Source organism: Runella sp. CRIBMP (genome assembly GCF_009905605.1).
In the GTDB taxonomy this organism is placed as follows: Bacteria; Bacteroidota; Bacteroidia; order Cytophagales; family Spirosomataceae; genus Runella.
Genome location: NZ_JAAAKZ010000006.1, coordinates 115,343 through 172,535, shown reverse-complemented (window position 1 = coordinate 172,535; position 57,193 = coordinate 115,343). Strand labels below are relative to the sequence as shown.

Below are 57,193 nucleotides of genomic sequence, written 5' to 3'. Positions count from 1 at the left end.
GCATTGATGACGATTAAGCTATACGTTCCCATCAAAAACCATTGTCTGAAAGGGGCGTTGGTATGTTTTAAATGCCCTGCCTCACTAAATACACACAGTCCGTACCCAATCACGACCAAACTTGTCGGGGCCAACAGCAGCCACTTTGTTCGCGAGTTCATGCGTTTTACCAATTTTTGGCCAGGGGGTTTTGACGTTTTCGGAATCATCTTTGTGGTAGGTGTCTTTAAGTTTTGCTTTTAACCCGAAAAGTAAAAACTTTGCAGGACTTGTTGAATAAAAATCTCATAAAATTCTCGAATGAAAGACATCATCAGTTGGGTGTTACGGCACGTACCGCGCAAATATTTACAATTAGTCAGTCATTTTGGCGTCAAAGTACTGTCGGTTTTTTACCGTGGTAAGGGAGTCGAATGCAGCGTATGCGGCAGCGAATTCAGAAAATTTCTACCTTATGGCCGTTCAGGGAGAGACAACGCCCTCTGCCCCAGCTGTTTATCACTAGAACGCCATCGCTTGATGTATTTGTACTTACAGCGCAAAACGCCATTTTTTAAAGCCAATCTCAAATTGCTTCATGTAGCACCCGAGTATTGTTTCATCGATCGCTTTGAGAAGATGAAAAACCTGGATTATATCACCGCCGATATTGAGTCTCCTTTGGCAAAGGTAAAAATGGACATTCACCAGATTCCGTTTGAAGCCAATACGTTTGATGTCACTTTTTGCAACCACGTCATGGAACACGTTGACGACGACATCAAAGCCATGTCTGAACTTCACCGTGTGCTCAAACCCGGCGGCTGGGCCATCATTCAATCACCACAAGATTGGTCAAGAGCTGAAACCTTTGAAGATCCGACCATCACCGACCCCAAAGAGCGCGAAAAACACTATTGGCAGGACGACCACCTTCGTCTTTTTGGGCGTGATTATGGCAAACGCCTTGAAAAAGCAGGTTTTAGAGTAACCGAAGACCGCTTCGTCATGAACGAACTCTCCCCTGAAGAAGTAAAACGCTTCGCATTGCCAGCCAACGAAGTGATTTATTTCTGCCAGAAATAATGGCATTCTTGATTTGGATTGACATAAATGAGAAAGTTCCACCGAGAACTTTCCCAGTGGAACTAAGTACTACAATTCTTAATCTAAACGAAATGGTGCTTTTCAGTGCTCCTTACACACTCGGTCTGCAAGGGTTTTTCATATGGCTTACCCTTATGAAGCATGTTTTATTTACTTAAACTATCTACCTGCCCATTTGTTTTCTGCATTTTACGAGCTACCCTTTCATCCACTTGAGCAGGTTTAGCCTGGCTTTTGTAGTGATTAGGTAATACCAACGGATTTTGGGGTTCGAGTCCAATCGTCGGTACACTCATGACTACCGTTGCCTCCTGCGCAAAATTGATCTTTCCCTGGCGCTTATAATTATGTGCCGATTGGACATTATTTTTTAATTCCAGTGGCATGACACGCTCATTGGGCGAAACGACCAAAGATGATGTACTTTGCGGTGCTTTCTGCGAAACAGGTCGCTTGTAATTGTGCGGCGAGTTGATGGATGCATTTTGCGCCAACACAGACGACGAACCTAACAAAATTAAGGCGATAAATGATTGAATGAACGATTTCATGATAATTATTATGTTTTGGAATACTTAGCTAATGTTGTTGTCTTTTGACACTACAAAAGTACGGCGCTGGTCTTAGAGGGATATTAGGCCAAGATTAGAATTGCCTTAGAAATCCGAGTCCTCATTACTTTTGAAGCCCAAATTCTACTTTCTGCACTTAGTAAAATGCGATTCAGTCAAAATTTAATTTTGAGCCCTGGGCCAGATACTTGGTTTACGGGTACATTAATGGGTATATTATTTTGATTTAGCTCCAGATACTTCAATTTTTTAAGCCCTTTAATTTCTATGGGAATATCCCGCAACTGATTATTTGCCAAATACAACTGTTCTAGTTGGCTTAACTTTCTAATGTTTCGGGGTAATTTTTGAATACCGTCGTTCTCTAAGTGAAGAATTTTTAGCCTTGGAAGCTTACGCAATACATTGATATTTTTTGGCAAATCAAGGTTCTTATCGTTGTCGAGGTATAGCTCTTCCAAATTTTGCAGTTGAGAAAATTCCGATGGCAATTCCCTGAACGTATTCCCTCCAAGATCCAATACCCTCAAATTTTGCAGCTTAAAAATTTCGATTGGGACCCCGTTCAATTTGTCATTACGTAAACTCAGGTAACGCAAATTAATGAACTTAGGTAACTCGCGTTGGAAGTCAGTGATATCCTGATTGCTCAAATTAAGGCGATAGACTTTTTCCGGGGCTTTCAAGGCTTCTTCCCATTGGTTGTACTCTTTATCGATCAGTAAAGCTTCTGACGACTGGCCCATAGCCCTGCTTTGTACACCGACCGTTAAAAGAACGGTTAAACTGTACAGTAAAAATTGAATTTTCATTTTTGGTTGGTTAAGTGCATTGGTTGGCCCCTCCTGGGCAAAAACGAAGGTAAGTGCCACAAAATCACCTATCAATTCAGTAGCATTATGGCCAGATAAACTATTTAGAAACACTTCACCTTCCTAGCAATAGTTTTTTTCAAACTTTGCGAATATCACGCCTGAAACGGCGAATAAATTCTGTTTCTTTTCCCGACACTCTCTCGTCAGCTTGTGCTATATCGGTCATTATCTTAATAAAATATTCGCGAGTGGAGTCATCAAGGTCTTTGCTGTGCGATGCAAAGCAGCGCATGGCAAAATTGTAGGCTTCCTCTACGGGCGTTTGATAATGTTCCCGCAGCTGAAAAGATTGCATAGCCAACTCCCCATGCGGCTCTTCGATCAATACATTGCGGGCTTTTAGAGATTCGAGTTCATGTAATTGTCCATCAACTTTTATGAGCGCATACACGGCACTGCCTAAACCGATATATAAATTAGGGATGAAGGGTTTCATTTTAAAAAACTGGTTAAAATATTGACAAACAAGAGTTTTTATTTTTTGTAAAAAAAAGACAGGACAAACCAATTATTTATCCTGTCTAACGTTCACTACAGCCATTACTACTCTACCTTATCTGGTGAGATCAAAAGAGGGGCACCGCCACCCGTAATGATCACTTTACTGTTTGAGGAAGCCGCCAGTTTATTGAATGCCTCAATCGACTTAAATTGAATGAGCATCGGCGTCAATCCTTCATTTATTATTTTCTGGGCATCGCGAACCCCTGTGGCTTCAATGATTCGGCGCTGGGCCTCCTGACGTTCTTTATCGAGCACAAACTGCATACGTTGTGAGTCCTGCTCTGCTTCCAGTTTTTCTTCGATTGCTTTAGTCAATCCTGATGGTAAAACGATACTTTTCAGCAATACGGATTCAACAATAAATCCACGGTCTTTGAGCTGTGACATCATTTGCTCTCGAATCGAGTTCTCAATGGCAGTGCGTTGGCCTGTATGCATATCTTTGGCAAAATAGCGAGCCGATACATCGGCCACTGCCGAACGAAAAACGGGAAGTATCACCACTTGATCATAGTTCTTGCCCAAATTTTCGACTATCTGCGGGGCCTGATCGCCCACCACTCGGTATAAAATAGACACATCTGACTGCACCGTAAGACCTTCTTTAGAGGGCAAAGGCAACCGTACTTCGATATTTGTGGTTCGGGTAGGCATTTTTATAATGCGAGTCACGAACGGATTAAACACTTTTACGCCTTCTCGGAGTGGCTCAGGTCTGATTTTTCCGAGGGTTCGTTTTACGCCTACTTCACCCTGGCGTACAACTGTACAACTACTAAAAAAAAGGATTATGGCTAAAAAGGCAAGGGCATTCATTACGCGTTTCATGGTTGTCATAGGTTTAACTGTTAATGAAAAGGGGAATCAAAACCAAGTCTTTGCCTAGTGTTTTCACGCCGTCAATTGTCTTGTTTTGACAGCACAAAATTGTTATCTTAGTATTAGACGAATATTATAACCGTATTAGAAGTTCCTTAGAAAACTATGGTTTCTCCTGCGATTTGTATTGAAGGAGTTGAATTTGTTTTCGAAGCTCGTTCAATTGCCGATCTGTTTGCAGTTTAGCCGCATAGAGCGAATCATAACGCAACCGAAGCGCGTCGTGCTGCTGCCTGAGGCTTTGGTGTTGTCCACGGTATCGAAAGGCCGTGCCCAAACCACCAAAAAATAACATAGTAAAGGCCAAAACGACAATCCCCCCCACAAACGTAGACGCCCATCGACGACTGCGCTTGCGCACCGTGGCTTGAGGATTGGGGGTCGAAAAATAATCTAGTTTGTAGCGCGTCATAATTTTGTCCCATTTTAAGTAGGCAAAACTAATACCGCTACCTTGGAAGAAACTTAGAAGAATATTAGAAAAGCATTAGGATTTTTGGGGAAGCGTAATCACAAAAGTAGTACCAATCTCAGGACCCGATTCTACCGATAGGCTACCGTGGTGTAATTTAATGATTCGGGCGGTCAATGAAAGCCCAATACCATGCCCAGCGATGTTGCGTGCGTTTGAACCACGTCGGAAAGGTTTAAAGATAAGCGGTAATTCCTCCTTAGGTATGGCTGGCCCATCGTTATGAAAATGGATTTCAAAAGCGCTCGGTAACTTGTTGAACCTAACCTCAACCGTGTTGTCTGGGGAGAATTTAGCCCCGTTTTCCAACAAGTTGGTGAGCGCAATTTGAAGAAGGGCCTCATTGCCCAACACATTGAAATGAGTAGTGTCTTTAGAGAAATTCGCCAAATTTACTTTAATTATATACCCTGGATAGGCCCTAAGCAACTCACTACGAACCTGCCAAAAGATTTCGTCAAGGTAAACCTCCGACAATTTAACGGCCGACTCTTCCATGCTGACCTTCGCTAGCGACAACAATCCGTTTGAGAGTCGGTTCAGCTGACGAGCGTCGTCAAGTACGGAGCGGAGCGTATCGTGCCATTCCTGCGGGTTATCGTCCATCAACGCTACCTCAATCTGGCCTGTAATGGCCGTAAGCGGGGTTCGGAGCTCGTGCGAAGCATTGGAGACAAACGCCCGCTGCAATTGAAACGCTTCTTCCAATCGGTCGAGCATCTGGTTGAAGCGTTCGGCCAATTGACCGATTTCATCGGGCGTATTTCCAACATCTACCCGCAAATCCAGACGTGAGGCCGTAATCGCATCTACCCGACCAATTAGTTTTTTGAGCGGCAATAAAGCGCGGTATGCATAAAACCACCCCACCAAAAAGACAATAAAGCCAGAAATAAACCACCCTACTCCCATCACCAAAAGCAAGTTGCTAACTTCGCTGTGGCCATATTTATCAACTGCCGAGGCAAAGACCACAAAACGGTTATATTCATCCGCAAACAAGACACCTACCACCTCTCTTTTCCCTTCATCCCAACGGAATTCCTTCTCAAGGCGTACTTGATTCAGGATTGTCTTATCGACTTTCAAGTAATCGGTACCGCTTTCATACACGAGTGAATCGCGGTAATTGTAGATAATAATTTCTTCTTCGTTGAGAACCGTTAAATGATTCTTATCGAGCCACTTATAAAGCTCTGGACTGAACGTTTCTTTTCCAAAAAGCAACTCTACGTTGGTATTGGCCTCGGCTTTCAGTTGTTCGTAGAATTGCGCTTTACGGTGCCGCTCTGCGAGCAAATAAATAACGATGCAAAACAACAGTAATAAAATCGAAACGACCGCCGTAAAAAGCAGCGTTAATCGGGTGCGAATCGTCATTTTTCCTTGAGTGTATAGCCCATCCCAACTACCGTATGGATGAGCTTGTTAGCGGTATCTTTGTCGATTTTTTTTCGCAAATAATTAATATAGACCTCAATAAAATTGGTGCCCGTGTCAAAATCAATGTCCCATACTTTTTCGGCAATATCCACTTTTGAAACCACCCTTCCACGATTGCGCATCAGGTATTCTAACAATGCAAACTCCTTGGCCGTCAAGTCAATGGTTTGTCCGCCCCGCCGAGCCAGTTTTTGGTCCAGATCTAATTCTAAGTCTGCCACGCGCAGCACATTGGTCTGCTCAATTGTTTTTACGGCTCGTTTAAGCAGAGCCTTCAAACGAGCCACCAACTCCATAAAATCAAATGGTTTTACCAGATAATCATCAACTCCCGCATCAAAACCAGCCAGTTTGTCGGCGGTGGTATCTAGCGCAGTAAGCATCAAAAGCGGGATTTGGGCATTTTTGGTACGGATATAAGCGGCCAATTCTACCCCATCCATAAAAGGTAAATTCACGTCCAAAATGATGAGGTCAAACGTGCGCTCGTCAAAAAGGCGCTGCCCCTCTCTCCCATCTTCGGCAATTTCGACCGTAAACCCCTGTCTTTCCAAGCCTTTTTTTATAAATGCGGCCACTTTTGTTTCGTCTTCAACTAAAAGTAAATGAGGCACAAATTCCATAAACGGTGCGATAAACAAATAAACGTTAGATAACTATTAAATCAAAGGCTCAGTCAGGCATGTTGTTTTTGAGTTCCTCAACCTGATTGAGATGTCGATCAATGTGAAACCGCAAAAATTCAAAACGTTGACGAATATCAATCGGACCAGAGATAGGATGCGGGTGAATCAGTGATTCCAACTCATCGTCATGCAGTTCATGGCCCAAAGCGTTTAGTTCCACTTGCAGGCTTTCCAACGAAGCCGCCCAAAAACCAATCGGGCCACCCAACCGTGGAGCGGCTATCGCAGGGGCAATTTCTTTTGGCTTCCAGGTTTTTTCCACAATTTCTTCAATCGACAGTCCTTTGTGAATCATCTCCCCCTCCCAGATTTTTTTGCCTTCGCGGGCGGCCTGAAGTACTTTCCACATCCCGAGTATGCCGCCATGCTCGGCCCAATACAAATGCTCCGTGTTGTCCACCACATTCCAAACATCAGGAGAAGGTTTCCATTGAGCTTGCGCTTCAGAAAGTTGCCTAACAGTGTCAAGGTAACGATTGCGCGCCGCCAATACTTCGCTGATTAATTTTTTTACCTGATTCATGTTGAGGTTCTTTTATGTGCATTAAAGGTAAAAAAAAGGGTTGAGAAATTGCATTTCCACGTATTTTTATGCCTATTTATGGAAAATTGGTTGTTAAGGCAGTGACACAAACAGCCAAATTTTCTGCTCTGTATCTTCAAAAAACTAACAATTTTCCAGCTTTACGATTGTTTGGGGCATAGGCGCACCATTTTTAAGAAAGGCTTCGTTACTAACGCTGCCCGTCACAGGTGCGATGGAGTCCCAGAAAAAAATTCAGGTCTAAAAAAGAAAAGGCAAACCCAATGATGTATTCATTTTCGACGGTTTTTGTAGCTTTGTCAAATCACTTGCAAATTTGCCAAACTATGAGAAAATTTACGTCTTACACCTTTTTCTTTCTCCTTTTATTACTTTCCACCCTTAACATCCACGCCCAGGTAAAACCATTAACCTCCAGCGAAATTCTCCTTAATCTTAAAAAATTAAACGTATTGGGTAGCGCCATGCACATCGCCGCTCACCCCGACGACGAAAACACCTTACTCCTAACGTATTTATCCAAAGAACGACTCGTTAAGACCCAGTACCTCGCCCTCACGCGCGGCGACGGCGGTCAAAATCTCATCGGGCCTGAGCAGGGCGAATACATCGGCATCATCCGTACGCAGGAGTTGCTGGCCGCCCGGCGCATCGACGGAGCTGAGCAGCTTTTTTCGAGAGCTTATGACTTCGGCTTCTCCAAAACCCGCGAAGAAACGCTCAAATTTTGGGGCGAAAACAACATTTTGTCCGACGTAGTGTATCACATCCGTAAAAACCAACCAGATGTACTCATTACGCGCTTTCCGCCAGATGCACGGGCAGGACACGGCCACCACAATTCGTCGGCATTTTTAGCAGAATTAGCCTTCAATATGGCAGGCGACCCCACCAAATTTCCAGAACAGCTCAAAGAAGTACAAACGTGGCAACCCAAGCGGGTGGTTTGGAATACTTTTTCACCGGGTTTTTCTAACCAAAAACCCACCGATAAAGGAAGTTTTATCACCATCGACATTGGCGGCTACAGCCCCTACCTCGGAAAATCACACGCCGAAATCGCCGCCGAAAGCCGTAGTTCACACAAAAGTCAAGGGTTTGGCTCGGGGGCTAACCGCAACGCGCGCATTGATTTTATGATGCATAAAGACGGCGTACCCGCCGAAAAAGACCTGTTTGATGGCGTCGATATGTCATGGAACCGCGTCAAAGGAAGCGAGCAGGTAGCACAGCTGGTAGACCAAGCCATTCGCAATTACAACGTCAATTATCCCGCCTCGTCGGTACCAGTTTTGGTCAAAATTTATCAGGAATTAGGAAAACTAGACGCCCAAAATAAATACGTTCAGCAAAAGAAAGCCGAAATTGAAGTATTGCTTCAAAACTGCCTAGGGCTTTGGTTTGAAACCAACCCTGTCGACTACGCCGTAGCCCAAGGCGACCGCGCGGCGGTGCGGGTAAGCGTGGTAAAACGCGCCGATTACCCGCTCAAACTTACCCGCGTGCAATTTTGGGGTGCTCAAAAAGATTCTACATTGTCATTGGAATTGAAAAACAATGAACTTTCAACCTTTACTTTCAGCGCGGAGGTTCCTAAAACAATAAAAATCAGTCAGCCGTATTGGTTAGAAAAACCGATTAAAAATGGTGCTTTCCAGATTGACGACCAATCCAAATTAAGCACACCCGAAAACGTACCTTCGTTACAAACATCGTTTACATTCCTCATTGATGGTCAATCATTTATCTTTACCAAACCTTGGGTGTATAAATCAACCGACCCCGTGGATGGTGAAGTCTACCGCCCGTTTGAGATTCGGCCCGAAGTGACGGCCAACGTGAGCGAAAAAGTGTACGTTTTTGCCGACAATCAACCCAAAATGGTGGACATTGTGGTAAAAGCCCACCGGACCAACGTAAAAGGTATGTTGACGTTTGACGTACCCGCTGGCTGGCGCGTGGAGCCGGCCCAAATTCCGTTTGATTTGCCCGAAAAATACCAGGAACAAACCGTCAGCGTCAAGATTTTCCCCTCCGCCCAGCAGAGTGAAGTCAAACTGAAAGTAATTGCAAAAACCGAAAACGGAGAAAGTCCTTATAGCCTCAAATCGGTTGAATACAAACACATTCCGACGCAGACGATTTTCCCGATGGCCACCACCGCCTTGGTAAAGCTCGACATCAAAAACAAAGCAAAGACCATAGGGTACATTGCGGGTGCGGGCGACGAAGTACCCGCAGCCTTGCGTCAAATGGGCTGCAACGTAACCTTGCTTGATGAAGCTGCCCTCAGCAAAAATCTTGCGGTCTATGACGCCATCGTGGTGGGCGTCAGGGCCTATAACACCGAAGAGCGCATCAAGTATTTTCAGGAAAAATTAATGGAGTATGTCAAAAACGGCGGTACGATGGTGGTACAATACGTAACGGCGGGCGGCTTCGGCAATACACTCAAAGTCAAAGAAATAGGCCCATATCCTTTCAAAGTAGGCCGTGACCGGGTCACAGAAGAAGACGCCGAAATGCGGATTTTACAACCCACACATCCTATCTTGAATACCCCCAACAAAATTACGTCGAAAGACTTTGAAGGATGGATTCAGGAGCGCGGTATTTATTTTGCCGTAGAATGGGACAAAAACTACACGCCCCTTTTCTCGGCCAACGATACCAACGAGGCCGCCAAAGAGGGTAGCCTTATTTATGCGCCCTACGGAAAAGGCCATTTTGTGTATACCGGCTTGGTGTTTTTCCGCGAGCTTCCGGGCGGGGTATCGGGTGCGTATCGGTTGTTTGCCAACCTTATTTCGTTGGGAAAGAAGTAGCTACGAAGCATACAAATCATATTAAAAAAAATGGGCTGGCTATTTGCGGCCCATTTTTTTTAGTTGTTTCAAGCCTCTTCTTTCCAAAACACACTTCCCAATTGACTGCTGGAGACTGCGCCAAAGCGTAGCAAAATACGACTTGGTGGGCTCACGTTTGTACACAATTTGCCCAGTTCTTGGGAGTTCGTTGGGCAACGGGTTGTCATTCTGAATAAAAAGTCGGTTGGCCATTCCCGATATAAATTTTCTCTTTTGGGAGTGGCCATCACTGTCTTGTTTAAGAAAAACAACTTTCAAATCGTGATAAATTAAAGTTCCTTTTCCTGCTACATTGTATTCATTGCCTTTCACCTCAAAAGTAAAACGCTGGACTTGGCCCGATTCAATCTTTGTCATCGCCAGTGCCTCTATCACAGGATTAAGGTTCCGCAAATCCATGGCACCTACTACCCCTTTACAGGTAAATTCACCACTTTTGGAGGCAATATTGAACGTAAAATCGGCGGTAAACAAGGCCTTCCCCATAAAAAGACCGTTTATGCGCGCCTCGCAAACAGGATTTCTGAGCAACGAAAGCGTATCATTGGTCACGTTGACTAAATCGCCTTTGACCAACCTAAAATTTACGCCACCATTGCTATTCGTTTCGGGGCTATACTCGGCATAAGAGACCACAAAATTTTCGACGTGCACCGTGTCTATGTTCATTTTAAAGGGCAACTCTCGGAACATCTGTTGGGGATATTTTCCTATTTTAGAAGACGTAGAAGGGTTGCCATCGCTAAAAATAGCAATGTTTCCGCGTTGAATAAACGCCCGTTCCGCCATCAGTTTTTTATCAAAAATCAAGGCCTTCAAGTCCACCTGCTGTACCAATATATCTTCAAAAACAAACGCAATACGGTCATTGCCATTGGCCCGGGTGGTGTACTGACGCCCCTCGAATTTGGGCATATAATGAATTCCTTTGACTTGAATTTCTTTTTTTTCGGACGAAAAAGAAATCGTATCTAGCCTAAAATCGTGCAATGAACCGATGGAAGGAAAGTAGAGGTTTGATAATTTGAAGGACGTATTTTTGGAATAATAAAAACGGGTGGTATCAAGATAAGAAAGCGAATCAATCAAAAAGTCTGTGATGTCTATGTCCAGTTTGTCCAATACAATCCGTTCGGGTTTTTGTTTGGTTTTATCCGCAAAAGCAAACTTCATCTGATTGAACTCCACTTTTTTGACCCGGAAAGATTTTACAAATTTTGAAATAACTTTATATGGCGACGATTCTGTATTTGAAGGTGTTTTGCTCTGCTTCCGCTGTGTAATTTCGACCGTAGGTCGGTTGATTCTGATGAGGTCAATTTCCAGTTTTCGTTCCAAAACCAGTTTAAACAAGCCAATATTGGTGAGCAGGATTTCTTCAATGTCGGTAGCGTAGATAAAATTGGATGTGTTGCTATTCTCAATCCGCTTTCGATACAAAAGCGTATCAGGAATCAGTTTTATGCGCGTTAGTTCAGCTTTGCCCGAAAATGGTTTGTAGAGCAGTTTCTCAAACTCAATTCGGTACATTCCATCCGAGGTTTCAGAAACTGACTTTTTGAGTGTTTTGACCAATAAAGGCCGTAGGTAATAGCGTTCGGCCACTAAAACCATCGCCACCGTGAGCAAGGCTACACCGCCAATAATGAGTATCCATATCGTCCATTTTCGCGTCATAATCAGATTTTAGTTATTACTGGTGCGGGTTCAATAACAGACTAAAAAGTTATGCCGGCCTCAATTTTATTTACACAAAAATAGGCGCTTACATCACATAAGCGCCTGATTGATACTATTTTATACAGAGCAACAAAAACACCAAATTACTAAGAAAGTACAGTTTGCTCGCTCCATTCAAAGTGAGGGAGCTTAATTGGAGCCAACAATTGTTCTTCGAGCATATTGGCCCATTCGCTGATGTAGAGCACCACATCATCCCGAAAATTATGGCGCAAGTAGCGTTTCTCGGCGGGCAGGCGTTGCAAAATGCGTACATCCGACAGCCGTTCTAATTGCTTCAAATCGTCGGGGTCGAGGCCTGCCTCCATCATTTCGCCGATGAGCAAATCCATGGGCAAACCACTCGTTGGGCAATAGTCATTGAGCTGCTCATTCCAATCTCCGCGCCCGTTGGCAAGGGCATGGGCATGAATTTCGGCTTTGGTCAGGCGGGTAAGTTCCTGCGCTAAGTTTCCGCAATTGCAGCTTCCCATGTGGCCCCATTGATAAGGTGAACCTTTTTCGATTTTTCGGGCCGTACGACGAAGCGCCGCAATAAGGTCAAGATTCGGGCGTGCCATAATCGTAAATGTATTGATTAAGTTAATTGAATCGTTTCGATAGTGAATTAACCAAAAAACACCTTGTGGCTGGTTTTTGTTTTAAGGCAATTTATGTATTTTTTTGTAAAAATTAAGGTTTTACGCTGTCAAGAATCATTTTTCTGGCAACGCAAAACGAAATGCACCACCCGATGAAATTTTCTATTTTCGCAAGTTGTATCTGTCTTTGCCTTTTTACCGCCTGTAGCTCCACGTTTAACCCCAAACAAACGTATTCGGTGCAACAAATTCAGGAGGATTTCAACCTCATGCAACGAGCGTTGCTGGAGTCTCATCCAGGAATTTATCGATATTCTTCGCCCGATACCATTCAGTGGATTTTTAACAAAACCGCTCAGCAACTGACCCACCCCATGACCGAGCGCGAATTTAGGCGTACGGTCAATCCCATTTTTTCTTACATCCGCTGCGGTCATACCGACATTTATCCATCAAAACAATATACAAAATATATCAAAAAAAACAAACCCAAAGAATTTCCACTTTCGGTTTTTTGGGCTGATAATCAACTCCGTATCACACAAAACCGTACCAAAGATTCTACCCTTGCCGTGGGCGGCGAAATCACCCGCATGGATGGCCGACCCATCGAAAAAATAATGAAAGAAATGTGGGATTTAATTCCATCGGATGGCTATAACCAATCCTTTAAAATTTCTGTAGCCAACACCAATTTTGGATCATTTTATCGCTATTTGTACGGCAACAACAGCACATTTACCGTGACGGTAAAAGACAGTTTGGGAAAATCACGTAACCTAAAAATTTCGTTTACGGCTCCTCCCAAACCCACCAAAAAGAACGTTCCTAAGCCCGTTGGTGCGCCTAAACCCAACACCGTTCCGAGCACGACGCCCATTCCTCGCCCCAAAGTACCCAAAGTCGATAAGCGCCGCACCTTGAACATATCGACGCGCGACAGCAGCGTTGCGATTCTGGACATCAACACTTTCCGCGACGGCGGTCATCGCAAGTTCTACCGAAAATCTTTTCGCACACTTAAGCAAAAAAACATTCAACATTTGGTCATTGACCTACGCGCCAACGGCGGCGGCCGCTCCGATGCAAGTGTCAACCTAATGTCATATCTGTTGGACTCGACCTTCGTGGTTTATGATACCATCGACGCCGTGCGGGGCCGCCCCTCTTTCAACCGCTATTACGGCAGCAAACTGCTGCGCTTTGCAGCGCGTAATTTCTGGTCTAAAAAAATCTCTTCCGACCGAATTCGCAACCGGTCCACCGCAAAAAAAATACGCGTTAACAAAAAATACGGTTTTAAAGGCAAAGTTTACTTACTGACCAACGGCGGGTCGTTTTCGGCGGCGGCGATTTTCCCTTCTATCATTCAGGAATATAACCCAAGGGCAGTCGTTATTGGCCGCGAAACTGGCGGTGGGCAGTACGGTTGCAACGCCTTCATTTCCCCTTACCTTACCCTGCCAAACACAAAAGCAAAAGTCCGAATTCCGATGTACAAAATTGTGTTAAACCTTCCGGGCTACGACAAAGGGCGCGGTGTAATGCCCAATATTCCAGTAGCGTACACGTTTCAGGACGTAGTCAAAATGAAGGATTTAGACATCGAAAAGGTCTATGAATTGACAAAAAGTCCTGACAAGTAATAAGAAAATCCGAACATTAGTAACTTAAACTACCTACGGCCACGGCCGCTTTATTGCCGATTATGTATGGTTATAAATTGGAACATAAACCGTTATTTCTATTTATTTCTCCTTCTATTGCCATTTACTTCCGCAAGTCAGGAGCAGAACACGTGGAAGTTGGAAAAAGACAAAAACGGAATCCGGGTGTACTCACGCCACCTCATTGGAAGTAAGCTAAAAGAAGTAAAAGTAATCTGTGAACTCAACGCTACATTATCACAACTCGTGGCTTTTGTATCCGACATCGACCACTACAAAGACGCCGTGTATCGGGTGGCGGAGGCTTATGTGGTAAAACGTGTCAGCGACCGAGAGTTTTATTATTACAGCGAGACCGAAATGACATGGCCTGTGTCAAATCGCGGTCTGGTTATACGTATGGAGTTTGATATGGACCACCCTACCCGAACACTCCGTATCCGTGGCAATAATGCCCCCGAGTTGGCTCCCCAAAAAAAGGGAGTGGTTAGAATCCCGCATTGGCATTCGCTTTGGACAGTTCAGGAAATTGACAGCAAACGGTTACGGATAGACTACACTTTTGCCGTTGACCCAGGCGGAGAACTCCCAATTTGGCTCGTTAATGCCTTGATAGCGGTAGGACCTTATCAGTCTTTTTCAAGCATAGAAAAACTGCTAACTCGCCCCTACTACCAAAATCGTACGTTTAGTTTTTTGCACCCCTAAACTGAAGTAAATAACTCCGTACAACGCCCCCAAATCATGAGAACAAAAGATGAAACTAAAGTGAAGCTCATTCTCAAAACTGCCCTCAAAATGGTGGCTCGGGTGGGATTGGCGGGACTCAAAATGTCGGATTTAGCCAAAGAGGCAGGCGTAGCCACAGGAACCGTTTATATTTATTTTGAAGATAAAAATCAACTTATTTTTGAGCTATACCATTACTTGATGCACGTCAGTATCAATGATTTAGCCCCTCAAATTTTAGAGACCGACCCGCTCAAAATTAAAATTAAAAAAATAGCCCGTAACTACCTAGAAGACAACATAAACAACCCCGAATACGGCGCGTTTTTGGAACAATATTTTCGTTCACCGTACTTTCATAAAGAGGACTCAACCCGCGTACAAAAAGAAATCACCAAACAACCGCTCTACCAATTGATGGTGGAAGGTCAACGCCAAAGTCTTATCAAAGAAGCCGACCCTGAGCTGCTTGTTACGTTGGTGTACGGAATGCTGAATGAACTGGCGAAAGTGTCTGTTTATACCCAAAAGCCCCTTAAATCTGCCGAATGGGAATTGACATTTAGTGTGCTTTGGGATGGAATACGGAGTTAATTTAGAACAAAAGGGGGGCATTGATTAATCTTTATCGGGCCGACAAATCAATTCCCCGATAAAGATCTGAGAGCTTCAGCGTTACATTAATTGATTGTAAATGAATTGTTTCTGAAAGACTGGACACATCTTCGGTACGCCAATCTTTTTCATTCAATCGGAAGTAAGCAGAAACCAAGGCGTGTTTTTGATGAACTACCACGTATTCTTTAAATGAGGGTAGCGAACGGTATAAATAGAATTTTTCGCCCCTGTCATACTCTTCCGTAGAGGGCGAAAGAACCTCCACAATCAGCAATGGGTTCAGGATGGTATCTACTCGATTTTGATAAAACAACGGTTTTTCACAAATCACCACGGCATCTGGATACACAAAGCTCTCAATGGTTGGAATATGGATTTTGGTATCACTGTTGCTAACTTCAAAATGGGAGTCTTGAAGTGCATTACCTAATGCAATCAATACATTGGTAGCTATGCGGTTATGAACGTAAGAAGCGCCAGGCATTTTAGTGATTTTTCCGTCAAAATATTCCAATTTTTCCAATGATTGCGCCTCCAGTTCGAAGTATTCTTCGATGCTGTACGTGGTTTCGGGCGAAAGTAATGCAACCATAAAATAATCAGTTTTTACAAAGTTAAACGAAATTTCCTAATTTGAGCCAAATCTGACCCTGAGGATTATCATGCTCTTTTACTCCTTGCTAAAGTTTATTTTTACGGTTACGCTTCGCCTCTTTTTTCGGCGGTTTCAGGTTCACGGACTCGAAAAACTGCGGAAAGCCAAAGGCCCTTTGATTCTGGCGGTCAACCACCCCAATACTTTTATGGACCCGCTCATTGTGGCTACTTTGATACCCCGACGGGTCGCTTTTATTGCCAACGGCAGTATTTTCAACCGATTGACCCGACCCATTTTCAAGTATTTTCACGTCATTCCCGTGTACCGAAAAAAAGACACCTCTGACGTGCTACTCTCCCCCGCCGAACTCAATAAAATGACATTTCAGAGGTGTTATGATTACTTAAAAGCCAAGGGAACGGTTCTTATCTTTCCCGAAGGAACGAGCGAAATTGAGCGTCGTTTGCGCGAGCTCAAAACGGGCACCGCCCGCATTTCCTTGGGTGCTGAATACGATAATAACTTCCAACTGGGTCTTCAAATTTTACCGATTGGCCTTAACTACTCCGACCCAACGCGCTTTAGAAGCGACGTATTTATCAACGTTGGCCACCCGATAGCCCTCGCTGATTTTAAAGAAAAATACAATCCAGAATCCTTTGAAACCGTTGAAGAACTAACGGACTTAATTCAACAGCGCATGGCCGAAACGGTCATCATTACCGAGGATGAAGAAGAAGATACGCTGGTCAAACAAGTCGAAATTTTATACAAGAATCAACTCTTTGAAGAATTGGTTTTGGACAGTAAAGCCCAAAAGGACGAGTTTGACCTCATTAAGCAAATTGTGACGGCCGTAAGGTATTTTGAGCACCACCGCCCGACCCTCTTTATGTCTATGCAAGTCAAAATGTCCAACTATTTGGATACGCTACACAAGCTCCGTCTTTCAGATGAAATTTTCACCCAAACCAAGCACCTCAGCCGTCATCTTAGGAGCACGGTAATTTTATTGATTTTAGGCCTTCCAGTGTACCTATTCGGTCTATTTTTTAACTATCTACCGTACATTTTACCTTCCAAAATTGCCCGTTTGATTTCTTCAGACATCTCCTACCGCGCCCCACTTATGATGACCCTTGGAATCTTCACATTTCCCCTCTTTTACGGACTCCAACTGTGGGCATTTCAGGCAATTTTCCACCAACCCCAGCTGACGATAGGCTTGGCGGTTTGTCTGCCCCTCAGTGGTTTCTTTGTTTTGTGGTACTGGGGCCAGGTCACTCACCTGAGCCATGTATGGCAAGCTATACGGCTCTTTCGGCGTAAACCTACGCTGATGCAGACGCTTTCAAGCGAGCGCACCGCAATCTTCCAATCGCTCAACGAAGCCAAAGAGCTTTACTTGAAGTTGGGGGAATAAAAGGGGCACTAGCAAGTTCTTAGTTCTTCACCATTGCAAGCTCCACAATCAATTGCTCCAATACCTTAGCCACACCATTTTCATCGTTTGATTCGGCCCTAAAACGCGCCGCTTGTTTGATGTCGGGATGTGCATTGTCCATAGCGTACGAAAAATAGGCCTGCTGCATCATTTCCAAGTCATTGAGGTAATCGCCAAAGACCATGGTTTCGGCCGCCGAGATACCGTGCAATTGCTGAAGTACGTTCATCGCTTTGCCTTTATTGGCCAAGTTATGCGACAAATCAAGCCAGATTCCTGCCGAGACCTTCACTTTAATTTCATCTTTCCACGCCTTAAAGTGCGGATAACTATTGGCCGCTGAGCCGTCCAAATCGCAGATACTCACTTTCAGGCATTCATCATCCGCAACTTCCAGCAAATTCTCCACCACTTCGTAGCGTTCAAAATACTTGGTCAATTGCGCCCAAAAGGCAGGCTCGGTGTTTTCGACGTAGGCTTTTTTCTTACCGCAAAAGATAGGGTATGCGTTTGGGATGGGTCGTGAGGTCAGAATTAGCGAATCAACAATTTCTCTTTGCAGCGGTTGGACATACAGTTCTTGATTTTGGTAAACGACATAACTGCCGTTTTCGGCCACAAAAATCACGTCATCTTTAACGGGTTCAAACTGTTTTTGAAGGTTAAAATACTGGCGTCCGCTGGCCGCTACAAAACGAATGCCGTGGGCTTTAAGGGTCGCTAAAATGGGGTAGATGGCGGGGTTTAACTCTCCTTTAGAGTTCAGCAACGTACCGTCCATGTCGGTAGCCACTAGTTTTATATTTTTCATATACGACAAATGATGTATCCCAAAATTGCACAATTTCTTGCGTAGGAACGTGTTTTTATGGAATATATACCATTTAATCGCAAGATATTTTTATTATATCAATCCGTCACATCCAACCTCGCCGCCTAAAATAAATCAACAATCCTCCTGCCAACACCGCCATGCCACCAAGGGTATAAAAATATCCATTTGGCTGACGCAATTCAGGCATATTGTCGAAGTTCATGCCGTAGATTCCAACGATAAACGTGAGGGGCATAAAAACCGCCGAATAAATAGTGAGGGTTTTCATGACGGTATTCATGCGTGAGCTAAGCGTAGAATAATGAATATCAATTAACCCTGTCAATAATTCACGGTTGGAGTCAATGGTTTCGATGGCAGTAATGACGTGGTCGTGCACATCACGGAAATAAGGGAAAGTACTTTTGCCAATGAGTTTGGAATTTTCGCGCAGGCCCTGACTCAGCATATCGCGCAGCGGCAATACGTACTTGCGCATGAGGGTAAGCTGGCGCTTCATGCTATACAGTTCGCTGATGGGGTCCTTGTGTTTTCCAGCCAAAATCAGCCCTTCCAGTTCTTCCAGCTCCTCGCTCATACGTTCAAGGATTTCGAGGTAATTGTCCACAATCAAATCAATCAACGAAAACAGCAGATAATCAGCCCCGTTGCGGCGTGTTTTTCCAACCGACGCTTTAATTCTATCCAAAACGGGGCCAAAAATATCGCCTGTGCGTTTTTCCTGAAACGAAATCAGGTAATTGCTCCCCAACAAAAAACTCACGTGCTCCGCTTCGATTTCTCCCGCCTCATCTCGCCAATAAAGCATTTTGAGGGACACAAACACGTAGGTTTCGTTGAAGAATTCAATCTTGGGCTTTTGCCGGGTATTCATGATGTCTTCCAACAAAAGCGGATGAATATTGTGCAACAGCCCCACGGCCTCAATGACGCCCGACTCGTGAATCCCGTCCACATCTAGCCAGCTGATGTAGGGTTTATCGCCCGAAATCTGGCAATCTTTGATTTGTTTGATGGTGTGTTGCTCGTGGTATTGCTCGTTGTATTTAACGATTTTAAGGGTGGTATCTTTTGCCACTTCTGGCCCCACATACACCAATGTACCGGGAGAAAGGCCAAACGTAGAGGTATTGGGTGGGGGTGTCATGGGTTATTGATTTGTGGTTTTCGGTCGCCGGTTTTAGTAGGTAGATGTTACTATTGAGCCATCAATCGCAGCACTTTTTCTATGTCTTCGGGCGTGTCGATGCAATGACTTTCGTAGGACGTGAGCCCCATTTTGATTTTAAAACCGTTTTGAATCCAACGCAGCTGCTCCAACGATTCGGCTTTTTCTAAACTAGAAACGGGCAGTTTTGTAATTTTCTCTAAAATATCGGACCGGTACGCATACATTCCCACCTGCCGATAATAAGTATGGTGCTTATGCCATTCTTTAGGGTCAACTCCTTTCAGAAAAGGCAATACCTGACGGCTGAAATATATGGCTTCAAAATTCTGATTCACAATCACTTTAGCCTCCCCCACATCAAAAAGCACCTCATGGTCGCTCACGGGAATCATCTGCGAAGCCAACTCTACACTCCCGTCCAAAACCGCCCCCAACTCATCAATCTGCTCAGGTGCCACGAAGGGTTCATCGCCTTGAATGTTGATGATGTAATGGGTTTCGGGTTTGGAGTTTACGGTTGTTTCTGAATTTTTAAACTGTAAACCGTGAACTGTAAACTGATACGCCTCCCAACACCGGTCGGTGCCACTGGGGTGGTCGGGGTGGGTCATGACGGCCTTACCACCAAACGCCTGTACGTGTTGGAGGATGCGCTCATCGTCGGTAGCGACAATCACTTCCGACAGGCATTTGGCCTGCGACGCCTGCTCGTACACGCGCTGAATCATGCTTTTGCCCTGAATATCAATGAGGGGTTTGCCCGGAAAACGCGTCGAAGCGTAGCGAGCGGGAATAATACCGATAATCATTTGTATTTATACGTGTAAACTGTAAACTTGCCCCTTCACTGCGTCAGGGATGAGCATAAAAATCTGCGGAAGAAGCGGTTGGATAAATTCATATTTAAGATTAGATACATTTAAAACAATAAATGCCAAATCTATCTGTGATATATTGTGCTGAAAGGGAATGTTTTTATCCGTTGTAACAAATATATCAAATCTGTTTTCAACTGCTAATGCCAATAACTTACCATTTTTGACGCTGAGCCAATCCATATCCTTTACCGTAAACACATCAGATTTCACCTCTAAAAGCCTAAATTTAAGCCTTTTTGGGATATTTTCATCAAGCAATATTTTCGGCATTAATAATATGATATGCTTGGATTAATAAATAGCCAGATTGCTCAATCACAACCAATGCCTGCTCCTTAGTAACTGCGGGAAAATCTTCCAGATACGTTTCTAACGTCTCTCCGGTACCTAAATAATCGAAAAGACTTTTGACTGGAACGCGAGTACCATAAAAAACTGGCTCCCCACTCTGAATATCAGGGTCTATCTGAATAACAGTACTTTTCATACTATTGACCATTAAAATTGAATACAAAGGTACGAAAATGTCGATAATCCCTACCTGCCAAATTTCAATCTGGCGGCCTGATTCTATTCAGATGATATCACCAAGCCGTAGAAGTAAGTTACAATTATGCTATGGAATAGACAATATTTTAGAAGATGTTTACAGGAAAACATCGCTATCAGGCAAAAACACTCAATTCCAATTCAAAACCAGGCAGTATCTCTTCGCCTGACACCTTCCCTGCTGAAAATGGCACCCGCTCTACCGTTCCGTTTTGGCGATATATCCACACTTCTTGGTCCGCCAAATCAATCAGCCAACCCAGTCGTACGCCGTTTTGAATGTAGGCATTCATTTTGAGTTGGAGCTTCGGGAGACTGTCGGTTTTGGAGCGAAGTTCAGCCACAAAATCGGGTGCGATGTGGGCAAACTGATTTTTTTCACTTTCGGGCAACGCGTCAAAACTGGCTTTCAGAATAAAAGATGCATCAGGGGCTCGCATGGAACCGTCGGCAAACGTAAACCCCGCCGACGAACTGAACGTATAGCCCAGCTTGGAAGAGTGGTTCCACAATTCGAGAATGAACAAGAGCTTATTCTGGTAAAAACCTGAAAGTGTATTGGTTGGTGAAATAATGATAATGTTCCGGTCGGCATCGCGCTCAATATTCAGTTCATCGTTCATGCGGCAAAACGCCAAAAACGCGGCATCATCCCACCGAATTTCGTCGGGAAGCCTGAGTACGTATTCATCCAATGCGACCATAATCTCGGACCGTTTTTTATTCAAAAATAACAATTTCAGCCCCAAAACCCAAAAGTCATTGAAAAGCCGTAATTTTGCGCCCTAATTAACACAATTGTCTATTGTTGTCAGTGATTTTGAGGGAATTAGTTAAGTATTTAAGCCATTCTCACTACTCACTGCTCACTACTGAATACTAACTATGGAATACAATCACCGCGAAATTGAAAAAAAATGGCAGCAGTTTTGGGAAAATAACCAAACCTACAAGACTGATATTGACCACAATAAACCCAAGTACTACGTCCTCGATATGTTTCCTTATCCTTCGGGAGCAGGACTGCATGTAGGGCACCCGCTGGGCTACATTGCTTCTGACATTATTTCGCGTTATAAAAGACTCAAAGGCTTTAACGTTCTGCATCCGATGGGCTTCGATAGCTTTGGGCTTCCCGCTGAGCAGTACGCCATTCAAACGGGCCAACACCCTGCCATCACGACCGAGCAAAACATCAGTACGTTTATCAGTCAAATGAAAAACATCGGTTTCAGCTACGACTGGAGCCGCGAAGTTCGCACGTCTGACCCTAATTATTACAAATGGACGCAGTGGATTTTCATGCAACTGTTCAACCATTATTACGACAAAGACGCCGACAAAGCCCTGCCCATCAATCACTTGGTTGCTCAGTTTGAAAAAGGAGGCTCCGCGGCCGTCAATGCCATTTGCGACGAAGAAACACCTGAATTTACCGCCGGAGACTGGAACGCCATGAGCGAAAAAGAGCAGCAAATCCTGCTCTTGAAATACCGCTTTACTTTCCCCGAAGAATCGTACGTCAACTGGTGCCCGGGCTTAGGAACGGTGTTGTCCAACGACGAAGTAAAAGACGGTGTTTCGGAGCGCGGGGGCTTTCCGGTGGAGCGTAAATTGATGAAACAGTGGGCCATGCGCATCACCGCCTACGCCGACCGCCTGTTGACAGGCTTAGACACCATCGACTGGCCCGAACCCTTGAAAGAGCAGCAACGCAACTGGATTGGCAAAAGCGTAGGGGCAAGTGTGAAGTTTAAAGTAGCCAGCGAAAACAGCGATGCCCTTAACATCGAGGTATTCACCACCCGCGTTGACACCATCTACGGCGTTAGCTTCATGGTGCTGGCTCCCGAGCACGAATGGGCGTTGGAATTGACCACTCCTGAGCAAAAAGAAGCCGTCGAAACCTACATCAAATGGGCCGCCAGCCGCAGCGAAGTAGACCGCATGGCCGAAAAGAAAGTGACGGGCGTGTTTACGGGCAGCTATTGCATCAATCCGCTGAGTGAAGAAAAAGTACCCATTTTCTTGGCCGATTACGTGTTGGCAGGCTACGGAACGGGGGCCGTCATGGGCGTGCCTTCGGGCGACCAGCGCGACTGGAACTTCGCCACGAATTTTGGGTTGCCGATTGTCCCGATTTTGGACAGCCAGAAAGACATTGATAAACAGGCCGATAACACCAAAGAAGGGACTTACATCAACTCGGGCATCATCAACGGCATGACCTACAAAGAGGCCCCCGATGCGTTGATTGGCTGGTTGGAAGAACGCAAATTGGGCAAAGGAAAAGTGCAGTACCGCCTGCGCAATGCAGTCTTTAGCCGTCAGCGCTACTGGGGCGAGCCCGTGCCCGTGTATTTTAAAGATGATGTTCCTTATCTGATTGATGAAAGTGAATTACCATTAGAATTGCCCAAAATCGACAAATATCTCCCCACCGAAACGGGCGAGCCGCCACTGGGCCGCGCTGAAGGCTGGAAATATAAAAATGAATACGAATACGAATTAAGCACTATGCCCGGCTGGGCCGGCTCCTCGTGGTACTGGTACCGCTACATGGACCCGCAAAACAATGGCGCTTTTGCCTCCAAAGAAGCTATCGACTATTGGCAGCGCGTTGACTTTTATTTGGGCGGCTCCGAGCACGCCACGGGACACTTGCTATACAGCCGTTTCTGGAATAAATTCCTGAAAGATCTGGGCCTCGTACCGCACGAAGAGTTTGCCGCTAAGCTATTGAATCAGGGCATGATTCAGGGACGAAGCAACTTTGTGTATCGTTTGAAATCAAGTGAAAGCGGACACCCCGTTTTTGTTTCTCACGGTTTAAAAGACCAATACGAAACCACCAAATTACACGTCGATGTAAACATTGTTGACAATGATATCCTTGACGTAGCTGCTTTCAAAAACTGGCGTGAAGATTTCATCAATGCCGAATTTATTCTGGAAGATGGAAAATACGTCTGTGGCTGGGAAGTTGAAAAAATGTCCAAATCAAAGTTTAACGTCGTCAATCCTGACAACATAGTTGAGAAATACGGCGCCGATACACTGCGTATGTACGAAATGTTTTTGGGGCCATTGACCGATGCAAAACCTTGGAACATGAACGGCATCAGCGGTACGTTCAACTTCTTACGTAAGTTTTGGCGGTTGTTTTTTGAAGACCAGAGCGGCAAACAAAAATGGACCGATGCCGAGCCAACCGCCGAGGAGTTGAAGGTATTGCACCGCACCATCAAACGCGTGGAAGAAGACATCGAGCGGCTTTCGTTCAATACCGTCGTGTCTACGTTTATGATTGCAGTCAATGATTTGAGCGACCTGAAATGCCACAAAAAGGCCATTTTGCAGGACATGCTTATTTTGTTAGCGCCGTATGCGCCGCACATTACCGAAGAATTGTGGGTGGCATTGGGCAACGAAGCGGGCACTATTTCGGCAGCGTCATTCCCCGTTTTCAATCCTAAATACTTGGAAGAAAGCGCATTTGAATATCCGATTCAAATCAATGGCAAAGTGCGCGCCAACATTCCGTTCCCCGTAGATATGTCCAAAGAAGATATTGAGCAGGGCGTATTGGCCAACGAAACGGTACAGAAATGGCTCGAAGGCAAAGCCCCTAAAAAGGTAGTGGTAGTGCCGAAACGCATTGTCAACGTCGTGTTGTAAACATCAACGTCGGCAAGGTTTTGAACCTTGCCGACGTTATGGTAAATCATGATTTTAGGTTCCTTGTTGTATATCTCATCTACTTTTTTTGGTTATCTCGGCGAAATTTCTCCATATTATTAGTTAACCAATATTTTTTATTCGCTAAACGTTCAGCACGATACTTTTCATAGTAACCCGTTGTCATCAAATTGAGTTGAAATTTGTATTTGAAACCAATGGTTGCTTGGGCATTCTTGTACAATTTACTGACCAAAGCCAGAGAGAAATCGGAAGCTGTGTACTTATTCAACACTGAGTTAGGTACTTTTTTGTCATCAATCCATACCCCGTATATCTTCGGATTTTTATAGGCGTCAAATTCTTTTTCGGTAAGAACAGTAGGTGGAAAAGGCTTCAAAGGAGGGATCATTGCCCAATTCTGTTTTAGCTGTTGCTCTTCACTCATAGCTCTAAAAATTACCTCTAAGCGAGCTCGGTCCGGTTCTGAAACCCTATCTAAGCGATACCAGTCCTTCCCATTTTTTTCGCCTTTTACTAAATATTTTTCAATAATTTGTTGGTATTCATCCAGCATGGCCTGCGAAACTCCCTCTTTTGTAAAATCAGCCTCAGTCGTTGATTGTGGTACAACATTAGGGGCATTTTGTGCAAAGCTGATGTCGCTAAAAATAAAGACCAACCCTGAAAAAACGCATAAAGCTGTCGTTTGAAGCAAGTACGCACGCTTCATTGAAGTGAATTTGTTCATCATTTTAAACCGTTTTTTGGTGATGAGATAATTGAAAGAACTCGCCAGCGTCACACCGTTGTGTTGACATATTTTATGAAGTAATAAATACTGGTACGCAGGTGGATTTCGGTGCGTTTTGATCACCCAATCATCCGCCAAAAATTCGTGATTAAGCCTAATCGCCCGGCGGTACAGCCATACGGCAGGATTCCACCAGCAAAATGCGAGAACAAGTTCAATAAACAGCACATCCAACGTATGATGCTGACGGATATGCGCCTGTTCATGCTGTAGGATTTCGGCTTCTATGTCGTCGTTTTCAAATGCCCAGCGATTGACAAAAACATACTTACCAAAACTGTAAGGGGTATTATTCTGCGGTATCAATACCAAGTTCATTTCACCCTTTTTCACGACCAGATGGGTGCGGATCAGTTGCCAAAAAGAATACAGATTTTTAGTAAAACGAAGCAGAAAGGCAAGGGTAATTACCCCGTAGAGTCCCCACAGATACGTCGTCAAAGGCAGCGTATCTGTAACCGCTGAAATTGAAACGGGGTCATTGGGAGTAAGTGGCCCGGATTGAATGACGGTCGATAGTGTTTGCGTTTTTTCAACAACGGACGGGAGCGTTTCAACGGGCAATTCGTACGAAACAAGGGGAATCAACCCCGAAAACAACAGGCTGAATAACAGGTAGAAGCGATTAAAAACAGGCATTTTTTCTTTTTCCAATACCAAATGATACAGAATCAGTAACAATGCCGAGCAGACGGCAAATTTGAACAGATAAATGCTCATGGCTTTTTATGTTTAAGTTGTTCGTCAATCACTCGTTTTAAGTCCTCCAATTCCTCTTTGGAGAGGTCGGCGGTATTTGTAAAAAAGGAGGCAAATTGCGCTACCGAATTCCCGAAGAAATTTTTAATGATGCCGCGAACGTGTTTAGAAAAATAATCCTCTTTGGAAACCAAGGCATAATACTGCCGCGAATTTCCGAAAAGAGTATACCCAACAAAACCTTTTTCCTGCATCCGTTTGAGCAACGTAGCCACGGTAGTAGAGGCAGGTTTAGGGTCGGGCGAGGCATCAATTAGGTCTTTCATAAAGACCGTTCCCTGCTGCCAGATTACCTCCATTAATTGTTCTTCAGATTTAGAAAGTTGCATATACTCTACAATTTGATACTTTATTCTACAAATGTAGAATACAAAAAATTCAAAGCAAATTTCCGGGTAGATATTTTGAGATTATTTTATATTTTTGATTGAATAAAACAGCGTAGCCATGAACAATTTTGCAAACAGCAAAGTCATAAAATTGTCTTTTTTCGTCCTATTGGCCACTTTGATTGTGGCAGGCTGCAAAAAGAAGGATATTTGGCCCAAAGAAACTTATGAAATGTTGAATAAACGCTCCATCAAATTAGTTACTTATAGCAATTCCCGCTTGAGTCAGTTCAGCTTCCAAGAAAGCGCCAATAAACACGTAGCAGTTTATACTAATCAGGTCATGGATTTGAGCCAATGCAATGATTGCGGACACCCTTTCATTGCTTTCGAAGTGGATCCTTTACTTTCTGAATTCATCTATTCTTCTGCGCAGGATTTGGAAAATATTCACGCTATAAGCGGAGTAACGAGCAGTTTCTTTGGCCCATATGCTTATCCTATTCGTTCGGGCAGTATTTTAGGAAGAAAAACCACTGACTATTCATGGATTATCACCATTGATTTACCAGCCGATAGTACCAAGCCAAATGAATCCCGTAAAATAAAAGGCGTATTTACGCTGAAGTAATTATTGTTGAAGCCATAGGAACGCGCTTCACTTGTTATAAAAGAGCTTTTCGCTCCACTTCAATGAATCTGGAAAAGGTAGATTATATTTTGAAAAATCGGACCAAAAAATCAATACACGGTGTTTTGACGGGTCTTTTGAAGAAAGGATAACAGGAAATTTTTTATGCTTTATTAGTTCCCTTTTGTGCCCTGTAAATTCAACAAAATAACGCTTGTATTTGTAATCAATATCTTCTCTGAATAGCCTATTTTTGTGTTGATAGTGGTAATGAAACCTCAAATACAGCGTCCCCGTTTTGGTGTGATATTTTTCTTCAACACCATCTATCGTTGCAATTTCAAAAGTCTGATTATGAAAGATTTCTTTCTTCTCACGAGATTTCATTATACTCATAAAAAGAAAAGGTAGTGCTATTAACACATACCCCCAAATCCCGAAAAACATTGCTGCTTCAAAGTTCCACTTTTGTTCTTTGGGTACACCTTCCATTTACTTGTAACTCAGTATTGTTTTTAGTCATCCCCTGATTTTTTCAACGTCGAAGGGCACACAAAATCGGTGGTGGTGATACGGCCCAACTTTTGAATGGCGGCAAAGCCGCCGTCAATGTCTACAAGATTGTCGTAGCCCCTGGATTTGAGAATAGAAGCGGCCATCATGGAGCGATAGCCACCCGCGCAGTGGATATACATCGTTTCTTTTTTGGGAAATTCGGCCATCAAATCATTGATATTATCTAACGGCAAATTTTTGGCGCCATCGATGTGCTCGGCCGAAAACTCACTGGGTTTACGCACGTCGATGATGGGCAAATTTTTGTCTTTTTCAAGGCGACTGGCCAATTCATCGGCCGAAATTGAGCTGATTTCATCCACTTCATTGCCGCTTTCGCGCCAAGCGTCAAAGCCGCCGTCTAAGTAGCCAATCACATTATCGTAGCCTACCCGTGCCAAACGGAGAATGGACTCCTGCGTTTTTCCTTTTTCGGTAACCAACAATAATTCTTGCTTTACGTCGGGAATCAACGCGCCTACCCACGGCGCAAATTGGCCGCCCAGACCGATGTTGATAGAATTAGGAATAAAGCCTTTGCTGAAAAGCTGTGCGCCGCGTGTGTCCAATACTACTGCGCCCGTTTCGTTGGCAGCGGCCTCAAAAGCCGACGGAGACAAGGCTTGCGCCGCGCGTTTCATCACGGTATCTATGCTTTCGTAGCCTTCTTTATTCATCTGAACATTCTGCGGGAAGTACTGCGGCGGCTTCGCCAGTCCAGCGGTTACTTCCTTGATAAACTCCGCTTTAGTCATATCGGCACGGAGTGCGTAATTAAACATTTTCTGGTTGCCGAGCGTGTCAGTGGTTTCTTTGCTCATGTTTTTACCGCAAGCAGAGCCCGCTCCGTGGGCGGGATACACGATGACTTCATTGGGCAAAGTCATGATTTTGTTACGGAGAGAATCATACAAAAAACCCGCCAAATCGTCCATGGTCAGGTCTGATTTTTGGGCCAAATCGGGCCGCCCTACATCACCGATAAAGAGGGTATCGCCGCTAAAAAGCGCTTTTTCCTGCCCATTTTCGTCCATTAATAAATAACAGGTTGATTCCAAGGTATGCCCGGGTGTATGAATGGCTTTTAACGTCATCTTTCCTACCGAAAAAAGCTCTCCGTCCGTGGCAATGTGGGCCTCAAAGCCCGTTTTGGCATTGGGCCCGTAGACAATCGGAGCGCCCGTTTTTTTGGATAAATCCAAGTGGCCCGACACAAAATCAGCGTGAAAGTGGGTTTCAAAAACATACTTGATTTTGGCTCCGTCGCGGGCGGCGCGTTCGATGTAGGGCGTTACTTCGCGGAGGGGGTCAATGACCGCCACTTCGCCTTCACTTTCAATATAATACGCTCCCTGCGCCAGACAACCGGTATAAATTTGTTCGATTTTCATCTTCGTATGAATTACATCCTATTTTCACTACTCAATGAATCAAATTTAAATGGGCTTAGTTCCGCAGTGCCCAAAATCACATTGAAGCCTCTTTTACGTTAGCATCAAAAATCCCTGTCAACACCTGACCATTTCGTTTGATTTGCAGAAAAATCCGGTACTGCCCTGCTTTCGGGAATGCGTACGGAAACACAATTCGGTTTTCATGTTTCATACCTTCCATGTCGTGCGCGCTCATGCCGCTCATGCTTGCCATCAACAGCCTGTCACGCTCAGCAGGGGCCAGCAGTTTCAGGCCTGCAATGTAGCGGTCAATGCTATCCCGAAAGGCTTTGGCATCGCCAGAATACCGAAAAATTTTGGTGGTATCGGCAATACGGTTTTGCATGATTTGCTGCGCCGCCATCGAATACGTGCCTACAGGATGCAAGTGAATGTAGACCGAGCCATCAGAACGCACAATGGCCGCATGGCCATTCATGCCCAGATACGGCTCCAATACCGCAGGTTTGCCGTCGGGACCGAAGACTTCAAAAGCCAGTTGATAAGGTTTCCCTGCCTCAAACGAAACTTCTGGTTTGCCTTCCCACACGATGGATGTACCATCTTTCAGTTTGGTTTTGGTGCCCGGCTTTCCACAAATAACTACATTTTCATCAACGGGGATTTGCTTGGGATTATTCAGCGGGTCGGTCACCACATAGGTATCTTCGGGGTCGGTTTTCAATGTTGCATTACCGTATATTTCGGGAATATCAATGGTATCCGTAATGGTTTCGGCAAAGCCTGAGCGCTGCACTACGTCGGCATAAACCAAGTACCTTCCAGCGGGCAATTTGGGCAAATACGCCTCAAAGGTGGTCGTATCGCGACGCTCAGGGTGGAGATGCGCAAAGGCATCCAGCGTATTTTGGCGCACCAAAAACAAGTGCATCAATTTGCCGTGATCAGGGATGAGAAAGCTCATTACCGTACGGCGTTGTGAGCTTTTATTGATGGAATTGGTATCTACTGTCAGTTGAAAAACGCGCTCATTGTTTTGGTTAACAATCTTGGCACTTCCCAAAATAGGCTTATACATGTACCTTTTATAATCATCCGCCCAGCTATTCCACCAACTGCTTCCGATGTAGAGTATTCCAGTACAGGCCACTGCCGCCACCCCCATCGAAACCCAGCGCGAACGACGCTGTTTTGGGGTAAGACTCGCTCCTTTTCTTAGCAAACCGTCGCTGGCACTGGCGCCGATGGCGGTAATTAAAATCACGACCAATAACAAACCCAAAATACTCAGCATTACGCCCAAACCCGCGGGCATGTCACGTTGAGCGGTAGAAACCGCCACAATCGGAACAATCAATTCTTTTTTGCCATCGTCGCCATCCAGCGTAATCTGCACACTGGATGCACCACCCGCCATAAGCCACACAATTCCCTGAAACTGTCCCGTTTGATTTGGCACGGGGCTGATGACATCAGAAGACGGAGCACCTTTGTCGCCCGTACGAAAATAAATGGGCCGCGCCAGTACACTGGTTACGTTTCCGCTTTCCATATAGACCGTCACCTGCGCCGTACCCGGGATGACATCGGGTGGTTGCAAACTGACCAACACGCGATAAGCACCCGCCTGCCCCTGAAACAGCACGCCAGCACTGCCGACGTGCGCCATGGAAGCAATCGAATATAAAAGACAAAAAGAAAAAACAACGAAAAAGGAAAAGGCTTTCAGAAGACGCATGTTCAGGAATTTTAGGAATAAAAAAAGGGGGCGCAGGAGTTACCTCGCCTTCTTCAGATGCATTGATAGTTCATTGGCAAGGTGATTTTGCGCGTTTTCATCGTTGAATTTTGCGCATCCACTTACCCCATGCCAATCCTATTCGGGAAGAAATGTAGCCAAACCCAAGCGCATAAGCGATTCCAATGCTGAAATCAGTGGCATTTTGTAACACCCAAGGCGCATATTTGTAGCGGTATTCCCAATCGGGATCATTGCCAAAATAATAATAATGACTACCAAAAAACCAGTTACGGGCATAAGGCGACTCTTGCAAAAACGAGCCAAAGGGCCATTGCACAATGAGCGTAATTACCACAAAAACCACACTCATGATGGCCGCCATCACCCAATCGTTGATGTAAGTATAACGGTTCAAAATCCAGTCCATCGCCAAAGCGGGCACAATCAATAACAAAGGAAAAGCAAACCCCTGATAATGGGTAATGTGATTCCAGATGGGCCCCAACTTGGGTTCCGCAGGAAACAAAGGAATAATCCATAAAGTAAGGCACATCAAAGCGGTATAAACGCCCGTAACCGAAGTGATGGTCCAGCGTCCTCCCGCTCCTCTTCCAAAAGCCAACAGCACCAACGGAAACGCCATGGCAGCGACTTTATAAAAACTCGAATTGTGCATTTCCCACTTTCCTATTTCTTCAGAAAGCAGGGTATACCACATCGTAACCAAAAAACCAGCCGACAACGCAAAAAGCAAGTTGAGTCGACGGAAACGTCGTTTGGTATAATCTGTATTTGTAGGCTGAGCGCCCGTCATTTGATTTTTTACGGCCAAAACACTCACAATTGCGCCAAACTGCACCCCGATGATTCCCAACGCTAAAACGGTATGCGGCGGAGAAAGTATCTGCACATCAAGCCCGTACGTACCATGCCACCAATCATCAAACGGAGCCGAGGTGAGCATCATCAACGCGCCCCAAATGCAGAATAAGGCCCCCAATGAGCTATAAAAAAAGCCCCAAACCTTTACACTTTGCGCTTTCTCCACTACCGAACCTTTGAACGTAGTATACAGCACTTGATAGCCCGAAAAAAGCCCAGAAACAATCGCTCCCACGTATATAATGACGTGAGGCGGTGAAAAAAGGCCATCACGACCAATGCTGAGGTGCCAACAAATGTCCCAAATAAGACCTACAATAACGCAAAAAGATGAAAATACAACCGCATATAAATACGGAGGAATGCCTAAAAGAAAGTCAGCCGATGAAACGCGCTGATAGTCAGATGATTTTTCAATAGCGGGCGAAAGCGGGCTTGCCATAACGAATCCGAATTAAGGTTAATAGGTTGATTGAAGAGGAACACGGGCGGCACAGAAAATCAAACCATTCTTTCTTTCTAAAAAGACAAAAATAGTCCTTATCCTCTACACCAAAACGTGCTGAATGGGCTATTAAAAGTACTAAAAACCAATGACAATCCAAAAGCGTTATTCCCCCATCCAATTTCGAAATTCTCCGGCTTTATCTCGGCTGATAAACACCTCTTCTTCAGTACACGGGCGCAAATCCAATTTAAGCCGACTGTTGAAGTGTAAATGGATTTTATCCACGGATTTTGGACAAAGAATAATCTGCCGATTGGCCCGAAAAAACTGCTTCGGATTCAATATACATTCAAGTTCATCAAGGGTATAATCCACCACGTAAGAGCGTTCGTCCCAAGTCTTGACAAAACTCAATCGCTCCTGACTGTAAAAATAGGCAATATCATCGACCGAAACAGGCACAAGCCGCGAACCCTGTTTCAACAAAAAACGCTCCCGGTAGTCCGAAGGCGATACTTTTGTTTGCTTAATAAGATGTACCAGTTCATTGACGTCCAAGTGATTTTCGGCCGTTGTTCCGTACAATTTCTTCAGTTCCTGAAATTTATGCAGGCTTCGTTTCAGCGCTTCTTCATCAATGGGTTTGAGCAGGTAATCTATGCTGTTGACCTTGAAAGCCTGAATGGCGTATTCGTTGTAGGCAGTCGTGAAGATAACGGGGCTTTTAACTTCCACTTGACTGAATATTTCAAAACTTTGCCCGTCGCACAATTCAATGTCCATCAACAGCAAATCAGGGCGTTCGTTGTCGCGCAGCCATTGGATAGACGATTCCACACTGTCGAGCATCGTGATTACCTCAATGTTTTCATCGCACTCCTGCACCATTGCTTTTAACTGCCGAGCGGCCAGCGCTTCATCTTCAATAATGACTACTTTCATCACCTATTGTCTTATAATCAATCCTTGATTGTTACTTTTCCGTTTCCGAAGGGCTATCCTAGGCTTTAACCGTTTTTTCGGTGGCGCTCAATTCGCCGATAAGCGGCACTCTCACCTCAAAAACCTCTTCTTTTTCATAAATCTGCACGTGTGGCTGTCGGAGCAAGGCGTATTTTGAAGCAATATTCATCAGTCCTTTTTTGCTCGAAGGCATACCGTTATTGGGCTTACACTGCAGGTTATTTTGCACAATAAGCTCTCCTGAATTATTGGTAAAAATCTTGATATGCAATGGTTTGGCAATGGAAACCATGTTGTGTTTAACGGCATTTTCGACCAACAATTGAAGCGTCAAAGGCGGAATTTGGGCGTGGCGGTACGCGGGGTCAACGTTTACTTCCAAGGCAATGCCGTCTTCAAAACGGGTTTTCAACAGCCCAAAATAGGCGTGGGTAAATTCTAGTTCTTTTTCGAGAGAAATCAGCTGTTGTTCATTGCTTTGCAAGAGATACCGATACACCTGCGACAAATCGCCAATGAACCGCACAGCCGTTTTGTTTTCGTTGGATTTTACCAACGCTTGAAGTGTATTGAGGCTGTTAAATAAAAAATGGGGTTGTACCTGATTTTTTAACGAATCCAACTGCATTTCAAGGTTGGCACGGCTGAGTTCTTCCGTTTGGCGTTTGCTGATTAACCATTGCCGAAAAAAATAACGACTTTCATAAACGGCAAAAATGATGGCCAGATAAAATAGATTCAGCCCAAGCATAAAGAGCGTTTCGGGATAAAACCAGTCAAATTTGGGCTTATCGCTGTAGACAAAATAATCGAATAGAATCAACCGTTGGGCCACCAACACTACCACCACCGGAACACTAAGCAACCCCAAGGCAATGAGCCGTTGGCGAACATTTTCAAGGCCCGGATTACGACGACGCACCTCAATAATCATCCAACGCCCCACAATCCATGAAAAATACACCGAGGCCAGTCCCGCAATGAGAAATTTGGCCGCAGTGAAGGTATCATTACAGAGGGTAGGTAAATTAAAAAAAACGGTTGCAACGGCCCAAAGTACAATTGGACCAAGGAAAAGCAATCGTTTATCATTGAGGGTGACTTTCATCGCAGTGCCAAAAAATTCATTCAGTTAATTACAAACTTAAACCTATAATTAACAAATCGGAGGTTGCTGGCGAACGAAAGCCCTAAAATAGAGGCTGAACCGTCGTAATTTAAAATTCAAAGGTTAAATAACAGGACGGGTTCTGCTGCCGCGCTCGTTGATTTTTTTGCAGCAAACCAACTCTCCATCCTCACATTTAGTAGCCGACGATTTGACGGAAGAGTGACCAAAAGCCGCCTTGAGCGACAGAGATTCTGAACTCAGGCTACAACCACCGATGGCAACCAGGACGCTGAAAAACAGGAGGTTTTTTAAGTAAAGTCTATTTTTTAACATGGCTATATCGTTTGTGAGTTCAAGAATATGATGTATCAACGCTCATAAAACGCTCAAAATTACATTATTGCCCTGATTTATCAATAAATTAATTATCATCGCCTAAAATTTCTATACTTCCTTACCCATTCGATTTGAACCCCTACAAATTTAGCCGCGCAGAAGGCACAAACACAGTACTTTTTCGGAAGACCAAGATCTGCTTTTTCAATTTCTTGATTATCAGCACCGTTGCAAAACTTACAGAGCCATTTGCTTTTTTTGCCTCTAGAAAAAAAATAGTAGAATTTTTATATAAAATTAGATATTTCAATAGTACATATCCCTTACTTTTGACTATACACCTTAAACCCTTTTCTTCATGACTTCCCAAACTCCCTCTCTCCGCTATGCATGGTATGTTGTAGCGGTGCTTATGCTTGCCTATATTTCTTCGTTTATTGACCGTCAGGTGCTCACTTTGCTGGTCAAACCCCTCAAACGGGACTTTGGGGTTACCGATACGCAGATAGGGCTTTTGATTGGGTTCAGTTTTGCCATTTTTTATACATTTCTTGGCATTCCGATTGGCCGCTTAGCCGACCGACGCAGCCGCAAAAGCATCATCTTGTGGGGAATTGTTTTGTGGAGTTTGATGACCGCCATTTGCGGCGTGACAGACACCTACAGCCAGCTTTTTCTGGCACGCGTGGGGGTTGGAATCGGCGAAGCCGCTTTATCGCCTGCCGCATATTCGATGATTACCGATTTGTTTCCACGCCATAAACTAGGTACCGCCATGGGTATTTACAACCTGGGTGTATACGTTGGCTCTGGGCTTTCGATTCTGTTGGTGGCCCTTATTCTAAAACTTATCAGCGTTGAAGGCATGTGGCAAGTTCCCTTTTTCGGAGAAATATACCCATGGCAGACGGTATTTCTAATCGTTGGCGCACCAGGACTTCTGATTGTATTGCTGATTGCCTTTACAGTCAAAGAACCCGTGCGCCAACAAACCTCGAAGGCAAAAGTTGAGATGTCAGAAATCCGAGCCTATTTCAGCGCCAATCGTTTTTCATTGTTGTCGCTCTTTTTCGGGATTGCTTTTATGGCGTTTAGCTCTTACGCCACTACCTCCTGGACCCCTACCCTTTTTGTCCGTAAATATGGCTTGGCCGAAGCGCAGGCAGGGTTATTGTTAGGTGCAATAATCACGATTTTTTCAACGGCTGGTGTTTATTTGGGCGGTCGCTACGCCGACAAATTGACCAAAGACGGCTACCCCGACGCCAAAATGCGGGTGGGCTACCAAGGAATGCTCATCGGCACTTTGCTGGCCGTCTCTATTTTGGCAATGATGGTATTTACTTCGGCTCCTTTGCCCGTTTTTGTGGTCTTGTTGGCACTGATTTGCTTTTTCACGGCTCTCCCTTACGGTGCTGCTACGGCTGCACTTCAAGAAATGGTTCCCGCCCCGATGCGTGCCACTTTTTCCGCTTTTTTCTTATTTGTGGTCAACATCGTCGGGCTTGGCGGCGGGCCTTTGGCGGTTGGTTTCATCAATGATAAAATATTCGGCGACCCCAATCAGGTTCACCTATCATTGGCTTGTACGGTACTGCTAGGATGCGGGGTTTCGTGCTTGCTCCTCTACCGAGGTTTAAAGCCGTTCGTTCGTAGTACCGAAAATGCTCGACTGGCGGTCAATTAATTAGTAGGGCAAGACTCTATTTTAGCCACAAACGAAGCTTGGCCCTGGACACTGAAGCCAGGGTTGAGCTGAATATAAGCTGGGGCTTGATAAGTGGTGGGTTGATTGGTCGGCAAAGCACATTCAGACAATAGCGAATACACCGATGTGATCACTCCAGTGGGACAGTTTGCCGAAGTTAACGTCGGTTGCGTAAGAGGCCCCACGGCTTCTATATTGGCATCCATCCAGGCCAAATGGGCCGTTAACCACGTTTTAAGGTAATCCACTTCTTTATCAAAGGTATTTCCAAGAAGTGGATAATATTCATTGTACATGATTGGGTCTTCCAGAATATCCCATTTCGTAAAATTACGCGTAATGGCATCTTTTGATTTCAACAATGTACGTTGTGTATCAATGAAATGATGAATACTGTCGAGATGCCACGGGCCTTTTCGTAGCTCACGATAACGAGTAACGAGTTTTTGGACAAAGTAGCAATCTTCCAATACTTTTTTGGCCCAGAAAGGTGTGCTTGAAGTACGCCCCGGACAATAAATATTGAATTGCCAAGCCCATGAGCTATCGGGTTTGACCGATCTTGGGTAGCAAAATTGCTGATTTCCCATCGACTTATCAAAGTCCCACGGCGGCCCCATCGTGAAGCGCCCCCCTTCGCTATCTCTGTCCTTGTACAAAAATGTACTCGCCCGCCATGCATCCGAGTTTTTGGTAAATTCTTGCAACAGAAAAAAATCTACAAAAGAATCAACATTCAGGTAGGGGCGATACCCGAGCGTAGGACTTTTAAAATCAGGGCCATTGAGCGCGGTTTCAAAATTATACATGTACTGCTTGATGTAATTAAACTGCAAGTTCAGAGAAGTAGTATTTGTATACTCATGCAATTTTGGGTATTCAACGTGGAATATGGGCGGTGCCTGCAAAGGCACATCGTTGGGGGGAATATGAGAACTCCATTTTTTCTCTTCGTTTTCCCCCACTTGAAGAATATACCCTCCCGTAATTTTGACGGCATCGGTGTCTATTTCTTCGAGTTTTTTAATTTTGACACGATTATCATTACGTTTGATTTTTTCCATCAAAATATAAACTCCCTGATACAACGTTTGACCATTAGTATTCAGATATAACTCCACATAACGCGTACGCGGTGCATACCGGTTGGTTTTTCGAAACATCTCCTGCGAAAGTACTTCTCTCAAGAACGATTTATCTCCAAAGCAGGCGTTTAATACCCAATCTGCTTCTTTGGGCATTCCTAATAGTACCACGTTAGAGTCTGCATCCGTGGCAACTTGTCGCGTTTCAAAGCCATACGATTTTTTAGGCCAATAAGTGGAAGTATTACCTCTGATTTCAATTCCAATGTTCCCAGAAAATTGATAAACATTGGTATTTGAATTAACACTATAATAATAAACGCTGTCGGGACTACCAGCGACCACTGATTTACCAACGATTTTCATCGTGGCCGCAATCTTGGGTTCATTAGGAATCGTCTGCCCGTTTGTATTGATGATAACAATAGGTAAATTGGAGGTAATTACTAGCTGTGAAAACCCCATTAAATGCGTCAATATTAATGTAGCGAATACCAAAGCGAATCTAAAACTTTTCGATCTCAAAAACAGAGATTGCTGCAATAATGTAGATGTTTTCATAGAACTAATGTTTGGTTAAGAGGGAATAAACTATTTTCAATCAAACATATCAATACCGACATATTACATCATCAGTATCGGTCCAATTGATACCAAAAGCTATTTTAGACCCATTGGTATACATATTAATAGACATACTTCTAAACTACTTATTCTATTACTAATGACCAAAAAATGTTATCAAGTGGTACATTAAGAAAAATTAAATAAGTGCTTGAAAACAAAGCTATTCCCAAAATTTTCCTCAAATACTGATGGTAAACAATTAAAAAATTGATTCTCCTCACTTTAGTTATTAACCAATAACTACCGCGACAAAATGATAAAATATATAGCCATTGCTTCGGCAGCGACAATGCTACTGCTCATTCGCCAAACTACGACCGAACCCATGCCCATAGCAGTCACCAATTCCACCTTGCTCGCATTCGAAACCGCCCAGAATAACTACAAAAACTTCTGTTCGAGCTGTCATGGAGAAAAAGTGGAAATGTTTGTAGACCGCCAATGGAAACACGGCAAAACCAAGCCTGATTTGGTAAAAAGCATCACAGGGGGGTATCCCGACAACGGAATGCCGTCGTGGGGTGCGGCACTCAAACCCAAAGAAATTGAAGAATTGGCGGACTATATTTTGGAAGGCATTGAAAAGGGTAGCAAATACAGTTTTGCCGTCAAACCTAAATCCAACGTGTTTGCTTCGGCTGAACTTATCGTAAAATTAGACACGGTAGCCAGTGGATTGAGCAGCCCTTGGGGAATGGTATTTTTGCCCGACGGAGATTTGATTGTAACCGACCGCACGGGAGAGATTTATCGCGTTGGCAAAAACCAACAAAAAACCAAAGTGACGGGCGGCCCTGCGGTATTGGCCGAAGGACAGGGCGGATTGCTCGACGTAGAACTGCACCCCAAGTTCGCCCAAAACGGCTTTATCTATTTCTCGTATTCAGCCTTCAAAACCGAAGGAAACGACAAACTTTCGACGACTGCTGTAATGCGAGCCAAGTTGGTAGGCACAACGCTGTCGGACCAAAAAATCATCTTTGAAGCACAACCTTACCTCAAAACCCGCCATCACTACGGCTCCCGGCTCGAATTTGACAGAAGTGGATTTTTGTATGTTTCGGTGGGCGATCGTGGGCAACACGTCCCACTACTACCTCAATCGGTAGAAAATGACTGCGGAAAAATCCACCGCCTCAACGACGACGGCAGCATCCCCGCCGATAATCCATTTGTCAAAAAAGACAAAGCCCACGGCTCGGTGTTTTCATACGGTCACCGCAACCCACAAGGCACCGCTCTCAATCCCACCACTGGCGAATTGTGGGAACACGAACACGGTCCACGCGGCGGAGATGAGGTAAATATCATCAAAAAAGAAACCAATTATGGCTGGCCAGTGATTTCCTACGGAATCAATTATGACGGAACCGTTCTAACCCCAAACACGGCCAAACAAGGCATGGCTCAACCCAATCACTACTGGATTCCTTCCATTGGCCCCAGCGGTATGACTTTCGTTACGGGCAACCGCTACCCCGCTTGGAAAGGAGATTTGCTCGTAGGTTCGTTGCGTTTTAAGTATCTGAACCGTTGTAAAGTACAAAATGGCAAAATCGTTAAAGAGGAGATTCTCCTACAAAATCTGGGGCGTTTGCGAAACGTACAAATGGGCAATGACGGCTACATCTACGTGTCGGTCGAAGACCCCGGATATGTGTTCCGGCTAGTACCCGTTCCGGTGAAATAAGAACATTACGTAATCTAATCAAAGAGGTCGGGGCACCCCGGCCTTTTTAATTGGTCTAAAAACCGTCTTTTAAAGGTACAAATAGGATTTTGGCAAACTTTCCTTTTAATTTTACGGTTCTATTTACGTACAACAAAAAGCGTTAACTGAGTTTTTATTATTCAACCAGTAAACCATTTAAACCAATAACGGATTACATTCCCCCATGGGCGACCTAACCATCAATAAAGAAAAGATACTTCAGGCCCTCAGTACCGTTCAGGAACCTGACCTCAAGAAAGACCTCGTGACCCTCGGCATGATTCGCGATGTTGAAACAGGCATTGACCTCATCAGCTTTACCGTGGTGCTTACAACGCCCGCGTGTCCGCTCAAAGAACTCATTCGGAAAGAATGTACGGATGCCATTCACAAATTTTTCGGTGACCACATTCGGGTAGATATAAAACTTACCGCCGACGTTACAACGTCGCGCACGGGCGGACCAGTGGTGCCGCAGGTAAAAAACATCATTGCGGTAGCCTCGGGAAAAGGAGGCGTCGGCAAATCGACCGTTACGGCCAACTTAGCCATGGCGCTTTCGCGCTCAGGGGCCAAAGTCGGAATTCTTGACGCTGATATTTACGGACCATCCATGCCCGTTATGTTTGGAGCCGAAGACATGCAGCCCCGAATTGTGCAGCGCGACGGTCGCAACATGATGGTCCCCATCCAACAATGGGGTATTAAATTGATTTCGATGGGCTTTTTGGTCCCCGCCGACAGTGCCACCGTCTGGCGCGGCCCCATGGCCAGTACGGCATTACGCCAATTGATTGGCGATGTAGAATGGGGCGAACTGGATTACCTGCTCATTGACTTACCTCCGGGCACCAGCGATATTCACCTGACACTTGTACAGGCGTTGCCCGTTACGGGAGCGGTCATCGTGACTACACCTCAAAAGGTGGCTTTAGCCGACGCCATCAAAGGCTTGGCCATGTTTCGACAGCCGCAAATCAACGTGCCAGTTTTGGGAATTGTGGAAAATATGTCCTACTTTACTCCTGCCGAATTGCCCAACAATAAATATTATCTTTTTGGGAAAGACGGTGGGCAGCAATTGGCCGACAAATTTAACGTTCAGGTATTAGGACACATTCCGTTGGTGCAGGGAATTCGCGAGGGCGGTGACGAAGGTCGACCAGCGTATTTGAGCGATGACCTCATCACCAAAGAAGCTTTTCAGGAAGCGGCCGAAAACCTCGCGCAGCAAGTAGCCATTCGCAACGCTACCTTGGCCAAAACCAAGCAGGTAGAGATTAGAGTATAACTGAAAATAGCATCTTAGCGCATTATTTTATAAAAAATGGAAACACTTCAAGCTGATTCACTTAAAGCTCGCGTCGAAATGGCGCTCAACAGCATCCGCCCTTATCTGGAAGCTGACGGCGGCAACGTAGCGGTGAAAGAGATTACCGACGACATGACGGTTCGACTCGAACTTGTTGGTTCATGCAGCTCATGCCCCATGTCAACCATGACCTTCAAGGCAGGACTAGAGGAGGCAATTTTAAAATCTGTTCCTGAAATCAAAAAAGTAGAGGCCATCAACCTCACTCCTGCCTATTAAAATCATGAAGGGTTCAAAAAACGTTTTTTGAACCCTTCATGATTTAGTAATTCCACCACTCTTTGACGGGATACTCACCGCTCCCAATTTCCACTTTTTCGCCAATCATGGGTGTCGTAATGGGTTGATTCAAGGCTTTTGCTTTTTTCGTCACGCGTTCGATGGATTCATTCCACGGATGCAACGCCAGCGTAAATTTGCTCCAATGGACAGGCAAAAGTAATTTAGCTCGCAACTCAACCGCGGCTTGGGCCGTTTCTTCGGGCATCAGGTGAATGTACTTCCAATAGTCGTTGTATTGCCCACATTCCAAAATAGCCAAGTCGAACGGGCCGTATTTTTCTCCAATTTCTTTAAAGTGCGTATCATATCCCGAATCCCCGCCAACATAGATGCTGTGCTGCGGTGTTTTTAGAATAAACGACGACCAAAACGTCTGCATCCGCTTAAAACCACGCCCTGAAAAATGTCGGGCCGGCGCAGCAGTGATGTCAAACGTACTGTCGAGTGCTGTTTTTTCCCACCAATCCAGTTCCGTAATCTGAGACTCATCATAGCCCCAATGCGCCAAATGCGACCCTACCCCCAAAGATGTAATGACCCGCTTTACCTTGGGCTGTAGCTTTTTGACCGTTTCATAATCCAAATGATCGTAATGGTCGTGCGTAATAATCAGCAGGTCGAGTTCAGGAAAATCATCAATTGAATACACATTGCTTCCGTTGTAATTAGCCCCAAAAAAAGATATTGGCGAGGCATTTCCGCTAAAAACGGGATCTACCAGTATATTTTTTCCGTCGATATGCATAAAATAGGAAGAATGCCCAAACCAAACCACCACGGGTTTATCGGATGAGAGGTTCTTTAAATCGGTCTTGACCGAAGGCAGTGTTTTGCTCGGCTCTTTGTTTTCAACCTTTGGAATATACAGTTTTAAGATGTCAAAATAAGTAACGCCTTCGGCCAAATCAGGGGTAAAGTGCTCATTTTGAAAGGCTCCGTTTTTGTAATGTGGCGAAGTACGAATACGTTCGAGGCGGATTTCGGCAGGATTTTTTCCGAATTGTGGCTGCTGCATGTATACGTACCCACTCAGGGCAATGACCGCAATGAGAATGAATAAAATCAACATTGTATTTTTTAATTTGCGAAACATGGGTTGCTAAATTATCAATTAATAAGTGAGTGCTTACTTACTGTTTGACCACACAAATTGTGCGTTTAAAATATTGGACTCCTTAACTTTTGAGTTTATTCTGTTGATACTTAGATTTCAGAAATGAGAGCGTTTGCTCAATAAATGCCTCAGAAGGTTGCTGCATCAACTGATTACTCAAGCCGTCGAGCAGCATGACTAACAACAAAACTTCTTTTTCGGGTTCGGCGTAGCCCAGTTGGCGAAATGCGTCGGTGATGACTTCCACCAACTCAAGATAATAACCACTCGGACGGTACGACTGCCCTCGGTATTTTTTCTGCCATTTGAGAGAAAACTGTAGTTTCCAAAACTCGCGTTCTTCGCTAAATAGCTTCACGGGCAGTTCAATCGTGGCGTGAATCTTGGCCAAAGGTTCGGCCAATGCAACAATGGATTTGACGTGCCGAGCCATCCGTTCTTCACTCATGGCCAAAATAGCATCCATTAATCCTTCCTTATTGGTAAAATGACGAAAAATCAGTCCTTCCGAAACTCCCGCTTCTTTGGCAATCTGACTCGTGGGAGTCGTATCAAATCCATGTTCTGCAAAAAGTTTTAGCGCTGTTTCTAGAATCAGTTCCTTCTTTTCAGTCATAACTAAAAGTGAGTAATCACTTACAAAACTAAAATTAGCCTTCTAGGGTTCCCTATGTTTAAAATTTAGTAAAAAATACCATGATTTATTTACGACACCCAGCCTTTCAGTAATCCCTGATGGTCATGTTGGAGAAGCAATTCAAACAGGCGCGTTGTAGCGGCGGCATCGCCCATGGCGCGGTGGTGATTGGTGTGCTGAATTTGTAAATCTCGGCAAATATTACCCAAGCTATACGATTTGTAGCCCGGAAAAATCTTACGGCTTAGTCGAACGGTACACAGCGTATCACGGTCAAAATACTCATCTAAACGCCCAAATTCGCGCTTTACAAATCCATAATCGAAGGTGACATTATGCGCCACAAAAGCGGCGTTTTGGGTCAATCGGCGCACATCATCCGCAATTTCTTCAAACGTTGGCGCGTCTTTGACCATTTGATTATCAATCCCCGTCAATTGGGTGATAAACCCTGGAATCCAGCACTTGGGATTGATGAGACTTTGATAAGAGTCGATGACCTGTTGGCCATCGTGACGCAAAATGGCAATTTCGGTAATGCGGCTCGTATCGTACGCGCCGCCGGTGGTTTCAATATCTACAATGGCAAACATAAAAGAGCGTATATGAGACACAAAAATACGGGAAAAATACCGAAAGGATACGGGCAAACGCCCGTTGATTTACCCTCTTCTCAAATCGCAATTTTGTAGGGCACATTCAACCCTTAATGTTATGACAGTTATACACCTTGCTCGAACGCCTAATGGCTTAGAAGGGCTCCGTTTGCCGCTAAACTCCCACAAAGTATTCGTTCCCCTGCGCGACATCATGCGCCTTGAAGGCCAGCGCAATTACACCCTGTTTGTCCTCAAAAACGGTCAAAAAATATTGGTTTCAAAAAACATTGGTTTCTACGAAGAGTTACTGCCGCCCAACTTTCTTCGCGTCAATCGAGGTTGTATTATCAATACCGCATACTTAGACGTTTCGTTGGGTGAACATTTCCGACTAAGAGACGGGTATGAAATTCCAGTATCACGAAGAAAAATAAAACAACTCGAAGCCCTGCGAGACGTTGCCTAAACAAAGAGGCAATGCCTTCGACGCGAAAGCATTGCCTCTAATAAAACCCTAAATGAAGGCTGTCTCCAAAAAATTTCTATTGTTGCTTCCTGTTTAGGCGCTGGATGAGCATTTGCGTAAACATCTGCTCGGCTTTATACAGCTCTGCCAACTGCCTAACATTAACCACTTTAAGAAATTTATTCATGTATTCACGCTCCAAATCCACTTCTTTTTGCTGGAGATTGAGCGTTTCTTTGAGATTAGCCAGAATTTTTTCGTCGGGCGTTGTGAGCGTGTTGGTTTCAACGATGAGTTTTCTCATCTGCTTACGAATCTCTTTTTTTCTATCGTCAAACTCATTATAGACAGGCCAAAACTGCTGCGACTGTTCTGGGGTAAGGTTCAATCGGTTGGTAATCAGGCCAATTTTGGCATTTTCGATTTTCTGATGTCCTCCGTCTTGCGCGTAAGAGGCACTAACCAATAGGGTGCAAATAAATACAAATACGATTTTTTTCATCACTAAAATATGTTTCAAATAACGGATTGATACACTAAATTGCTTCCTCTAAGTCTTCGTCCTGAATGGCTTTGCGGAGGTCTTCGTCATTGACGTTGAGTTGTTGCAACAAAACATCTTCTCCGGCATAAGTCTCATTTACCTGAGGCTCTTCCACCATTTCTTGCTGGGTAATGTGATTATCTTTTAGATACGTAATAATCTCAGCATCTGACACTTGGCTCAGAGTTTCTTCGCCCAGCGAAAGTTGTTTTTGTGGATATGTTACCCAAAGTAATACGCCAACCACACTCGCCGCCGCCCCGAGCAAAGCGGTTCGTTTCCATGACCAACTGACCGTAAAAGAGGTTTCTTTCTCAGCTATTTGTTCGTAAATGCGGGTTTGTACCGTGGAAGGTAGTTTTTCAAAATACCCTTCAGGTTCCCGAAAAGGAAGCTTACGTTCGAGGTCGTCTAGTTTTATCCGTTTCATTTTTTCTCAGGTTCTGCGATGCTGTGGATGAAGTAGAGAATCGTTTTCAATCACATAAAATGAAGCCGTGGAGAAAACGTATTTATCTTTTGACAAAGCTTTTATACTAAAGTTTAATCTTCTCCGTTTAAAAACTTTTCAATTTTTGTCACTGCATGGTGATAGCTTGCCTTTAATGCCCCTACCGAGGTGCCAGTGATGTCGGCAATATCTTCGTATTTGAGGTCATCAAAATACTTCATGTTGAACACCAACCGCTGTTTGTCGGGCAAGGTCAGTAGCGCTTTTTGCAGCTTCAACTGAATTTCGTCTCCCGAAAGCGGCGAGTCAGATTCGCCCGCTGCGGCTTCCAGTTTTTCTAATAACTCGCCTTCTACATCGTGAATAGGAATAAAAAATCGGCGACGTTTTTTATTCAAAAAATTCAAACATTCGTTGGTAGCAATGCGGTACAGCCACGTAAAAAGCTGCGCATCTCCTCGAAATGTTTCTAATGCCTGCCACGCCTTAATGAAAGTTTCTTGTGTCAAATCGTCGGCATCGTCGTGGTCAATGACCATCTTGCGAATGTGCCAATAAATTTTTTGCTGGTACTTTCGCACCAACTGATTGAAAGCAAAATTGCGGCTTTCGGGATTGGCAAATTTTTCAAGAATGGCTTGATCGGTCATCTTTCAGGAGTGAGGACGGTGCCGCGCTTGCGGTCAGGAGTCAGGAGTGATTTTTTGTTCTCACTCCTGACTTCTTCTTACTTTTTTCTGGCAATCGCCCGTTTGGCGGCTGCTACAATATCGTTGGCGGTGAGGCCATATTTTTCCATGAGTTGCGCTGGTGTCCCACTTTCTCCGAAGCTGTCTTTTACGGCGATAAATTCCTGCGGATAAGGCGTACCCTGAATCAACAACTCAGCGATGGCACTTCCCAATCCTCCCGCTACCTGATGCTCTTCGGCCGACACCAAACAACCCGTTTTCTTCACCGATTTTAAGATGGCTTTTTCGTCCAAAGGTTTAATCGTGTGAATGTTGATAATTTCGGCGTTGATGCCTTCGGCTTCGAGCATTTCGCCCGCTTGGATGGCTTCCCACACCAAATGCCCTGTGGCAAAGATACTTACATCTGTACCTTCATTGACCATCCACGCTTTGCCGATTTCAAATTTTTGGTCAGCATCCGTAAATACTGGAATCACTGGGCGACCAAAACGCAGATAAACGGGACCTTCATATTCTGCCACAGCGATGGTCGCTGCTTTGGTTTGGTTATAATCACAGGGATTGATAACGGTCATTCCGGGCAGGGCGCGCATCATGGCAAGGTCTTCTAAAATCTGGTGCGTGGCTCCATCTTCTCCCAGCGTCAGGCCCGCGTGTGATACTGCGATTTTGACGTTTTTGTCAGAATAAGCTACACTCTGACGGATTTGGTCATAGACCCGTCCCGAACCAAAATTGGCGAATGTGGTCGCAAACGGAATCTTTCCGCCGATGGTCAGACCTGCGGCCATCCCAATCATGTTGGCTTCCGAAATCCCGCACTGGATAAAGCGCTCAGGGTTTTCTTTGATAAACGCGTCGAGTTTTAAAGAGCCCACCAAGTCGGCACACATTGCCACGACGTTGGGGTTGGTTTGACCTAAAACTTGCATTCCCGCGCCGAATCCGCTGCGGGTATCTTTCTTTTCGGTGAACGTATATTTTTTCATTCTTTGTGTTGTATTGCGTAATTAGTATTGGGTATTAAGTACTGAAAGTTTATTCAAAAAGTAAGCGGCACTGGGGCAATTGGGATGCTGCGCCGCGCGTCGGAGGGAGAAACCATTCCGCAAATAGTTCAGCGCAAATCGTGTTTTTCTATTGCCGATACCACGTTTCGTTTTTTCTATCATCAAAGCTCCCAATGTTTCAAAAGGGACAATTTCTCGTTCAGGTTGTTCAAAATAACAATTACTTTTTGTGCAAAGCGATAATGTCTCTGTATCTGCCAAAAACCAAGATTCAATTTGATGCACTGCTACAATGATAATTTGGTTTTCCTGCTCGGTTATTCGTTGACGCGTCTGCGTAATACAAACGGCATCGTCTTTGTCGGTAAGAATTATAATGTATTCTGCTCCTAAATCTTTTAAGGTTTCTCTAAACGGGATGATGTTATGAGGTAATAAATTTCCATTTCCTCCAGCATCAATGGCTTCGCTGACACATTCTAAATTCAATTCAACTAACAATTTTTGAAAACCGTCAGAATCAATGATCAGCTTTTCGGTTTCACCTTCTACGATAAACCCAACTTTTACCAAGGTAAGCCTCCTCCTAAAGCTGCCGTCAACCACGCCTCGTCCATGCGTAAACCATGTAAATTGTGGTTTTTTAGTTGTTTGGTTATTGTTTCTCCCTGCTTTTTATTGACAAGAATAATTTCTTCGGTTTGTAACTGAGCAACCAATGTTTGTGAATGCGTATTGAGCCAGATATAATGCCCTTTTTCTTGGCAGGCATCCCGAAAGAAATGAACCAACTCTTTTATCACTTTCGGATGCAATCCGTTCTCCGGCTCTTCAATGCACAAAAACTGCGGCTCATCCGATTGATAAACGGCGGTTAAAAGCGCTAGGATGTTGTAAGTACCGTCGGAAATGAGGTGTTTAGGAAAAGGATGTTTCGTGTGTTTTTCTTTGATTTTTAATTTTGATTCTCCGTCAAAAGCGTCAGTACTTATTTCTAAGTTGTCAAATTCAGGAATTAGTAATCGTAACCAATCTAAAATTTCATCTCGTTTTAAGGCATCCTCCAAAATAATTTTTAGCACCTTTGCAAGGTTTGAAGCAGAAAAATTCAATTTTGAATTACCTCCAACAGGTAAACGGCGCCGCATAATTTCTTCATTTTTCACAAAAATTCTGAAGAAATTTTTAACTAAAAAACGAAATTCTTGAGAATTATTTACCCAATCAATCCAATTGATACGTTCATCAGCTCCAAATCCAAAGTAATATTTTCGGGATTCGTTAAGCGTACTAGTTGACGATAAGCTATAGTCATTTAGTTTTAACTGTATTTCAGATTTTGATGTTTGTTTATTAAAAGGAACAATTGACGAATTCCCTCCAAATAAAGATACAACGGTATCTGCTTCTGAAAAATTAACCTCTTCTTCCCTATTAAAATCGAAACGCAATCCATAGTTTAAAAACTCCAATGCCTCAAAAATATTCGACTTGCCCGACCCGTTGGGGCCGACAAAGACCGTAAATGGGTTGGGTTCGATGATGTCTATTTTTGCAATAGACTTGAAATTTTTGATATGGAGACTTTGGAGTTTCATTCAGCAACGGAGGGGGCGTCAATCTTTAAAGACTTCTAACAAATTGATTTTCAGTTCAGGAAAAATAAACGAGTGCATGATTTCGTCTTCAATGAAAGGCCGATGTCCGATAAAAACGCCCTGTTCGTTGAGTGTGTAAACCAGTACATTCTTATCGGTCGATTGTACAATCCAATACTCGCGCACCCCAGCTTCTTCATACACCTCAAACTTATCCTTCATTTCCTTCTTACTATTGCCGGGTGAGAGAATTTCAATAATCAAATCAGGTGCACCAACACAGCCTCGCTTATCCAACTTCGATTTATCGCAAATCACGCAAAGATCAGGCTGCACCACTGTATACACCTGTTTGTCGGTATTTTCAGATTTACGCGCCAAACGCACATCAAACGGCGCATGATACCATTCGCAAGGGTGTTCATCAAAATACTTTACCATTTGTGAGATAAAATACCTTGAAATAGTCTGATGTTTACGCGCAGGAGCAGGCGACATTTTAAAAATGCGCCCTTTTATCAGCTCTACCCGCTCTTCAAACTTCCATTTAAGATAGTCTGCGTAGCTGTATTGTTTTGATAAATCCAGTTGGTCAAGACTTGTTACCATCTCCTGATTGTTTAATAATCTCCCAGCGTCTCGGGCAATTGCGCCAAAGCTTGCTCCAATTGGGCGTCGTTAGGCGCTACGCCGTGCCATTTGTGGCTGTGCATCATGAAGTCTACACCTTGGCCCATTTCGGTTTTCATCATCACGGCGATGGGCTGACCTTTACCCACAAGGCGCTTGATTTTGCGCAACAGGGTCGTCAGTTCGTCCATGTTGTTGCCGTCGACGGTCACTACACGCCAGCCGAAAGCTTTGTATTTTGCGCCTAAATCGCGGTTGTTATTTACTTTATTGGTCGAACCGTCGATCTGCTGACCGTTTACGTCCACAAACGCAACGAGGTTATCGACGTTGTTGTTGGGCGCAAACTGTACGGCTTCCCACACTTGGCCTTCCTGCTGCTCGCCATCGCCCATGAGGCAATACACGATGTTTTTTTCGCCGTTGAGTTTTTTCGCCAACGCCGCCCCTATCGCTACCGAAAGCCCTTGGCCCAAAGAACCCGATGCAATACGAATGCCCGGCAGTCCTTCGTGGGTGGTGGGGTGACCTTGCAAACGGGTGTTTATCTTACGGAAGGTGGCCAATTCTTTGACGTCAAAGTACCCGCGACGCGCCAATACGCTATAAAACACGGGCGAAATATGGCCATTTGACAAAAAGAACAAATCTTCACCTTTGCCATCCAAATTGAATGACAAATAACCGCCTTTACCTTTGCGGTTGTTGATTTTCATTTGTTGAAAGTACAAGGCAACCAATAAATCGGTGCAACCTAGCGACCCGCCCGGGTGACCTGATTGACAGCCGTGGACCATGCGTAAAATATCGCGTCTTACCTGCGAAGCAATGCTTTGAAGTTCAGTCATTTGGATAATGGAAATATGCGTAGTTTTTAAATTGTTACAAATATAAATGTCAGAATGACACTTTTAGCACAAACTAACGAAAACTTAATTTACGAAAGCACCTGCTCTGCGTGGTTTTTGGTGTCAATTTTAGAGATAATCTCCTGAATTACACCATTTTCGTCAATAATAAAAGTAGTACGTACTGTGCCCATATAAGTTTTGCCGTACATGGATTTTTCGGCCCAAACACCATAGGCTTCTACGATTTGGTGCTCGGTATCGGCCAGTAAAGGAAAGGGAAGCTGATATTTTTCGGCAAATTTCTTATGCGATTTTTCGTTATCGACGCTTGCGCCGAGCACTACGTAGCCTCTGGCTAGCATAGCATCGTAGCTATCGCGCAGACTGCACGCCTGGGCAGTACAGCCGGGTGTATCATCTTTGGGATAAAAATAGAGGACAATTTTTTTGCCCTGAAAATCAGTCAGTTTAACGACGTTTCCGTTTTGATCCTTTGCTTCGAACAGGGGAGCTTTTTCGCCTACTTGCAGTGCCATGTTTTTTACGGGTAGCGGGTTTGACAACAGGTTCTTTGATTTCGGCCTGCAAGATAGCGATATTTCCTGCGCGGTCGGTCACTTCGAGCCGTAATTCCCCCTCAAAATCAAGGGTGTCAACCAGTTTATCAGACCAAATATAGTTGCGTTTGTAGTCATAATTCATCAAAACCCACTCTCCATTTACAAACGCATTGAACGAACTGATTCCCGACATTCCATCGGAAATACGCGCCGAAATACTTTTTTTGGAAGATTGAATCAACTTTACAGACGGCGGCGTTTCATCGGTAGCGATGGAAAAATCGCCCAACTCGCGGGTGGTAAAATCAAGCGTTTCGCCTTGCCATTTTCCGCCCACAAAACGCAGTCGCTCACCGTCAAAGCGGTAAGCGTGTGTTCTTTCAGGATTAGCTGGCATTTGGTCTGGCCGAAAATTAACCCCGATGGCATCCCGAAGCGGGATATTTTCTTCATTGATGGCAAGCCCATTCGCGCGCGACTGCACGGCCAGATAAAGTGTATCAAAAATGCTTTGGTTGCCAAAGCGCAGCGTGTAGCGGTCGCCGTTGTAGGTCTCAATGATATTGGGGCGAATCCGTTCCCGAAAGTTTGTTTTCAGTTGTTTGTTGCCAATTTGAATCGAATCGGGCAAGTAGTCGCGCAAATCAAGCAAATAGACCGTTTCACCGCTGCTCTGATACGCTGGCGCCAATTTTATACTTTTATTTTTTACGTAAATATCAGCCTGCGTCAACTGAGAAAGCCCAAATGCAGTGATTTTAAGCACATTTTCTACCGCATCTGTTTTGAGATAAGCCACCGTTGGCAGTGCCTCTGGCTCCTCCAAGAGAGGCAACAGCACCTCGGGCGCTTCGCCCTTTATTTTCAATCGCAACACCGCCGAATTTTCGTAAGAATCAAAGAGCGTCACCTCCACATCGTGCATGAGCGTGTCCCTTATTTGCAGCTTGCCGCGATAGCCGTCGGTTTTGTGCACATTAAATTGATTGCCGTCTGGATTATAGCATTTCAGGTAGCGAGCGCCCGTTTTTTGTTCGGTGGCGTAGTCGATAAGGTTGTTATAATCGCGGGTAGACCATGATGGAAACGAAGTCATGTTGTAAGCAAATACTTCCTGCCCGTCGAGCTTAATTTCAACGCAATTCACGCCGTTTCTGAAATTCACCCCCGTCATGGCATCAAAAGCAATCAGTTCAAGACCGATTTCCCCCCAAGCTTTTATGGGCTGCGCCACGGAATAAAGGCCTTCTTTTTGACGCACTGGCCGAAAGGTAATTCTTTCAAATTCCCCGTTGACGCGACTCAATAGCGACATGGGGCGGATGGCCATTGACGTAAAATAAGGCGGCGTATTGTCTTCAATTTCGGTAAAATCAAAGAACAAAGGATTAAGATAATTGTCTTTGGAGTCCCGAATCTCAAAATGTAAATGCGGCCCCGCCGAGCCGCCGGTGTTTCCCGAAAGGCCAATCAGTTGTCCTTTGCTCACTGGAAACTGGTCGGGTGAGGGATTGAGTTCTATTTCAAACGATTTACGTTCGTACTGTTTTTGGCGTAAATAACTTCCCATCGGCTCCGCAAACGAAAGCAAATGGCCATACACCGTTGTCATGCCGTTGGGGTGTTTGATAAAAATCACGTTTCCATAACCCGACGTTTGCACTTTAATGCGCGAAATATACCCTTCGGCCGCCGCCAAGACCTGCAATCCTTCCCGTTGCTGGGTACGAATATCAATCCCTGCGTGAAAATGATTGGTGCGCAAATCTCCCAAAACCCCCGCCAGAGTGTTTTTCTGACCAGGATGAATCGGAAACTGAAAATACCCTTTCGGAAAGGATTCCCGTTGGGCAATAACCGATTGAAGAATGCCGAGAAAAAAGCAAAAAAAGTATATAAATCGTCCTTTAGTCATGCTGCAAGCATCATTTTTTTATCACAAAATCACAAACAAGGCTCGCAGATGCACAAATCAGTCCATTTTACGTCCTCCTGTCATTTTTATTTTACCTCAAACTCAAGCATTTTATTACCTTCAATGTAAGCCGTAAGCGTATCCCCTACTTTGACCGCACTAACGCCTTTTGGGGTGCCCGTAAAGAGCAAGTCGCCCGTTTTTAGGGTAAAATAGCGAGAAATAAACGAAATAATATAGTCAATTTTAAACAACATCAACGAAGTATTGCCCTGTTGGCGGGTTTCACCGTTGACATCCAAATGAAAATTAAGATTCTGCAAATCAGCAAATTGTGATTTAGGAACAAACGACGAAACGGGTGCAGAACCATCAAATGCTTTGGCTAGTTCCCAGGGCAAGCCTTTTGACTTAAGTTTGGATTGCAAATCGCGGGCGGTAAAATCAATACCGATACCGACTTCTTCGTAGTATTTGTGGGCAAATTTTTCGTCAATATTTTTACCCATCTTACTGATTTTTACCACGATTTCTACTTCATGATGAAGATCCTGGGTAAAATCGGGATAATAAAACGGCGCATTGTCTTTGAGTAGCGCCGTGTCGGGCTTTTGAAAAATAACGGGGTCTTCGGGAACAGCGTTTTGAAGTTCGTGAATGTGATCAACGTAATTGCGGCCAATACAAATGATTTTCATGATAAGGCATTTTTTAAGCCTCAAAGGTACAGAATTTCTCAAAAATGCGCCTGCTCAAGGGCCTACATGGAAGTATAAAAGGTTAAATTCTCTTGATGAAGGCGATTGTTAAGGCGTTGTACTACCTTTTCAAATATTTCCTCGCTTTGTAGGGTTGGCGTTTGGTACGAAATCGTAATTTCCAACCGCTCTCCGTTCCAGTCCGTAATTTTAACATCGGGGGTAAGGGCAAGCTGCACCAGCGTCTCAATGTCTGCCATTTGCTCGACAATCATTGATTTAAGATGCTCGGTATCCACATCAGACGCGGTATAAATTTTCAATCCCCTTTTTTCAAAACCAGCGCGGGTATGGTTGATAATGGTGTTGTTGAGCAAAGGCCCATTAGGAATCATGACACGGCGGCCGTCGCCCGTGTCCAATACGGTATTAAACATCAAAATATCGCGCACAACACCGGTATAATTTTGAGAAGTGATTTTTTCGCCCACTTTAAATTGCTTCATCAATAAAATGATAAAACCACCCGCAAAATTGGACAAGCTGCCTTGCAACGCAAAGCCAATGGCCAAGGTAGCAGCACTAAACAACGCCACAAAACCCGTTACTTTTAGTCCTAAAAATGCACCTGAAAACATAATAACACTTAGGCGCAAACCAATAGAAATCAAGCTTTTAATAAAACTTTTAACGGAAGGATCTACGCGCCGACGATTATCAATAAATGATTTTAGTGGACGGTCAAACCAGTTAATTAGTCCAAATCCCAACAATAAAATCGCCAATGCCGTCCCGAATTTTATCCCCCATTCAACCAGCGTTTCCGAATATTCAATGAATTGGGTTTTCAGCCTGACCAGAAATGTTTTGGTTTGGGAAGGGCACACCTGAATATTCTGAAACAGCACAATCTCTTGGGCCACCACCTGGTCTTTGGTTTTATCGGCGTAATATCCGTCTATTTCTACATAAACACGGCTCAATTTCTCCCGACGGGCTTTTTTATAAATATCTTTAAGCTCCTGATACGCTCCCTTCGGCAATATTCGTACGATTTTCCCCGTCCGGCAATCGCTCAACGTAGGATACCCTCCCAATTGCGTGTACATCCCCCGAAAAGACTCCGCAGAGGTCGTATCGCCAAACAATTGTGCGGGCGAAATTGTCGGAAATGTTTGACTTTGAGCGTTTAAGACAAGAAAAAACGTAAGAAATAATCCAGAAAGGGTGGTGTAGATAAAGCGAAAATGAGGCATGAAAGATGACGTTGGTTACATTGTAATAACGAATTTTCCAGCCATTTTACATAAAAAAATAACAAATTGCTGATTTGAGTAGCATTTCTCCCCAATTTATATTGTAGGGGCAGGCCTTGCGTCTGCCCCGTTTAGGTGGGCGGAGGTAAACCCCGCCACTACGACAAAATTCCCTCAATTTTCGATAATTCTTCGGCGCTGAAATGCTGATTTTCAAGGCATTTTAGGGAATCTTTCAGTTGAGATACACGACTCGCCCCGATTAAAACCGACGTAATCCGAGGGTCTTTCAACAGCCACGCCAACGCCATTTGCGCCAAGGTTTGACCACGTTCCAGTGCCAAAGCGTTGAGTTTTTCGATTTTTTGAAGCGTTTCGGGAGTGATTTGACTTGTTTTCAAAAAGCCATGTTCCTTCGCGGCCCGCGAATCTGATGGAATCCCCTTTAGGTATTTATCGGTTAAAAGCCCCTGCGCCAAGGGAGAGAACGGAATACAGCCCACGCCCGATTCTTCCAAAACATCCATCAAGCCCCCTTCGACCCACCGCTCAAACATCGAGTATTTGGGTTGGTGAATAAGACAGGGTGTACCCAAATCTTTCAAAATCTGAATGGCTTTGGCTGAATTTTCGGCCGTATAACTGGAGATTCCTACATACAATGCCTTTCCTTGACGAACAATGCTGTCCAGCGCGCCCATTGTTTCTTCAAGCGGGGTGTTGGGGTCAAAACGGTGCGAGTAGAAAATATCCACATAATCTAAGCCCATGCGCTTGAGGCTTTGGTCACAGCTCGCAATCAAGTATTTGCGTGAACCCCATTCGCCATACGGCCCGGGCCACATCAAGTGTCCCGCTTTCGACGAAATAATGAGTTCGTCGCGATGAGCAGCAAAGTCTTTTTTGAGCAATACCCCAAAGTTTTCTTCGGCCGAGCCAGGCGGCGGACCGTAATTGTTGGCTAAATCAAAATGGGTAATTCCTGCATCAAAAGCGGTACGAAGGATGGCGCGGTAGTTTTCAAACACATCGACACCTCCAAAATTATGCCACAAGCCCAGTGAAATCGCGGGTAATTTAAGGCCGCTTTTTCCGCAGCGGCGGTACGACATGTGTTCGTAACGGGCGTGATTAGGTACGTAAGTCATTAGATTAATTTTTGTTTTTTGCATTTACTCAAATTTCTTCCCTTCTGTTTTTGCTTTCCAACTATCGGTTCTGAAAGGGCTTGCGGGCAAACCTTCACTGTTGAACAAATTGGCATCTTCCGGTGCATTCGCCCAACCATAGCGCACCGCAATCGGCTTTTGTCCTTTGGGGTGATACACTTCTACTTTGTCGCCAATGATTTCGGCTTTGGCGTAGTAAAATACTTTATCTTCCCCCGCAATTTCAAAACCTTTTACGTAACCAAATTTATCTTTAACGGTTAAACCTTCTCCCGTATAATCAAATGTAACAACGGCTCTATCTTCCTCAAAATGAACCGATTCATACATTGGCCCCGAATGCAAGACTTCCAATCCATAATTGGATTTAAGGGCGTTGAGGGCTAGGCGGTGGCCCACATCCTGCTTGTTGGTAGGGTGAATATCTTTGGGATTGCCGACATCGGTCGTCACGGCCATTCCCGTTTTAGGGAGGCTTAGAGTCATGGTTTGCGCTTCGCGAAGTTCGGCCCAATCGCTGCCGTCATTGCTGTTTTGATACGCCCCGTAGCTTGAAAGCTGCACAAAATAAAAAGAAAATTCATCTTTCCATGTTTGCCGCCAATCATTAATCATCAACGGAAAAGTTTGGCGGTACTGATAGGCTCGCCCCGCGTTGGACTCACCCTGATACCACAATGCCCCCCGAATGGCAAACGGCACCAACGGGGCAATCATCCCGTTATAAATCGTGGTTGCTACGTTGTTACAACTGTGATTGTAGGTGTGAGTTTCGGCAAAAGAAGGCATCAGATACCAACCCGTAGCCAAGCTAACTTTGCTGTCTTTTGCGCTGACAAACAAGTCTTCAGGTGTACCATTGATGCCCAGCCCATACCACGGAAATTGCACCATATTGCCAAATTTGATAACCAATTGATTGTTACCGCTTTTCCACGTGTTGGCTGGTAAGGTGATTTTGCGCGTTCCTTCCACAATTCCCTGCGACACCAATTGTCCGTTGATGTAAATCTCGTTAAAACTATCTTGGATTCCCAAACCCAAGGTAGTGGCTTGTCCTACCATCTCTTCGGGAATATCCACCGTCCGGGCCATGAATCCTTTGCCCCGAAACATCCAGATTCCTTTCCAGTCCCACTGACCAATCGGACTGCCTGCGTTGTGCCACTTAGAAAAATCGTAGCCTGCTTCGGTGTATTTTTTCTCGTCGGCCACGGTAGGATTTACCTCCGTTTTCAGCAATTGTTTCCGCGTTTTCAGGTCCAGAATCGCGTCGGCTTCTTCCCAGGTTTTCGGTAAATTTTGAGCAACGGGTTTTAGTTCCTCATGGGTCAGCATGGCTTCTTTGCTTAGCCAGCCTTCCAATTGCGAACCACCCCACGACGAATGCAAAAGCCCAACGGGAATCTTGAGTTTTTGGTAAAGTTCACGGGCGAAGAAAAAACCAACGGCCGTAAAATTCCCCACATTTTCTTCATTGCAAATTTTCCACTCCCCCGACGTCAAATCATTTTGTGGCTGCATAGTTACATCGTGCGCCACAAAAAAGTGGCGTATTTGCGGGAAATCAGCATTTTTCTTCTCTACTTTAAAGTTATCAGCTTGTCTAACAGGCCATTCCATATTTGACTGCCCGGAGCAAAGCCACACTTCGCCCATCAGAATATCGTTTACTTCTAGTTTTTCTGATTTAGCCATAACCGTCATTTTATACGGACCGCCCGCTTCTAGCGATGTGAATTTTACTGACCATTTTCCAGAGACATCGGCTGTGGCAATTTGTTTTTGTCCCGCCAGCGTCACCGTTACCTTTTCTTTAGGCTTGGCCCAACCCCA

General features: G+C 44.5%; 58 protein-coding genes (2 of these 58 cut by a window edge). 13 read left to right on the top strand and 45 right to left on the bottom strand.

What is annotated here, in order from left to right:
• A protein-coding gene (locus GVN20_RS17250) for a hypothetical protein (protein ID WP_206023298.1) crosses the window boundary here: on the bottom strand, positions 1-161 show its 5' portion. The gene continues 148 nt to the left of window position 1, outside the view; only the first 161 of its 309 coding nucleotides appear in the window; it begins with the start codon at positions 159-161; its stop codon lies beyond the left edge, outside the window.
• Between the two features lie 139 nt (positions 162-300).
• Between GVN20_RS17250 and GVN20_RS17245 the strand changes: the two genes are divergently transcribed.
• Positions 301-1,065: a class I SAM-dependent methyltransferase gene (locus GVN20_RS17245; protein WP_166559528.1), complete on the top strand. Its 765-nt coding sequence runs from the start codon at positions 301-303 to the stop codon at positions 1,063-1,065.
• A 167-nt stretch (positions 1,066-1,232) separates the two neighbouring features.
• Here the strand turns inward: GVN20_RS17245 and GVN20_RS17240 are convergent, their stop codons facing one another.
• From GVN20_RS17240 to GVN20_RS17205, 8 genes are all read right to left on the bottom strand, one after another.
• Positions 1,233-1,637: a hypothetical protein gene (locus GVN20_RS17240; RefSeq protein WP_166559527.1), complete on the bottom strand. Its 405-nt coding sequence runs from the start codon at positions 1,635-1,637 to the stop codon at positions 1,233-1,235.
• A 176-nt stretch (positions 1,638-1,813) separates the two neighbouring features.
• Positions 1,814-2,470, bottom strand: a complete 657-nt coding sequence (locus tag GVN20_RS17235) for a leucine-rich repeat domain-containing protein (RefSeq protein WP_166559526.1) — start codon at positions 2,468-2,470, stop codon at positions 1,814-1,816.
• Between the two features lie 139 nt (positions 2,471-2,609).
• Positions 2,610-2,969: a TerB family tellurite resistance protein gene (locus tag GVN20_RS17230; protein ID WP_166559525.1), complete on the bottom strand. Its 360-nt coding sequence runs from the start codon at positions 2,967-2,969 to the stop codon at positions 2,610-2,612.
• Between the two features lie 107 nt (positions 2,970-3,076).
• Complete coding sequence (locus GVN20_RS17225) at positions 3,077-3,865, bottom strand: prohibitin family protein (RefSeq protein WP_166559602.1); 789 nt, start codon at positions 3,863-3,865, stop codon at positions 3,077-3,079.
• Between the two features lie 154 nt (positions 3,866-4,019).
• Entirely contained in the window at positions 4,020-4,328 is a 309-nt protein-coding gene (locus GVN20_RS17220; protein WP_166559524.1) for a hypothetical protein, read from the bottom strand.
• A 75-nt stretch (positions 4,329-4,403) separates the two neighbouring features.
• Positions 4,404-5,768: an ATP-binding protein gene (locus GVN20_RS17215; RefSeq protein ID WP_166559523.1), complete on the bottom strand. Its 1,365-nt coding sequence runs from the start codon at positions 5,766-5,768 to the stop codon at positions 4,404-4,406.
• Positions 5,765-6,454, bottom strand: coding sequence for a response regulator transcription factor (locus GVN20_RS17210; protein ID WP_166559522.1), 690 nt, complete (start codon positions 6,452-6,454; stop codon positions 5,765-5,767). The genes GVN20_RS17215 and GVN20_RS17210 overlap by 4 nt, the downstream gene beginning before the upstream one ends.
• 49 nt (positions 6,455-6,503) lie before the next feature.
• Positions 6,504-7,040 carry a DinB family protein gene (locus GVN20_RS17205; RefSeq protein ID WP_166559521.1) on the bottom strand — a complete coding sequence of 179 codons (537 nt, stop codon included), beginning with the start codon at positions 7,038-7,040 and terminating at the stop codon, positions 6,504-6,506.
• 347 nt (positions 7,041-7,387) lie between these two features.
• On the opposite strand from GVN20_RS17205, the gene GVN20_RS17200 reads away from it, so the two are divergent.
• Complete coding sequence (locus tag GVN20_RS17200) at positions 7,388-9,886, top strand: PIG-L family deacetylase (protein ID WP_166559520.1); 2,499 nt, start codon at positions 7,388-7,390, stop codon at positions 9,884-9,886.
• Positions 9,887-9,925: 39 nt separating this feature from the next.
• Here the strand turns inward: GVN20_RS17200 and GVN20_RS17195 are convergent, their stop codons facing one another.
• Positions 9,926-11,605 carry a hypothetical protein gene (locus tag GVN20_RS17195; RefSeq protein ID WP_166559519.1) on the bottom strand — a complete coding sequence of 560 codons (1,680 nt, stop codon included), beginning with the start codon at positions 11,603-11,605 and terminating at the stop codon, positions 9,926-9,928.
• A 149-nt stretch (positions 11,606-11,754) separates the two neighbouring features.
• The gene (locus GVN20_RS17190; RefSeq protein WP_166559518.1) at positions 11,755-12,228 is read right to left on the bottom strand and encodes a hypothetical protein; all 474 of its coding nucleotides are present in this window, start codon (positions 12,226-12,228) and stop codon (positions 11,755-11,757) included.
• A gap of 173 nt (positions 12,229-12,401) precedes the next feature.
• Between GVN20_RS17190 and GVN20_RS17185 the strand changes: the two genes are divergently transcribed.
• The 3 genes from GVN20_RS17185 to GVN20_RS17175 all read left to right on the top strand — a co-directional run bounded on the left by GVN20_RS17185 (position 12,402) and on the right by GVN20_RS17175 (position 15,239).
• Positions 12,402-13,895, top strand: coding sequence for a S41 family peptidase (locus tag GVN20_RS17185; protein WP_166559517.1), 1,494 nt, complete (start codon positions 12,402-12,404; stop codon positions 13,893-13,895).
• A 117-nt stretch (positions 13,896-14,012) separates the two neighbouring features.
• Positions 14,013-14,624 (top strand): hypothetical protein, encoded by a 612-nt coding sequence (locus GVN20_RS17180; RefSeq protein ID WP_229599096.1) that lies wholly within the window; start codon positions 14,013-14,015, stop codon positions 14,622-14,624.
• Between the two features lie 36 nt (positions 14,625-14,660).
• Complete coding sequence (locus GVN20_RS17175) at positions 14,661-15,239, top strand: TetR/AcrR family transcriptional regulator (RefSeq protein ID WP_166559515.1); 579 nt, start codon at positions 14,661-14,663, stop codon at positions 15,237-15,239.
• Positions 15,240-15,270: 31 nt separating this feature from the next.
• Here GVN20_RS17175 and GVN20_RS17170 read toward each other — a convergent pair whose 3' ends face one another.
• Positions 15,271-15,855, bottom strand: a complete 585-nt coding sequence (locus tag GVN20_RS17170; RefSeq protein ID WP_166559514.1) for a Uma2 family endonuclease — start codon at positions 15,853-15,855, stop codon at positions 15,271-15,273.
• A gap of 70 nt (positions 15,856-15,925) precedes the next feature.
• On the opposite strand from GVN20_RS17170, the gene GVN20_RS17165 reads away from it, so the two are divergent.
• Entirely contained in the window at positions 15,926-17,284 is a 1,359-nt protein-coding gene (locus tag GVN20_RS17165; protein WP_166559513.1) for a lysophospholipid acyltransferase family protein, read from the top strand.
• A gap of 19 nt (positions 17,285-17,303) precedes the next feature.
• On the opposite strand, the gene GVN20_RS17160 is transcribed toward GVN20_RS17165, so the two are convergent.
• The 6 genes from GVN20_RS17160 to GVN20_RS17135 form a co-directional block, all read right to left on the bottom strand.
• Positions 17,304-18,116, bottom strand: a complete 813-nt coding sequence (locus GVN20_RS17160) for an HAD family hydrolase (RefSeq protein ID WP_166559512.1) — start codon at positions 18,114-18,116, stop codon at positions 17,304-17,306.
• 106 nt (positions 18,117-18,222) lie between these two features.
• The gene (corA, locus tag GVN20_RS17155) at positions 18,223-19,287 is read right to left on the bottom strand and encodes a magnesium/cobalt transporter CorA (RefSeq protein WP_166559511.1); all 1,065 of its coding nucleotides are present in this window, start codon (positions 19,285-19,287) and stop codon (positions 18,223-18,225) included.
• Between the two features lie 50 nt (positions 19,288-19,337).
• A complete protein-coding gene (gene kdsB / locus GVN20_RS17150) occupies positions 19,338-20,120 on the bottom strand; it encodes a 3-deoxy-manno-octulosonate cytidylyltransferase (RefSeq protein WP_166559510.1) in 783 nt (260 codons plus the stop codon).
• A gap of 6 nt (positions 20,121-20,126) precedes the next feature.
• Positions 20,127-20,459 carry a DUF5615 family PIN-like protein gene (locus tag GVN20_RS17145; protein WP_166559509.1) on the bottom strand — a complete coding sequence of 111 codons (333 nt, stop codon included), beginning with the start codon at positions 20,457-20,459 and terminating at the stop codon, positions 20,127-20,129.
• Positions 20,440-20,676, bottom strand: a complete 237-nt coding sequence (locus tag GVN20_RS17140) for a DUF433 domain-containing protein (RefSeq protein WP_206023297.1) — start codon at positions 20,674-20,676, stop codon at positions 20,440-20,442. Before GVN20_RS17140 ends, GVN20_RS17145 begins: the two co-directional genes overlap by 20 nt.
• A 178-nt stretch (positions 20,677-20,854) precedes the next feature.
• Complete coding sequence (locus tag GVN20_RS17135; RefSeq protein WP_166559508.1) at positions 20,855-21,442, bottom strand: Uma2 family endonuclease; 588 nt, start codon at positions 21,440-21,442, stop codon at positions 20,855-20,857.
• 181 nt (positions 21,443-21,623) lie between these two features.
• Between GVN20_RS17135 and leuS the strand changes: the two genes are divergently transcribed.
• Positions 21,624-24,416, top strand: a complete 2,793-nt coding sequence (leuS, locus tag GVN20_RS17130; protein ID WP_166559507.1) for a leucine--tRNA ligase — start codon at positions 21,624-21,626, stop codon at positions 24,414-24,416.
• Between the two features lie 79 nt (positions 24,417-24,495).
• Here leuS and GVN20_RS17125 read toward each other — a convergent pair whose 3' ends face one another.
• Together GVN20_RS17125 and GVN20_RS17120 are read right to left on the bottom strand one after the other, a co-directional pair.
• Positions 24,496-25,794, bottom strand: a complete 1,299-nt coding sequence (locus GVN20_RS17125; RefSeq protein WP_229599095.1) for a M56 family metallopeptidase — start codon at positions 25,792-25,794, stop codon at positions 24,496-24,498.
• Positions 25,795-25,946: 152 nt separating this feature from the next.
• Positions 25,947-26,318, bottom strand: a complete 372-nt coding sequence (locus GVN20_RS17120; RefSeq protein WP_166559505.1) for a BlaI/MecI/CopY family transcriptional regulator — start codon at positions 26,316-26,318, stop codon at positions 25,947-25,949.
• A 118-nt stretch (positions 26,319-26,436) separates the two neighbouring features.
• Here GVN20_RS17120 and GVN20_RS17115 point away from each other — a divergent pair, with 118 nt between their 5' ends.
• Positions 26,437-26,949 carry a hypothetical protein gene (locus tag GVN20_RS17115; protein WP_166559504.1) on the top strand — a complete coding sequence of 171 codons (513 nt, stop codon included), beginning with the start codon at positions 26,437-26,439 and terminating at the stop codon, positions 26,947-26,949.
• A gap of 27 nt (positions 26,950-26,976) precedes the next feature.
• On the opposite strand, the gene GVN20_RS17110 is transcribed toward GVN20_RS17115, so the two are convergent.
• The 7 genes from GVN20_RS17110 to GVN20_RS17080 form a co-directional block, all read right to left on the bottom strand.
• Complete coding sequence (locus GVN20_RS17110) at positions 26,977-27,441, bottom strand: hypothetical protein (protein ID WP_166559503.1); 465 nt, start codon at positions 27,439-27,441, stop codon at positions 26,977-26,979.
• Between the two features lie 23 nt (positions 27,442-27,464).
• Positions 27,465-28,895: a rhodanese-like domain-containing protein gene (locus tag GVN20_RS17105; RefSeq protein ID WP_166559502.1), complete on the bottom strand. Its 1,431-nt coding sequence runs from the start codon at positions 28,893-28,895 to the stop codon at positions 27,465-27,467.
• A gap of 76 nt (positions 28,896-28,971) precedes the next feature.
• Positions 28,972-30,636, bottom strand: coding sequence for a hypothetical protein (locus GVN20_RS17100; protein ID WP_166559501.1), 1,665 nt, complete (start codon positions 30,634-30,636; stop codon positions 28,972-28,974).
• 97 nt (positions 30,637-30,733) lie between these two features.
• A complete protein-coding gene (locus GVN20_RS17095; protein ID WP_206023296.1) occupies positions 30,734-31,963 on the bottom strand; it encodes a hypothetical protein in 1,230 nt (409 codons plus the stop codon).
• 168 nt (positions 31,964-32,131) lie between these two features.
• Positions 32,132-32,911, bottom strand: a complete 780-nt coding sequence (locus GVN20_RS17090) for a LytTR family DNA-binding domain-containing protein (RefSeq protein WP_166559500.1) — start codon at positions 32,909-32,911, stop codon at positions 32,132-32,134.
• A 58-nt stretch (positions 32,912-32,969) separates the two neighbouring features.
• Positions 32,970-34,040, bottom strand: coding sequence for a sensor histidine kinase (locus GVN20_RS17085; protein ID WP_166559499.1), 1,071 nt, complete (start codon positions 34,038-34,040; stop codon positions 32,970-32,972).
• Between the two features lie 123 nt (positions 34,041-34,163).
• Entirely contained in the window at positions 34,164-34,376 is a 213-nt protein-coding gene (locus GVN20_RS17080; RefSeq protein ID WP_166559498.1) for a hypothetical protein, read from the bottom strand.
• Positions 34,377-34,737: 361 nt separating this feature from the next.
• Here GVN20_RS17080 and GVN20_RS17075 point away from each other — a divergent pair, with 361 nt between their 5' ends.
• Positions 34,738-36,066: an MFS transporter gene (locus GVN20_RS17075; protein WP_166559497.1), complete on the top strand. Its 1,329-nt coding sequence runs from the start codon at positions 34,738-34,740 to the stop codon at positions 36,064-36,066.
• On the opposite strand, the gene GVN20_RS17070 is transcribed toward GVN20_RS17075, so the two are convergent.
• Positions 36,063-37,637 carry a CotH kinase family protein gene (locus tag GVN20_RS17070; protein ID WP_166559496.1) on the bottom strand — a complete coding sequence of 525 codons (1,575 nt, stop codon included), beginning with the start codon at positions 37,635-37,637 and terminating at the stop codon, positions 36,063-36,065. The two genes, GVN20_RS17075 and GVN20_RS17070, sit on opposite strands and share 4 nt — an antisense overlap.
• A 415-nt stretch (positions 37,638-38,052) precedes the next feature.
• Between GVN20_RS17070 and GVN20_RS17065 the strand changes: the two genes are divergently transcribed.
• The 3 genes from GVN20_RS17065 (at position 38,053) to GVN20_RS17055 (ending at position 41,101) form a co-directional block, all read left to right on the top strand.
• The gene (locus tag GVN20_RS17065; protein WP_166559495.1) at positions 38,053-39,489 is read left to right on the top strand and encodes a PQQ-dependent sugar dehydrogenase; all 1,437 of its coding nucleotides are present in this window, start codon (positions 38,053-38,055) and stop codon (positions 39,487-39,489) included.
• A gap of 205 nt (positions 39,490-39,694) precedes the next feature.
• A complete protein-coding gene (locus GVN20_RS17060; protein ID WP_166559494.1) occupies positions 39,695-40,801 on the top strand; it encodes an Mrp/NBP35 family ATP-binding protein in 1,107 nt (368 codons plus the stop codon).
• A 36-nt stretch (positions 40,802-40,837) separates the two neighbouring features.
• On the top strand, positions 40,838-41,101 hold the full coding sequence (locus tag GVN20_RS17055; protein WP_114461513.1) for a NifU family protein: 264 nt from the start codon (positions 40,838-40,840) through the stop codon (positions 41,099-41,101).
• 43 nt (positions 41,102-41,144) lie between these two features.
• Here GVN20_RS17055 and GVN20_RS17050 read toward each other — a convergent pair whose 3' ends face one another.
• The 3 genes from GVN20_RS17050 to GVN20_RS17040 all read right to left on the bottom strand — a co-directional run bounded on the left by GVN20_RS17050 (position 41,145) and on the right by GVN20_RS17040 (position 43,508).
• Positions 41,145-42,257 (bottom strand): MBL fold metallo-hydrolase, encoded by a 1,113-nt coding sequence (locus tag GVN20_RS17050; RefSeq protein WP_166559493.1) that lies wholly within the window; start codon positions 42,255-42,257, stop codon positions 41,145-41,147.
• 82 nt (positions 42,258-42,339) lie between these two features.
• Positions 42,340-42,894 carry a TetR/AcrR family transcriptional regulator gene (locus tag GVN20_RS17045; protein WP_166559492.1) on the bottom strand — a complete coding sequence of 185 codons (555 nt, stop codon included), beginning with the start codon at positions 42,892-42,894 and terminating at the stop codon, positions 42,340-42,342.
• A gap of 89 nt (positions 42,895-42,983) precedes the next feature.
• A complete protein-coding gene (locus GVN20_RS17040) occupies positions 42,984-43,508 on the bottom strand; it encodes a PolC-type DNA polymerase III (RefSeq protein ID WP_166559491.1) in 525 nt (174 codons plus the stop codon).
• 121 nt (positions 43,509-43,629) lie between these two features.
• On the opposite strand from GVN20_RS17040, the gene GVN20_RS17035 reads away from it, so the two are divergent.
• On the top strand, positions 43,630-43,980 hold the full coding sequence (locus GVN20_RS17035; protein WP_166559490.1) for a LytTR family DNA-binding domain-containing protein: 351 nt from the start codon (positions 43,630-43,632) through the stop codon (positions 43,978-43,980).
• Between the two features lie 76 nt (positions 43,981-44,056).
• Here the strand turns inward: GVN20_RS17035 and GVN20_RS17030 are convergent, their stop codons facing one another.
• The 14 genes from GVN20_RS17030 to GVN20_RS16965 form a co-directional block, all read right to left on the bottom strand.
• Complete coding sequence (locus GVN20_RS17030) at positions 44,057-44,482, bottom strand: Spy/CpxP family protein refolding chaperone (RefSeq protein WP_166559489.1); 426 nt, start codon at positions 44,480-44,482, stop codon at positions 44,057-44,059.
• A gap of 34 nt (positions 44,483-44,516) precedes the next feature.
• A complete protein-coding gene (locus tag GVN20_RS17025) occupies positions 44,517-44,954 on the bottom strand; it encodes a hypothetical protein (RefSeq protein ID WP_166559488.1) in 438 nt (145 codons plus the stop codon).
• Positions 44,955-45,067: 113 nt separating this feature from the next.
• On the bottom strand, positions 45,068-45,625 hold the full coding sequence (locus GVN20_RS17020) for an RNA polymerase sigma factor (protein ID WP_166559487.1): 558 nt from the start codon (positions 45,623-45,625) through the stop codon (positions 45,068-45,070).
• Positions 45,626-45,702: 77 nt separating this feature from the next.
• On the bottom strand, positions 45,703-46,659 hold the full coding sequence (locus tag GVN20_RS17015) for a transketolase family protein (RefSeq protein WP_114066378.1): 957 nt from the start codon (positions 46,657-46,659) through the stop codon (positions 45,703-45,705).
• A gap of 21 nt (positions 46,660-46,680) precedes the next feature.
• Positions 46,681-47,253: a DUF4276 family protein gene (locus GVN20_RS17010; RefSeq protein WP_166559486.1), complete on the bottom strand. Its 573-nt coding sequence runs from the start codon at positions 47,251-47,253 to the stop codon at positions 46,681-46,683.
• The gene (locus GVN20_RS17005) at positions 47,247-48,278 is read right to left on the bottom strand and encodes an AAA family ATPase (RefSeq protein ID WP_166559485.1); all 1,032 of its coding nucleotides are present in this window, start codon (positions 48,276-48,278) and stop codon (positions 47,247-47,249) included. The genes GVN20_RS17010 and GVN20_RS17005 overlap by 7 nt, the downstream gene beginning before the upstream one ends.
• An 18-nt stretch (positions 48,279-48,296) precedes the next feature.
• Entirely contained in the window at positions 48,297-48,887 is a 591-nt protein-coding gene (locus tag GVN20_RS17000) for a Uma2 family endonuclease (RefSeq protein ID WP_114066381.1), read from the bottom strand.
• Positions 48,888-48,898: 11 nt separating this feature from the next.
• On the bottom strand, positions 48,899-49,756 hold the full coding sequence (locus tag GVN20_RS16995) for a transketolase (RefSeq protein WP_114066382.1): 858 nt from the start codon (positions 49,754-49,756) through the stop codon (positions 48,899-48,901).
• A gap of 89 nt (positions 49,757-49,845) precedes the next feature.
• Complete coding sequence (gene bcp / locus GVN20_RS16990; RefSeq protein WP_114066383.1) at positions 49,846-50,295, bottom strand: thioredoxin-dependent thiol peroxidase; 450 nt, start codon at positions 50,293-50,295, stop codon at positions 49,846-49,848.
• The gene (locus GVN20_RS16985) at positions 50,228-52,234 is read right to left on the bottom strand and encodes a M23 family metallopeptidase (RefSeq protein ID WP_166559484.1); all 2,007 of its coding nucleotides are present in this window, start codon (positions 52,232-52,234) and stop codon (positions 50,228-50,230) included. Before GVN20_RS16985 ends, bcp begins: the two co-directional genes overlap by 68 nt.
• 86 nt (positions 52,235-52,320) lie before the next feature.
• The gene (locus GVN20_RS16980; RefSeq protein WP_166559483.1) at positions 52,321-52,932 is read right to left on the bottom strand and encodes a fumarylacetoacetate hydrolase family protein; all 612 of its coding nucleotides are present in this window, start codon (positions 52,930-52,932) and stop codon (positions 52,321-52,323) included.
• 62 nt (positions 52,933-52,994) lie between these two features.
• Complete coding sequence (locus tag GVN20_RS16975; RefSeq protein ID WP_166559482.1) at positions 52,995-54,188, bottom strand: mechanosensitive ion channel domain-containing protein; 1,194 nt, start codon at positions 54,186-54,188, stop codon at positions 52,995-52,997.
• 158 nt (positions 54,189-54,346) lie between these two features.
• A complete protein-coding gene (gene mgrA / locus GVN20_RS16970; RefSeq protein ID WP_166559481.1) occupies positions 54,347-55,336 on the bottom strand; it encodes an L-glyceraldehyde 3-phosphate reductase in 990 nt (329 codons plus the stop codon).
• 24 nt (positions 55,337-55,360) lie between these two features.
• Positions 55,361-57,193, bottom strand: the 3' portion of a protein-coding gene (locus tag GVN20_RS16965; RefSeq protein WP_206023295.1) for a sialate O-acetylesterase. It continues 123 nt past the right edge of the window; the window shows 1,833 of its 1,956 coding nt (coding positions 124-1,956); its start codon lies off the right edge, out of view; its stop codon occupies positions 55,361-55,363.

Excerpts from the sequence above, each read along its gene's own strand:
- GVN20_RS17245 (WP_166559528.1), top strand. The coding sequence starts at position 301 with ATGAAAGACATCATCAGTTGGGTGTTACGGCACGTACCGCGCAAATAT.
- GVN20_RS17240 (WP_166559527.1), bottom strand. The coding sequence starts at position 1,637 with ATGAAATCGTTCATTCAATCATTTATCGCCTTAATTTTGTTAGGTTCG.
- GVN20_RS17235 (WP_166559526.1), bottom strand. The coding sequence starts at position 2,470 with ATGAAAATTCAATTTTTACTGTACAGTTTAACCGTTCTTTTAACGGTC.
- GVN20_RS17230 (WP_166559525.1), bottom strand. The coding sequence starts at position 2,969 with ATGAAACCCTTCATCCCTAATTTATATATCGGTTTAGGCAGTGCCGTG.
- GVN20_RS17225 (WP_166559602.1), bottom strand. The coding sequence starts at position 3,865 with ATGAAACGCGTAATGAATGCCCTTGCCTTTTTAGCCATAATCCTTTTT.
- GVN20_RS17220 (WP_166559524.1), bottom strand. The coding sequence starts at position 4,328 with ATGACGCGCTACAAACTAGATTATTTTTCGACCCCCAATCCTCAAGCC.
- GVN20_RS17215 (WP_166559523.1), bottom strand. The coding sequence starts at position 5,768 with ATGACGATTCGCACCCGATTAACGCTGCTTTTTACGGCGGTCGTTTCG.
- GVN20_RS17210 (WP_166559522.1), bottom strand. The coding sequence starts at position 6,454 with ATGGAATTTGTGCCTCATTTACTTTTAGTTGAAGACGAAACAAAAGTG.
- GVN20_RS17205 (WP_166559521.1), bottom strand. The coding sequence starts at position 7,040 with ATGAATCAGGTAAAAAAATTAATCAGCGAAGTATTGGCGGCGCGCAAT.
- GVN20_RS17200 (WP_166559520.1), top strand. The coding sequence starts at position 7,388 with ATGAGAAAATTTACGTCTTACACCTTTTTCTTTCTCCTTTTATTACTT.
- GVN20_RS17195 (WP_166559519.1), bottom strand. The coding sequence starts at position 11,605 with ATGACGCGAAAATGGACGATATGGATACTCATTATTGGCGGTGTAGCC.
- GVN20_RS17190 (WP_166559518.1), bottom strand. The coding sequence starts at position 12,228 with ATGGCACGCCCGAATCTTGACCTTATTGCGGCGCTTCGTCGTACGGCC.
- GVN20_RS17185 (WP_166559517.1), top strand. The coding sequence starts at position 12,402 with ATGAAATTTTCTATTTTCGCAAGTTGTATCTGTCTTTGCCTTTTTACC.
- GVN20_RS17175 (WP_166559515.1), top strand. The coding sequence starts at position 14,661 with ATGAGAACAAAAGATGAAACTAAAGTGAAGCTCATTCTCAAAACTGCC.
- GVN20_RS17170 (WP_166559514.1), bottom strand. The coding sequence starts at position 15,855 with ATGGTTGCATTACTTTCGCCCGAAACCACGTACAGCATCGAAGAATAC.
- GVN20_RS17165 (WP_166559513.1), top strand. The coding sequence starts at position 15,926 with ATGCTCTTTTACTCCTTGCTAAAGTTTATTTTTACGGTTACGCTTCGC.
- GVN20_RS17160 (WP_166559512.1), bottom strand. The coding sequence starts at position 18,116 with ATGAAAAATATAAAACTAGTGGCTACCGACATGGACGGTACGTTGCTG.
- corA (WP_166559511.1), bottom strand. The coding sequence starts at position 19,287 with ATGACACCCCCACCCAATACCTCTACGTTTGGCCTTTCTCCCGGTACA.
- kdsB (WP_166559510.1), bottom strand. The coding sequence starts at position 20,120 with ATGATTATCGGTATTATTCCCGCTCGCTACGCTTCGACGCGTTTTCCG.
- GVN20_RS17145 (WP_166559509.1), bottom strand. The coding sequence starts at position 20,459 with ATGCCGAAAATATTGCTTGATGAAAATATCCCAAAAAGGCTTAAATTT.
- GVN20_RS17140 (WP_206023297.1), bottom strand. The coding sequence starts at position 20,676 with ATGAAAAGTACTGTTATTCAGATAGACCCTGATATTCAGAGTGGGGAG.
- GVN20_RS17135 (WP_166559508.1), bottom strand. The coding sequence starts at position 21,442 with ATGGTCGCATTGGATGAATACGTACTCAGGCTTCCCGACGAAATTCGG.
- leuS (WP_166559507.1), top strand. The coding sequence starts at position 21,624 with ATGGAATACAATCACCGCGAAATTGAAAAAAAATGGCAGCAGTTTTGG.
- GVN20_RS17120 (WP_166559505.1), bottom strand. The coding sequence starts at position 26,318 with ATGCAACTTTCTAAATCTGAAGAACAATTAATGGAGGTAATCTGGCAG.
- GVN20_RS17115 (WP_166559504.1), top strand. The coding sequence starts at position 26,437 with ATGAACAATTTTGCAAACAGCAAAGTCATAAAATTGTCTTTTTTCGTC.
- GVN20_RS17110 (WP_166559503.1), bottom strand. The coding sequence starts at position 27,441 with ATGGAAGGTGTACCCAAAGAACAAAAGTGGAACTTTGAAGCAGCAATG.
- GVN20_RS17105 (WP_166559502.1), bottom strand. The coding sequence starts at position 28,895 with ATGAAAATCGAACAAATTTATACCGGTTGTCTGGCGCAGGGAGCGTAT.
- GVN20_RS17100 (WP_166559501.1), bottom strand. The coding sequence starts at position 30,636 with ATGCGTCTTCTGAAAGCCTTTTCCTTTTTCGTTGTTTTTTCTTTTTGT.
- GVN20_RS17095 (WP_206023296.1), bottom strand. The coding sequence starts at position 31,963 with ATGGCAAGCCCGCTTTCGCCCGCTATTGAAAAATCATCTGACTATCAG.
- GVN20_RS17090 (WP_166559500.1), bottom strand. The coding sequence starts at position 32,911 with ATGAAAGTAGTCATTATTGAAGATGAAGCGCTGGCCGCTCGGCAGTTA.
- GVN20_RS17085 (WP_166559499.1), bottom strand. The coding sequence starts at position 34,040 with ATGAAAGTCACCCTCAATGATAAACGATTGCTTTTCCTTGGTCCAATT.
- GVN20_RS17080 (WP_166559498.1), bottom strand. The coding sequence starts at position 34,376 with ATGTTAAAAAATAGACTTTACTTAAAAAACCTCCTGTTTTTCAGCGTC.
- GVN20_RS17075 (WP_166559497.1), top strand. The coding sequence starts at position 34,738 with ATGACTTCCCAAACTCCCTCTCTCCGCTATGCATGGTATGTTGTAGCG.
- GVN20_RS17070 (WP_166559496.1), bottom strand. The coding sequence starts at position 37,637 with ATGGGGTTTTCACAGCTAGTAATTACCTCCAATTTACCTATTGTTATC.
- GVN20_RS17065 (WP_166559495.1), top strand. The coding sequence starts at position 38,053 with ATGATAAAATATATAGCCATTGCTTCGGCAGCGACAATGCTACTGCTC.
- GVN20_RS17060 (WP_166559494.1), top strand. The coding sequence starts at position 39,695 with ATGGGCGACCTAACCATCAATAAAGAAAAGATACTTCAGGCCCTCAGT.
- GVN20_RS17055 (WP_114461513.1), top strand. The coding sequence starts at position 40,838 with ATGGAAACACTTCAAGCTGATTCACTTAAAGCTCGCGTCGAAATGGCG.
- GVN20_RS17050 (WP_166559493.1), bottom strand. The coding sequence starts at position 42,257 with ATGTTTCGCAAATTAAAAAATACAATGTTGATTTTATTCATTCTCATT.
- GVN20_RS17045 (WP_166559492.1), bottom strand. The coding sequence starts at position 42,894 with ATGACTGAAAAGAAGGAACTGATTCTAGAAACAGCGCTAAAACTTTTT.
- GVN20_RS17040 (WP_166559491.1), bottom strand. The coding sequence starts at position 43,508 with ATGTTTGCCATTGTAGATATTGAAACCACCGGCGGCGCGTACGATACG.
- GVN20_RS17035 (WP_166559490.1), top strand. The coding sequence starts at position 43,630 with ATGACAGTTATACACCTTGCTCGAACGCCTAATGGCTTAGAAGGGCTC.
- GVN20_RS17030 (WP_166559489.1), bottom strand. The coding sequence starts at position 44,482 with ATGAAAAAAATCGTATTTGTATTTATTTGCACCCTATTGGTTAGTGCC.
- GVN20_RS17025 (WP_166559488.1), bottom strand. The coding sequence starts at position 44,954 with ATGAAACGGATAAAACTAGACGACCTCGAACGTAAGCTTCCTTTTCGG.
- GVN20_RS17020 (WP_166559487.1), bottom strand. The coding sequence starts at position 45,625 with ATGACCGATCAAGCCATTCTTGAAAAATTTGCCAATCCCGAAAGCCGC.
- GVN20_RS17015 (WP_114066378.1), bottom strand. The coding sequence starts at position 46,659 with ATGAAAAAATATACGTTCACCGAAAAGAAAGATACCCGCAGCGGATTC.
- GVN20_RS17005 (WP_166559485.1), bottom strand. The coding sequence starts at position 48,278 with ATGAAACTCCAAAGTCTCCATATCAAAAATTTCAAGTCTATTGCAAAA.
- GVN20_RS17000 (WP_114066381.1), bottom strand. The coding sequence starts at position 48,887 with ATGGTAACAAGTCTTGACCAACTGGATTTATCAAAACAATACAGCTAC.
- GVN20_RS16995 (WP_114066382.1), bottom strand. The coding sequence starts at position 49,756 with ATGACTGAACTTCAAAGCATTGCTTCGCAGGTAAGACGCGATATTTTA.
- bcp (WP_114066383.1), bottom strand. The coding sequence starts at position 50,295 with ATGGCACTGCAAGTAGGCGAAAAAGCTCCCCTGTTCGAAGCAAAGGAT.
- GVN20_RS16985 (WP_166559484.1), bottom strand. The coding sequence starts at position 52,234 with ATGACTAAAGGACGATTTATATACTTTTTTTGCTTTTTTCTCGGCATT.
- GVN20_RS16980 (WP_166559483.1), bottom strand. The coding sequence starts at position 52,932 with ATGAAAATCATTTGTATTGGCCGCAATTACGTTGATCACATTCACGAA.
- GVN20_RS16975 (WP_166559482.1), bottom strand. The coding sequence starts at position 54,188 with ATGCCTCATTTTCGCTTTATCTACACCACCCTTTCTGGATTATTTCTT.
- mgrA (WP_166559481.1), bottom strand. The coding sequence starts at position 55,336 with ATGACTTACGTACCTAATCACGCCCGTTACGAACACATGTCGTACCGC.